58 protein-coding genes (2 of these 58 running past the window's edge) are annotated in these 55,287 nt (G+C 66.2%); 19 read left to right on the plus strand and 39 right to left on the minus strand.

The features are described from left to right. From urtC to ureG, 10 genes are all read left to right on the plus strand, one after another. Window positions 1-749: the 3' portion of an urea ABC transporter permease subunit UrtC gene (gene urtC, locus HWY45_RS21380; protein ID WP_059884982.1), read on the plus strand. 439 nt of this gene lie to the left of the window's left edge; the window shows 749 of its 1,188 coding nt (coding positions 440-1,188); its start codon lies beyond the left edge, outside the window; its stop codon occupies window positions 747-749. Next, complete coding sequence (gene urtD / locus HWY45_RS21385; RefSeq protein WP_059565381.1) at window positions 746-1,603, plus strand: urea ABC transporter ATP-binding protein UrtD; 858 nt, start codon at window positions 746-748, stop codon at window positions 1,601-1,603. Before urtC ends, urtD begins: the two co-directional genes overlap by 4 nt. A gap of 4 nt (window positions 1,604-1,607) precedes the next feature. Beyond that, on the plus strand, window positions 1,608-2,300 hold the full coding sequence (urtE, locus tag HWY45_RS21390) for an urea ABC transporter ATP-binding subunit UrtE (protein ID WP_059884985.1): 693 nt from the start codon (window positions 1,608-1,610) through the stop codon (window positions 2,298-2,300). Window positions 2,301-2,466: 166 nt separating this feature from the next. After that, window positions 2,467-3,342, plus strand: a complete 876-nt coding sequence (locus HWY45_RS21395) for an urease accessory protein UreD (protein ID WP_059884987.1) — start codon at window positions 2,467-2,469, stop codon at window positions 3,340-3,342. Window positions 3,343-3,603: 261 nt separating this feature from the next. Beyond that, on the plus strand, window positions 3,604-3,906 hold the full coding sequence (ureA, locus tag HWY45_RS21400; protein WP_006406310.1) for an urease subunit gamma: 303 nt from the start codon (window positions 3,604-3,606) through the stop codon (window positions 3,904-3,906). A 10-nt stretch (window positions 3,907-3,916) separates the two neighbouring features. Next, complete coding sequence (locus HWY45_RS21405; protein WP_059565377.1) at window positions 3,917-4,222, plus strand: urease subunit beta; 306 nt, start codon at window positions 3,917-3,919, stop codon at window positions 4,220-4,222. Between the two features lie 29 nt (window positions 4,223-4,251). Further along, on the plus strand, window positions 4,252-5,958 hold the full coding sequence (ureC, locus tag HWY45_RS21410) for an urease subunit alpha (protein ID WP_059565376.1): 1,707 nt from the start codon (window positions 4,252-4,254) through the stop codon (window positions 5,956-5,958). Between the two features lie 17 nt (window positions 5,959-5,975). Beyond that, a complete protein-coding gene (gene ureE / locus HWY45_RS21415) occupies window positions 5,976-6,581 on the plus strand; it encodes an urease accessory protein UreE (RefSeq protein ID WP_059884988.1) in 606 nt (201 codons plus the stop codon). Then, on the plus strand, window positions 6,568-7,248 hold the full coding sequence (locus tag HWY45_RS21420) for an urease accessory protein UreF (RefSeq protein WP_059885074.1): 681 nt from the start codon (window positions 6,568-6,570) through the stop codon (window positions 7,246-7,248). Before ureE ends, HWY45_RS21420 begins: the two co-directional genes overlap by 14 nt. A gap of 14 nt (window positions 7,249-7,262) precedes the next feature. Continuing rightward, a complete protein-coding gene (ureG, locus tag HWY45_RS21425) occupies window positions 7,263-7,910 on the plus strand; it encodes an urease accessory protein UreG (protein ID WP_059884990.1) in 648 nt (215 codons plus the stop codon). Window positions 7,911-7,966: 56 nt separating this feature from the next. On the opposite strand, the gene waaA is transcribed toward ureG, so the two are convergent. From waaA to HWY45_RS21445, 4 genes are all read right to left on the minus strand, one after another. Continuing rightward, window positions 7,967-9,304, minus strand: a complete 1,338-nt coding sequence (gene waaA / locus HWY45_RS21430; protein WP_059884991.1) for a lipid IV(A) 3-deoxy-D-manno-octulosonic acid transferase — start codon at window positions 9,302-9,304, stop codon at window positions 7,967-7,969. Window positions 9,305-9,341: 37 nt separating this feature from the next. Beyond that, on the minus strand, window positions 9,342-10,226 hold the full coding sequence (gene kdoO, locus HWY45_RS21435; RefSeq protein ID WP_059565372.1) for a Kdo hydroxylase KdoO: 885 nt from the start codon (window positions 10,224-10,226) through the stop codon (window positions 9,342-9,344). Between the two features lie 19 nt (window positions 10,227-10,245). Then, complete coding sequence (gene waaC, locus HWY45_RS21440) at window positions 10,246-11,241, minus strand: lipopolysaccharide heptosyltransferase I (protein WP_017332911.1); 996 nt, start codon at window positions 11,239-11,241, stop codon at window positions 10,246-10,248. 162 nt (window positions 11,242-11,403) lie between these two features. Continuing rightward, window positions 11,404-12,798, minus strand: coding sequence for a phosphomannomutase/phosphoglucomutase (locus HWY45_RS21445; protein ID WP_059884993.1), 1,395 nt, complete (start codon window positions 12,796-12,798; stop codon window positions 11,404-11,406). Window positions 12,799-13,039: 241 nt separating this feature from the next. Here HWY45_RS21445 and HWY45_RS21450 point away from each other — a divergent pair, with 241 nt between their 5' ends. From HWY45_RS21450 to HWY45_RS21470, 5 genes are read left to right on the plus strand one after another with little or no spacing between them, the layout of a single operon-like run. Beyond that, window positions 13,040-14,296, plus strand: a complete 1,257-nt coding sequence (locus HWY45_RS21450) for an oligosaccharide flippase family protein (RefSeq protein ID WP_059885076.1) — start codon at window positions 13,040-13,042, stop codon at window positions 14,294-14,296. Then, entirely contained in the window at window positions 14,293-15,129 is an 837-nt protein-coding gene (locus tag HWY45_RS21455; RefSeq protein ID WP_059884995.1) for a glycosyltransferase, read from the plus strand. The genes HWY45_RS21450 and HWY45_RS21455 overlap by 4 nt, the downstream gene beginning before the upstream one ends. 43 nt (window positions 15,130-15,172) lie before the next feature. Then, entirely contained in the window at window positions 15,173-16,309 is a 1,137-nt protein-coding gene (locus HWY45_RS21460) for a glycosyltransferase family 4 protein (RefSeq protein WP_059884997.1), read from the plus strand. Between the two features lie 14 nt (window positions 16,310-16,323). Further along, window positions 16,324-17,346, plus strand: coding sequence for a UDP-glucose 4-epimerase GalE (galE, locus tag HWY45_RS21465; RefSeq protein WP_059884998.1), 1,023 nt, complete (start codon window positions 16,324-16,326; stop codon window positions 17,344-17,346). A 27-nt stretch (window positions 17,347-17,373) separates the two neighbouring features. Beyond that, window positions 17,374-18,483 carry an MraY family glycosyltransferase gene (locus HWY45_RS21470; protein ID WP_059885000.1) on the plus strand — a complete coding sequence of 370 codons (1,110 nt, stop codon included), beginning with the start codon at window positions 17,374-17,376 and terminating at the stop codon, window positions 18,481-18,483. 78 nt (window positions 18,484-18,561) lie between these two features. Here the strand turns inward: HWY45_RS21470 and HWY45_RS21475 are convergent, their stop codons facing one another. From HWY45_RS21475 to HWY45_RS21490, 4 genes are read right to left on the minus strand one after another with little or no spacing between them, the layout of a single operon-like run. Beyond that, entirely contained in the window at window positions 18,562-20,442 is a 1,881-nt protein-coding gene (locus HWY45_RS21475) for a polysaccharide biosynthesis protein (RefSeq protein WP_059885002.1), read from the minus strand. A gap of 6 nt (window positions 20,443-20,448) precedes the next feature. Then, complete coding sequence (locus HWY45_RS21480; protein WP_059885004.1) at window positions 20,449-21,471, minus strand: MraY family glycosyltransferase; 1,023 nt, start codon at window positions 21,469-21,471, stop codon at window positions 20,449-20,451. Window positions 21,472-21,495: 24 nt separating this feature from the next. Further along, a complete protein-coding gene (locus HWY45_RS21485) occupies window positions 21,496-22,449 on the minus strand; it encodes an NAD-dependent epimerase/dehydratase family protein (RefSeq protein WP_059885006.1) in 954 nt (317 codons plus the stop codon). Then, the gene (locus tag HWY45_RS21490) at window positions 22,446-23,291 is read right to left on the minus strand and encodes a glycosyltransferase family 2 protein (protein ID WP_059885007.1); all 846 of its coding nucleotides are present in this window, start codon (window positions 23,289-23,291) and stop codon (window positions 22,446-22,448) included. Before HWY45_RS21490 ends, HWY45_RS21485 begins: the two co-directional genes overlap by 4 nt. Window positions 23,292-23,683: 392 nt before the next feature. On the opposite strand from HWY45_RS21490, the gene HWY45_RS21495 reads away from it, so the two are divergent. Further along, entirely contained in the window at window positions 23,684-24,700 is a 1,017-nt protein-coding gene (locus HWY45_RS21495; protein ID WP_124516401.1) for an acyltransferase family protein, read from the plus strand. Window positions 24,701-25,046: 346 nt separating this feature from the next. Next, on the plus strand, window positions 25,047-25,784 hold the full coding sequence (locus tag HWY45_RS21500) for a hypothetical protein (RefSeq protein ID WP_060092231.1): 738 nt from the start codon (window positions 25,047-25,049) through the stop codon (window positions 25,782-25,784). Between the two features lie 204 nt (window positions 25,785-25,988). On the opposite strand, the gene HWY45_RS21505 is transcribed toward HWY45_RS21500, so the two are convergent. The 13 genes from HWY45_RS21505 to rfbB form a co-directional block, all read right to left on the minus strand. Beyond that, on the minus strand, window positions 25,989-26,318 hold the full coding sequence (locus tag HWY45_RS21505; protein ID WP_059885013.1) for a hypothetical protein: 330 nt from the start codon (window positions 26,316-26,318) through the stop codon (window positions 25,989-25,991). A 95-nt stretch (window positions 26,319-26,413) separates the two neighbouring features. Then, on the minus strand, window positions 26,414-26,962 hold the full coding sequence (gmhB, locus tag HWY45_RS21510) for a D-glycero-beta-D-manno-heptose 1,7-bisphosphate 7-phosphatase (RefSeq protein WP_063895671.1): 549 nt from the start codon (window positions 26,960-26,962) through the stop codon (window positions 26,414-26,416). A 1-nt stretch (window position 26,963) separates the two neighbouring features. After that, window positions 26,964-27,674 carry a nucleotidyltransferase family protein gene (locus HWY45_RS21515; RefSeq protein ID WP_059885016.1) on the minus strand — a complete coding sequence of 237 codons (711 nt, stop codon included), beginning with the start codon at window positions 27,672-27,674 and terminating at the stop codon, window positions 26,964-26,966. Further along, window positions 27,671-28,252 (minus strand): D-sedoheptulose 7-phosphate isomerase, encoded by a 582-nt coding sequence (locus HWY45_RS21520; protein ID WP_059885018.1) that lies wholly within the window; start codon window positions 28,250-28,252, stop codon window positions 27,671-27,673. Before HWY45_RS21520 ends, HWY45_RS21515 begins: the two co-directional genes overlap by 4 nt. A 3-nt stretch (window positions 28,253-28,255) precedes the next feature. Continuing rightward, entirely contained in the window at window positions 28,256-29,281 is a 1,026-nt protein-coding gene (locus tag HWY45_RS21525; RefSeq protein WP_059885019.1) for a GHMP family kinase ATP-binding protein, read from the minus strand. Continuing rightward, entirely contained in the window at window positions 29,278-30,243 is a 966-nt protein-coding gene (locus tag HWY45_RS21530) for a GDP-mannose 4,6-dehydratase (protein WP_059885021.1), read from the minus strand. The genes HWY45_RS21525 and HWY45_RS21530 overlap by 4 nt, the downstream gene beginning before the upstream one ends. 19 nt (window positions 30,244-30,262) lie before the next feature. Then, window positions 30,263-33,940, minus strand: a complete 3,678-nt coding sequence (locus tag HWY45_RS21535; RefSeq protein WP_081070598.1) for a glycosyltransferase — start codon at window positions 33,938-33,940, stop codon at window positions 30,263-30,265. A 2-nt stretch (window positions 33,941-33,942) separates the two neighbouring features. Continuing rightward, window positions 33,943-35,322 (minus strand): ABC transporter ATP-binding protein, encoded by a 1,380-nt coding sequence (locus HWY45_RS21545; protein ID WP_059885025.1) that lies wholly within the window; start codon window positions 35,320-35,322, stop codon window positions 33,943-33,945. Further along, complete coding sequence (locus HWY45_RS21550) at window positions 35,312-36,136, minus strand: ABC transporter permease (protein ID WP_059885027.1); 825 nt, start codon at window positions 36,134-36,136, stop codon at window positions 35,312-35,314. The genes HWY45_RS21545 and HWY45_RS21550 overlap by 11 nt, the downstream gene beginning before the upstream one ends. Window positions 36,137-36,197: 61 nt before the next feature. Further along, window positions 36,198-37,091, minus strand: coding sequence for a dTDP-4-dehydrorhamnose reductase (rfbD, locus tag HWY45_RS21555; RefSeq protein WP_059885030.1), 894 nt, complete (start codon window positions 37,089-37,091; stop codon window positions 36,198-36,200). Continuing rightward, entirely contained in the window at window positions 37,088-37,639 is a 552-nt protein-coding gene (rfbC, locus tag HWY45_RS21560; protein ID WP_059885032.1) for a dTDP-4-dehydrorhamnose 3,5-epimerase, read from the minus strand. Before rfbC ends, rfbD begins: the two co-directional genes overlap by 4 nt. Continuing rightward, complete coding sequence (gene rfbA, locus HWY45_RS21565; RefSeq protein ID WP_059885034.1) at window positions 37,624-38,517, minus strand: glucose-1-phosphate thymidylyltransferase RfbA; 894 nt, start codon at window positions 38,515-38,517, stop codon at window positions 37,624-37,626. The genes rfbC and rfbA overlap by 16 nt, the downstream gene beginning before the upstream one ends. 11 nt (window positions 38,518-38,528) lie before the next feature. Then, window positions 38,529-39,590, minus strand: coding sequence for a dTDP-glucose 4,6-dehydratase (gene rfbB, locus HWY45_RS21570; RefSeq protein WP_059885037.1), 1,062 nt, complete (start codon window positions 39,588-39,590; stop codon window positions 38,529-38,531). 341 nt (window positions 39,591-39,931) lie between these two features. On the opposite strand from rfbB, the gene HWY45_RS21575 reads away from it, so the two are divergent. Beyond that, window positions 39,932-40,768, plus strand: a complete 837-nt coding sequence (locus tag HWY45_RS21575) for a symmetrical bis(5'-nucleosyl)-tetraphosphatase (protein ID WP_059885039.1) — start codon at window positions 39,932-39,934, stop codon at window positions 40,766-40,768. A gap of 90 nt (window positions 40,769-40,858) precedes the next feature. Here the strand turns inward: HWY45_RS21575 and HWY45_RS21580 are convergent, their stop codons facing one another. The 8 genes from HWY45_RS21580 to HWY45_RS21615 form a co-directional block, all read right to left on the minus strand. Further along, the gene (locus HWY45_RS21580) at window positions 40,859-41,716 is read right to left on the minus strand and encodes a lysophospholipid acyltransferase family protein (RefSeq protein ID WP_059802402.1); all 858 of its coding nucleotides are present in this window, start codon (window positions 41,714-41,716) and stop codon (window positions 40,859-40,861) included. 17 nt (window positions 41,717-41,733) lie between these two features. Beyond that, window positions 41,734-43,008: a dihydroorotase gene (locus HWY45_RS21585; protein ID WP_059885041.1), complete on the minus strand. Its 1,275-nt coding sequence runs from the start codon at window positions 43,006-43,008 to the stop codon at window positions 41,734-41,736. A 52-nt stretch (window positions 43,009-43,060) separates the two neighbouring features. Next, window positions 43,061-44,092, minus strand: a complete 1,032-nt coding sequence (locus tag HWY45_RS21590) for an aspartate carbamoyltransferase catalytic subunit (RefSeq protein WP_059802404.1) — start codon at window positions 44,090-44,092, stop codon at window positions 43,061-43,063. A 73-nt stretch (window positions 44,093-44,165) separates the two neighbouring features. Further along, a complete protein-coding gene (gene pyrR, locus HWY45_RS21595; RefSeq protein ID WP_059885043.1) occupies window positions 44,166-44,681 on the minus strand; it encodes a bifunctional pyr operon transcriptional regulator/uracil phosphoribosyltransferase PyrR in 516 nt (171 codons plus the stop codon). After that, on the minus strand, window positions 44,668-45,117 hold the full coding sequence (ruvX, locus tag HWY45_RS21600) for a Holliday junction resolvase RuvX (protein WP_059885045.1): 450 nt from the start codon (window positions 45,115-45,117) through the stop codon (window positions 44,668-44,670). The genes pyrR and ruvX overlap by 14 nt, the downstream gene beginning before the upstream one ends. Beyond that, a complete protein-coding gene (locus HWY45_RS21605; protein WP_006751106.1) occupies window positions 45,114-45,692 on the minus strand; it encodes a YqgE/AlgH family protein in 579 nt (192 codons plus the stop codon). The genes ruvX and HWY45_RS21605 overlap by 4 nt, the downstream gene beginning before the upstream one ends. 173 nt (window positions 45,693-45,865) lie before the next feature. Next, on the minus strand, window positions 45,866-47,173 hold the full coding sequence (locus HWY45_RS21610; protein ID WP_059885047.1) for a hypothetical protein: 1,308 nt from the start codon (window positions 47,171-47,173) through the stop codon (window positions 45,866-45,868). Window positions 47,174-47,279: 106 nt separating this feature from the next. Further along, window positions 47,280-47,450: a rubredoxin gene (locus HWY45_RS21615; protein ID WP_004186709.1), complete on the minus strand. Its 171-nt coding sequence runs from the start codon at window positions 47,448-47,450 to the stop codon at window positions 47,280-47,282. Window positions 47,451-47,665: 215 nt separating this feature from the next. Here HWY45_RS21615 and HWY45_RS21620 point away from each other — a divergent pair, with 215 nt between their 5' ends. After that, the gene (locus tag HWY45_RS21620) at window positions 47,666-48,532 is read left to right on the plus strand and encodes a hydroxymethylpyrimidine/phosphomethylpyrimidine kinase (protein WP_059565336.1); all 867 of its coding nucleotides are present in this window, start codon (window positions 47,666-47,668) and stop codon (window positions 48,530-48,532) included. Window positions 48,533-48,674: 142 nt separating this feature from the next. Here HWY45_RS21620 and groL read toward each other — a convergent pair whose 3' ends face one another. From groL to HWY45_RS21670, 10 genes are all read right to left on the minus strand, one after another. Beyond that, window positions 48,675-50,315: a chaperonin GroEL gene (gene groL / locus HWY45_RS21625; RefSeq protein ID WP_059565335.1), complete on the minus strand. Its 1,641-nt coding sequence runs from the start codon at window positions 50,313-50,315 to the stop codon at window positions 48,675-48,677. Between the two features lie 46 nt (window positions 50,316-50,361). Further along, window positions 50,362-50,655, minus strand: a complete 294-nt coding sequence (locus HWY45_RS21630) for a co-chaperone GroES (protein ID WP_011544732.1) — start codon at window positions 50,653-50,655, stop codon at window positions 50,362-50,364. A 378-nt stretch (window positions 50,656-51,033) separates the two neighbouring features. Beyond that, a complete protein-coding gene (gene flhC, locus HWY45_RS21635; RefSeq protein WP_059565334.1) occupies window positions 51,034-51,561 on the minus strand; it encodes a flagellar transcriptional regulator FlhC in 528 nt (175 codons plus the stop codon). Window positions 51,562-51,571: 10 nt separating this feature from the next. Beyond that, on the minus strand, window positions 51,572-51,889 hold the full coding sequence (gene flhD, locus HWY45_RS36910; RefSeq protein WP_059885080.1) for a flagellar transcriptional regulator FlhD: 318 nt from the start codon (window positions 51,887-51,889) through the stop codon (window positions 51,572-51,574). Window positions 51,890-51,996: 107 nt separating this feature from the next. Continuing rightward, window positions 51,997-52,137: a hypothetical protein gene (locus HWY45_RS21645; protein WP_124490332.1), complete on the minus strand. Its 141-nt coding sequence runs from the start codon at window positions 52,135-52,137 to the stop codon at window positions 51,997-51,999. Between the two features lie 327 nt (window positions 52,138-52,464). Beyond that, window positions 52,465-52,965 carry an SRPBCC family protein gene (locus HWY45_RS21650; protein ID WP_059802407.1) on the minus strand — a complete coding sequence of 167 codons (501 nt, stop codon included), beginning with the start codon at window positions 52,963-52,965 and terminating at the stop codon, window positions 52,465-52,467. A 22-nt stretch (window positions 52,966-52,987) separates the two neighbouring features. Further along, window positions 52,988-53,578, minus strand: coding sequence for a LolA family protein (locus HWY45_RS21655; protein WP_059802409.1), 591 nt, complete (start codon window positions 53,576-53,578; stop codon window positions 52,988-52,990). A gap of 41 nt (window positions 53,579-53,619) precedes the next feature. Then, window positions 53,620-54,033, minus strand: a complete 414-nt coding sequence (locus HWY45_RS21660) for a hypothetical protein (protein ID WP_059885051.1) — start codon at window positions 54,031-54,033, stop codon at window positions 53,620-53,622. A gap of 39 nt (window positions 54,034-54,072) precedes the next feature. After that, window positions 54,073-54,852 carry an anti-sigma factor family protein gene (locus HWY45_RS21665; RefSeq protein WP_059885054.1) on the minus strand — a complete coding sequence of 260 codons (780 nt, stop codon included), beginning with the start codon at window positions 54,850-54,852 and terminating at the stop codon, window positions 54,073-54,075. After that, on the minus strand, window positions 54,852-55,287 hold the 3' portion of the coding sequence (locus HWY45_RS21670; RefSeq protein ID WP_059565329.1) for a sigma-70 family RNA polymerase sigma factor. 80 nt of this gene lie beyond the right edge of the window; only the last 436 of its 516 coding nucleotides appear in the window; its start codon lies off the right edge, out of view — the gene reads right to left on this strand; the stop codon is at window positions 54,852-54,854. The genes HWY45_RS21665 and HWY45_RS21670 overlap by 1 nt, the downstream gene beginning before the upstream one ends.

Genomic DNA, 55,287 nt, shown 5'->3' on the forward strand with positions numbered 1-55,287 from the left:
ACCAGCTGCCGTGGTACTGGAGCGGCACGAACCATCTCGCGCTCGCGCTGCTGCTGGTCGTGCTCGTGCCGGCCGTGCTCGCGTGGGTGTTCGGCTTCTTCACGTTCCGCTCGCGCGTGAAGGGCGTGTACCTGTCGATCATCACGCAGGCAATGACGTTCGCCGCGATGCTGCTGTTCTATCGCAACGAGACGGGCTTCGGCGGCAACAACGGCTTCACCGACTTCAAGCGCATCGCGGGTTTTCCGATCACGTCGCCCGGCACGCGCACGGTGCTGTTCCTGCTGACGTTCGCGACGCTCGTGCTCGCGTTCGTCGCCGCGCGCGCGATCGTCACGAGCAAGCTCGGACGCGTCGTCACCGCGGTGCGCGACGGCGAGACGCGGCTGATGTTCCTCGGCTACAGCCCGCTCGCGTACAAGCTGTTCGTGTGGACCGTGTCGGCGGTGCTGTGCGGCATCGCCGGCGCGTTGTACGTGCCGCAGGTCGGCATCATCAACCCCGGCGAGATGTCGCCGGGCAACTCGATCGAGATGGCGATCTGGGTCGCGGTAGGCGGGCGCGGCACGCTGATCGGGCCGATCGTCGGCGCGTTCGCGGTGAACGGCGCGAAGAGCCTGTTCACCGCGTATTTCGCCGAATACTGGCTGTTCTTCCTCGGCCTGATCTTCGTGCTCGTGCCGCTGCTGCTGCCGCGCGGGATCATGGGGCTGGTCGAGGCGGTCATCTCCAAGGGGAAACGCGCATGAACGGCACCGCCCTCTACCAGTTCGCGCCGCCGAGCGAAGACGAGCTGCTCGCGGTAAGCGGCACCGCGTCGATGGGGCGCGTCGTCACGCCCGGCATCGACACGTCGCACGGCACGATCCTGTATCTCGAGGACATCGAGGTGAGCTTCGACGGCTTTCGCGCGCTGAACAAGCTGTCGCTCGCGATCGACGCGGGCGAGCTGCGCTGCGTGATCGGCCCGAACGGCGCGGGCAAGACGACGATGATGGACGTGATCACCGGCAAGACGCGCCCCGACGCGGGCAAGGTGTTTCTCGGCCAGACGCTCGACCTGTCGCGCATGAGCGAACCGGAAATCGCGCGCACGGGCATCGGCCGCAAGTTCCAGAAGCCGACCGTGTTCGAGCAGCACCCCGTGTGGGAGAACCTCGAGCTCGCGATGCAGGCCGACAAGGGCTGGCTCGCATCGCTGCGCGCGCGGCTCGACCGCGCGGCGCAAGCGAAGATCGAGGAGACGCTCGCGCTGATCGGCCTCGAGGAGCACGCGTTCCGCGCGGCCGGCGAGCTGTCGCACGGGCAGAAGCAGCGGCTCGAGATCGGCATGCTGCTGATGCAGCGTCCCGCGCTGCTGCTGCTCGACGAGCCGGCGGCCGGGATGACCGACCACGAGACGATGGAACTCGCCGAGCTGCTGAACACGCTGCGCGGCACCTGCTCGATGATGGTCGTCGAGCACGACATGGAATTCGTCGCGGCGCTCGCGGGCGACACGGGCCGCGTGACGGTGATGGCCGAAGGCGCGGTGCTCGCGCAAGGCACGCTCGACCAGGTCAAGCGCGACGACGCGGTGATCGAGTCTTACCTCGGACGATGATGCAATGCTGAAGATCGATGCACTGAACCAGTACTACGGCGGCAGCCACATCCTGCGCAACGTGAGCCTCGCCGCCGACGACGGCAAGCTCACCGTGCTGCTCGGCCGCAACGGCGTCGGCAAGAGCACGCTGCTGCGCTGCCTGATGGGGGTCGTCGCCGCGAAGAGCGGCACGGTGTCGTGGCGCGGCACGGCGCTCGGCGCGATGCCGCCGTATGCGCGCGTCGCGGCCGGGCTCGCGTACGTGCCGCAGGGCCGCGACATCTTTCCGCGGCTCACCGTCGAGGAGAACCTGCTCGTCGGCGCGGCCAGCCGGCGCGCGCCGTCGAAAGTGCCGGATCGCATCTACGCGCTCTTTCCGGTGCTGAAGGACATGCGCGCGCGGCGCGGCGGCGACCTGTCGGGCGGCCAGCAGCAGCAGCTCGCGATCGGCCGCGCGCTGATGAGCGAGCCGCAGCTGCTGATCCTCGACGAGCCGACCGAAGGCATCCAGCCGTCGATCATCCAGGACATCGGCCGCACGCTGCGGCAGCTCGTCGACGAATCGAAGATGACCGTACTGCTCGTCGAGCAGTATTACGATTTCGCGCAGTCGATCGCCGATCGCTACTGGGTGATGAGCCGCGGCGAGATCGTCGCGGGCGGCGAGGCGAAGGACATGGAGACGAACGGCGTGCGGGAGCTGATCGCGGTCTGACGTGCGGCACGGCGGTAGGCACGATGGTACGCACGGCAGCGGATACGAGCAGCCGGTTCGCAAGACGCCCGCACGCGGCGCTTTCAACGAACGCGGCATCTGCATTATTGTTCCGGTAGCATCCACGTTCCTCGCGCCCGTTTCCCTCGTTTTCCGTTCGCCGCCGATGTCTGCCCCCGATTCGCACGCCTCGCTGTCCCGCCCCGCCGTTGCCAAGTCGTGGCGGGCCCGGCTCGAACTCGGCTTCGAGCGGCACGGCGCGCGCACGACGCTCGTCCACCGGCTGCACGACGGCCCGCTGCGCGTGCAGCGGCCGCTGTATCCGGAAGGCGACGCGATTTGCCACGCGGTGATCGTCCATCCGCCGGGCGGCGTCGCGGGCGGCGACCGGCTCGACATCGACATCGCGCTCGGCGACGGCACGCACGCGGTGCTGACCACGCCCGGCGCGACCAAGTGGTACAAGTCGAACGGCCTCGACGCGACGCAGCGCATCGGCATCACGGTCGGCCGGGATGCGAAGCTCGACTGGCTGCCGCAGAACAACCTGTTCTTCGACGCCGCACACGCGTCGCTCGACTTCACGCTGACGCTCGGCGCCGGCGCGAGCGCGATCGGCTGGGATGCGGCGCAGCTCGGCCGCCAGGCGGCTGGCGAAGCGTGGTCGGCGGGCCGCATCGCGGCAGCGTCGGCCTTCGTCGACGCCGACGGGCGGCCGCTGTGGGCCGAGCGCGCACGGCTCGACGCGCACGACGCATTGCGCGCCGCACCGCAGGGCCTGGCCGGCTTCCCCGTGTTCGGCACGCTCTGGGCGGCCGGCGCCGCATGCGACGCGGCACTCGCCGAAGCGCTCGCCGAGCGGATGCCGTTCGACGACACCCTGCGCGCCGGCGCGACCTGCGTGACGCCGGGCGTCGTGCTCGTGCGCGCGCTCGCCGTGTCGATGGAAGCGCTGCAGCGCCATTTCACCGAATGCTGGCTGCACCTGCGGCCGATCGTGCACGGCGTGGACGCGCGGCCGCTGCGCCTCTGGCAGACCTGATCCCGATCGCCGATCCCCTCGGCGCGAACGCACCACTTCGGCGCAGCGCCGTGCCCCGCGCTGCACGCCGCGCAGGCAGCGCGCACCACGAACGCGCATTCGCGTGCGCTTCGCATGCATGGCATGCGACTTGCTGCTTACAGATCCGATACACGGCGCACGCCGAATGGCGCGGTGCTACGATGGGCCGCGCTTAAGTGCTGCCCTTCGCACCACTGCAATGCGCCGAGAAAAATTACGTTTTCCTGAACGCTTGCCTTCATGAAACTGACTCCCCGCGAAAAAGACAAGCTGCTGATCTTCACGGCAGCGTTGCTGGCCGAGCGCCGCCGCGCGCGCGGCCTGAAGCTCAACTATCCGGAAGCGGTCGCGTTCATCACCGCCGCGCTGATGGAAGCCGCGCGCGACGGCAAGACCGTCGCCGAGGTGATGCACTACGGCACGACGCTGCTCACGCGCGACGACGTGATGGACGGCGTGCCGGAGATGATTCCCGACATCCAGGTCGAGGCGACCTTCCCGGACGGCACCAAGCTCGTCACCGTCCATCACCCGATTCCGTGAGGCCCTGCGCATGATCCCCGGCGAAATCCTCACCGACGACGGCGAGCACGAACTGAACGCAGGCCGCGCGACGATCGTGCTCACCGTCGCGAACACCGGCGACCGCCCCGTGCAGGTCGGCTCGCACTACCACTTCCACGAAGTCAACGACGCGCTGTCGTTCGACCGCGCCGCCGCGCGCGGCTTCCGGCTCAACATCGCGGCCGGCACGGCGGTGCGCTTCGAGCCGGGCCAGACGCGCACCGTCGAGCTCGTCGCGCTCGCGGGCGAACGCGCCGTCTACGGTTTTCAGGGCAAGGTGATGGGGCCGCTGTAAGCCGCGCCCCGCTCTTCAGGAACAGCAACATGACACTACGCTTGAGCCGCCGCGCGTACGCGGAGATGTTCGGGCCGACGACGGGCGACCGCATCCGTCTCGCCGATACCGAGCTGCTGATCGAGATCGAACGCGATTTCACGATCTACGGCGAGGAAGTGAAGTTCGGCGGCGGGAAGGTGATCCGCGACGGCATGGGCCAGTCGCAGCGCGTCGCCGCCGAGGTGCCCGACACCGTCGTGACGAACGCGGTGATCCTCGACCACTGGGGCATCGTGAAGGCCGACATCGCGATCAAGCACGGCCGCATCGCCGCGATCGGCAAGGCCGGCAACCCGGACATCCAGCCGGGCGTGACGATCCCGATCGGCGCGGCCACCGAGGTGATCGCCGGCGAAGGGCTGATCGTGACGGCCGGCGGCATCGACACGCACATCCACTTCATCAGCCCGCAGCAGATCGACGAGGCGCTCGCGTCCGGCGTCACGACGATGCTCGGCGGCGGCACGGGCCCCGCCACCGGCACCAACGCGACCACCTGCACGCCGGGCCCGTGGCACATGGAGCGGATGCTGCAGGCGGCCGACGGCTGGCCGATCAACCTCGGCTTTCTCGGCAAGGGCAACGCGAGCCTGCCGCAGCCGCTCGTCGAGCAGATCGCGGCCGGCGCGATCGGCCTGAAGCTGCACGAGGACTGGGGCACGACGCCCGCCGCGATCGACAACTGCCTGTCGGTTGCCGACGACACCGACACGCAGGTCGCGATCCACACCGACACGCTGAACGAAGCGGGCTTCGTCGAATCGACGGTCGCCGCGTTCAAGGGCCGCACGATCCACACGTATCACACCGAAGGCGCGGGCGGCGGCCATGCGCCCGACATCCTGAAGGTGTGCGGCGAGTCGAACGTGCTGCCGTCGTCGACCAACCCGACGCGCCCGTATACGATCAACACGCTCGACGAGCATCTCGACATGCTGATGGTGTGCCATCACCTCGATCCGTCGATCGCCGAGGATCTCGCGTTCGCCGAATCGCGGATTCGCCGCGAGACGATCGCGGCCGAGGACATCCTGCACGATCTCGGCGCGCTGTCGATGCTGTCGTCGGATTCGCAGGCGATGGGCCGCGTCGGCGAGGTGATCATCCGCACCTGGCAGACCGCGCACAAGATGAAGGTGCAGCGCGGCGCGCTGCCCGAGGACAGCGCGCGCCACGACAACTTCCGCGCGAAGCGCTATGTCGCGAAGTACACGATCAACCCGGCGCTCACGCACGGCATCGCGCACGAGGTCGGGTCGATCGAGCCCGGCAAGTGGGCCGACCTCGTGCTGTGGGAGCCCGCGTTCTTCGGCATCAAGCCGACGATGATCCTGAAGGGCGGGATGATCGCGATGGCGCAGATGGGCGACCCGAACGCGTCGATCCCGACGCCGCAGCCCGTCCACTATCGCGAGATGTTCGCCACGCGCGGCGGCGCGCTCGCGCGCACCTCGCTGACCTTCGTGTCGCAGATGGCGGCCGATGCGGGCATCGCCGAGCGCTACGGGCTCGCGAAGCGGATCGTGCCGGTGCGCAACTGCCGCAGCGTGACGAAGGCCGACATGATCCACAACGCGTGGCGCCCCGCGATCAGCGTCGACCCCGAAACCTACGACGTGATCGCCGACGGCCAGCTGCTCACCTGCGAGCCGGCCACCGTGCTGCCGATGGCGCAGCGTTATTTCCTGTTCTGATTCCCGGTTCTCGTTTCATGCGCACCATCGACAAACGCATTGCCCCGAACGTGAAGCTCGCCGCGTCGCTCGTTTCGCGCGCGCCGACGCTCACGCTCGCCTACGACGCCCGCTGCAGGAGCCGCCTCGCGGCGACCCTCGACACCGGCGAAGACGTCGCGCTCGTGCTGCCGCGCGGCACCGTGCTGCGCGACGGCGACGTGCTCGTCGCCGACGACGGCGCGCTCGTGCGCGTCGCGGCCGCGACCGAAACCGTGCTGCTCGTGCGCGCGCCGGATCCGCTGACCTTCACGCGCGCCGCGTATCACCTCGGCAACCGCCACACGCCGGTCGAGATCGGCGACGGCTACCTGAAGCTCGAGGCCGATCCCGTGCTCGCCGACATGCTGCGGCGGCTCGGCGCGCAGGTCGAGCAGGTCGATGCGCCGTTCCAGCCGGAAGCCGGCGCCTATGGCGGCGGCCACAAGCACGGGCACGACGCGACGTTCGCCGAGGATTACGCGCTCGCGCAGCAGGTGTTCGGCGAGCATCACGGCCACTCGCACTCGCACTCGCACGATCACGATCACCAGCATGGCCCGGGATGCGCACATGGGCACGGCCACGGTCATGACCACCACTGAACTCGTCGCGCTGCTGCACCTCGCATCGCCGGCGCTGCCGATCGGTGCGTTCAGCTATTCGCAAGGGCTCGAAGCGGCGCTCGACGCGAACCTGATCCACGACGCCGACACCGCGCGCGACTGGATCGCGAGCGGCCTCGCCGACGTGCTCGCGCATGGCGAACTGCCGTTCCTCGCACACCAGCTCGCGCGCTGGCACGCGCACGACGCCGACGCGCTCGCGCGCGAGAACGCGTGGTTCGTCGCGAGCCGCGAATCGGCGGAGCTGCGCCGCGAGACCGAACAGATGGGCTGGTCGCTCGCGCAGCTCTGCACGTCGCTCGAATGGGGCGACGAGGCACGCCGTGCAACGCTTGCGGCGATCACGCCGATCGCATTGCCGACCGCATTCGCCTATGCGGCGGCCGCGCACGACGCCCGCCCCGACGCGCTGCTCGCCGCCTATGCGTTCGGCTGGGTCGAGAACCAGACGGCCGCCGCGCTGAAGGCAGTGCCGCTCGGCCAGCTCGCCGGCCAGAAAATCATCGTCGCGCTGCGCGGCGCGATCGACGCGGCTGTGCAGCGCGCGCTCGCGACGCCGCCCGACCGGATCAACACGTTCGCGCCGCAGCTCGGCATCCTGTCCGCGCGGCACGAAACCCAGTACTCGCGGCTGTTCCGCTCCTGACCGACCCACACGCCATGAACGCACCCTACTCCCCGTCCGCCCACCGCACGAAGAAACTGCCGCCGCTGCGCGTCGGCATCGGCGGGCCGGTCGGCTCCGGCAAGACCACGCTGCTCGAAATGCTGTGCAAGGCGATGCGCGACACGTACGACCTCGTCGCGATCACCAACGACATCTACACGAAGGAAGACCAGCGCCTGCTGACGGTCGCGGGCGCGCTGCCCGAGGAACGGATCATGGGCGTCGAGACGGGCGGCTGCCCGCACACCGCGATCCGCGAGGATGCGTCGATCAACCTCGAAGCCGTCGACCGGATGCTCACGCGCTTCCCCGACGCGGACATCGTGTTCATCGAATCCGGCGGCGACAACCTCGCGGCGACCTTCAGCCCCGAACTGTCGGACCTGACGATCTACGTGATCGACGTCGCGGGCGGCGAGAAGATTCCGCGCAAGGGCGGCCCCGGCATCACGAAGTCGGACCTGCTCGTGATCAACAAGACCGACCTCGCGCCGCTCGTCGGCGCGAACCTCGACGTGATGGCGTCCGATACGAAGAAGATGCGCGGCGCGCGGCCGTACGTGATGACGAACCTGAAGGCGCTCGACGGCGTCGCGGACGTCGTCGCGTTCATCGAGAAGAAGGGATTGCTGAAGGTGTGAGCGGCAAGGCGGCGGGCGCATGCACGATGCGGCGCCCGCATTTGCCTACATCACGCCTACTCGTCCTGCGCGACCCGCTCGCCGTTCACGACGGGTGGCAGCAGTGCGGCCAGCACGTCGACCGAGCGCGCGGTCGCGCCGCGATGGCGCGCCGCGAATGCCGCGCCGGCCGCGCCCATCGCGATGCGCCGCGCATGGTCGGCGAACAGCGCGTCGAGCACGTGCGCGAGATCGAGCGGATCCTCGACCTGCAGCGCGGCGCCGGCCGCGACCGCATCGGCGGTCGCCTGCGTAAAGTTGAACACGTGCGGGCCGATCAGCACCGGCACGCCGACCGCGCATGCCTCGATCAGGTTCTGCCCGCCGAGCGGCAGCAGGCTGCCGCCGATGAACGCGACGTCGGCCGCCGCGTAATACGCGCCCAACTCGCCCATCGAATCGCCGAACAGCACCGTCACGTCGGACGGCAGCGGCGGCGCCGCCGGACGGCCCGCCGCGAGCGCGGCGGCATCCGCCGCCCAGGCCGAGCGCCGCACGCACTTGCGGTTGCTGCGCGCGACCAGCGCCTCGACTTCGCCGAAGCGCTGCGGATGGCGCGGCACCAGGATCAGCAGCGCGTCCGGCGTCTTGACCGCGTCGAACGCCTGCAGCACCAGCGCCTCCTCGTTCTCGCGCGTGCTCGCCGCGACCCACACCGGGCGCGTGCCGATCGCATCGCGCCACGCGCGGCCGCGCGCCGCGAGCTCCGGCGGCGTCGTCATGTCGAACTTCAGGTTGCCGAGCACCGCCACGTTGCGCGCGCCGAGCGACGTCAGGCGTTCCGCATCGGCCGGGCTCTGCGCGAGCACCCGCGAGAAGCCGCCGAACACGTCGCGCGTCGCCGCGCCGAACTTCGCCGCGCGCTTGTACGAACGCGCGGACATCCGCGCATTGGTCAGCACGAGCGGCACGTCCGCGCGGCGGCATTCGTCGATCAGCGTCGGCCACACCTCGGTTTCCATCACGAGGCCGAGCGTCGGCCGCCATGCGCGCAGGAAGCGCCGCACCGCGCCCGGCATGTCGTACGGCAGGTAGCAGCGCAGCACGCGATCGCCGAAGATCTGCGTGCCGGTCGCGCGGCCGCTCGGCGTCATGTGCGTGAGCAGGATGCGCGCGTCCGGGCGCGCCTTCATCAGCGCGTCGATCAGCGGCTGCGCGGCGCGCGTCTCGCCCACCGACACCGCGTGCACCCAGATCAGCGGCGCGCGGTCGTCCGGCCCGCGGCCCGGCCCGCAGCCGAAGCGCTCGCCGATATGCTCGCGGTAGCCGCGCTCCTTGCGCGAACGCACGACCAGGCGCACGACCGCGAGCGGCGCGACGAGCCACCACAGCGCGCGATAAATCACCCTCAGCATGAAGCGGCCACCTCGTGTCGTCGATTGCGGGGCGCGCTCAAACCAGGGCCCTGCCCGTGAGGCGCTCGAGGATGCCGAGCGGCGCGCATTCGCGCCGCACCATCGCGTCGACCGGCAGGAAGAAGGTCTGCTCGAGCATGAACTGGCCGGACATCACAGCGTGCGAAGTCTGATCCGAGAAACATATCCACACGCTGCCCGGCGGGAACGGCATGGTTTCCTGCGGGCTGGTCTTCTGGTAGTCGAGATCGGCCTTCATGCCGTCGTGCAGGTTCAGCATCAGGTGGTCGTACGCGCTGCGCGGCGTCTTCGTCACGTGCAGCAGGTTCAGCAGCCACGCGGAACCCGGCAATTGCGGCTTGATGCGCGGCAGGAAGCGCTTCGCGACGTCCTCGAACGGCTCGCCGACGCGCCACACGCGCGGCGCGCCGGCCGGGTTCACGTTGGTGAACACGCGCAGGATCCGCTCGCCGTAGTTCGGGCGCGACGGGAACGCGTCGACGTGCAGCCGGCTGTCGTCCTTGCGCCACGACGTCTGGCGCGTTTCGACCTGCATCAGGCGCAGGCTCGTCGGCGCGACGCGCAGCTTGCCGCGATATTCGGGGAAAAGGCCGTCGACGAGCGCGCCGGCCTGCTGCTGGAAGCGCGCGACGAGCGCGCGCACCGCCGACTGCGTGACGTTGTCGCCGAGCACGCCCGCGAGCGCGCCGCCGTTCGGCGCGAGGCTGATGTTCTTGCGTTTCGGGTCGGCCAGCGCCGGATCGAGCAGCGCTTCCTCGCCGCCTTCGATTGCGAAGCGCAGGTGCGGGAAATACAGCACCTTGCCCTCTTCGACCGCGGCCAGCAGCTGCTCGCGCGGCAGCGACAGATTGTGTCCGCGCCAGTCGGCGGACGAGACTTCGATGATCTGGGATTCGCTCATGGTCCTGGAGTGCGTGCGGTTACAGGAGACCGAAGCCCGCGAGCGCCGACTTCACCTGCGCGATCGACGGGGGCTGGCCCGCCGTGCCGAGGTTGACGACGTTCGGCGACCAGTAGCCGCCGGTCCGCCAGGCCGTCGCGAAATTGTACAGTTCGACCGTCGGACGCTTCAGCGCGGCGGCGATATGAACCAGACCTGTATCAACCCCGACGGTGGCCGCCGCGCCGTCGATCAGGCCGACCACCGCCGGCAGCGACAGCTTCGGCGGCACGATCGCCGCCGCGCCGAATTCCTTCGCGAGCCGCTCGCTCGTCGCGCGTTCCGCGTCGTTGCCCCACGGCAGCACGAGCGACGCGCCGCGCCGCACCAGCGACTGGCCGAGCTCGATCCACGCGGCGTCCGGCCACTGCTTGTCGGCGCGCGACGTCGCATGGACGAACACCACGTACGGCACCGGCAGGTTCAGCCCGAGCGCGGCGACCGCGCGCGACGCCGCGGCCGTGTCGAGGCCGAAGTCGATCGGGTCGGCCGGCGCCGGCGCCGGATCGCCGAGCGCGGCCGCGACGAGCTGCCGCGTGCGTTCGACCACATGGGTGCGCGGCTCGATCGGCACGCGCTTGCGGTAGAAGAAGCGCACCGGCCATTCGTAGCCGGCGCCGTCGGTGCGGTTGCCGAGGCCGACGAGCGGGCCGCGCGCCCAGCTCGCGACCCACGCGGTCTTGATGAGCCCCTGGCAGTCGATCACGAGGTCGTAGCGCTCGGCGGCGAGCTGCTTGCGGAACGCGCGGATCTCGCGCCAGGTCGCGCCGGAGAACGGCTTCTTGCGCCAGCGGCGCAGCGAGAACGGCAGCACGCGGCGCACGCCGTCGACGAGCTTCACGAGGTCGACGAAGCTCTCCTCGACGAGCCAGTCGATCTGCGCATCGGGGTGGCGCCGCCGGATGTCGGCGATCACCGGCATGTTGTGCACGACGTCGCCCAGCGACGACACGCGCACGATCAGGATCTTTTGCACGCTGAAAAAACGCCGGCGGACGGCCGGCGACAGGCATAAAGACGCGATTTTATCGCGGCCGGGGGCCCCGATAGACAAAAAGCGGCCGCACGCCTTGCGCGTGCGCCGCTTTTCGGGGCTGATATCGCTTCATGCCGGCGGCCGCCAGGCCGCCGGTCTCACTCAGAACGGCAGCTTCACGTCCGGCTTCGCGGCCGTCAGCACGCGGCGGAAGTCTTCCTGGATGCGCTTCAGACCTTCCTGCGTCTCCGATTCGAAACGCATCACGACCACCGGCGTCGTATTCGACGAACGTGCGAGGCCGAAGCCGTCCGGATACTCGACGCGCAGCCCGTCGATCGTCACGACTTCGTCCGCGCCGTCGAACGTCGCTTCCTTCTGCAGCTTCTCGATCAGGCGGAAGTTCTCGCCCTCGTCGAGCCAGAGCTGCAGCTCCGGCGTGCACATCGCGTCCGGCAGCGCGTTGAGCAGCACGCTCGGATCGGCCGTCTTCGCGAGGATCTCGAGCAGGCGCGCGCCCGTGTAGAGGCCGTCGTCGAAACCGTACCAGCGGTCCTTGAAGAACACGTGGCCGCTCATCTCGCCCGCGAGCGGCGCGCCGGTTTCGCGCAGCTTCGCCTTCACGAGCGAATGGCCCGTCTTCCACATCAGCGGCTCGCCGCCCTTCTCCTTCACCCACTGCGCGAGATGGCGCGTGCACTTCACGTCGTAGATGATCTGCGCGCCCGGGTTGCGCGACAGCACTTCCTCGGCGAACAGCATCAGCTGGCGGTCCGGATAGATGATCTGGCCGTCCTTCGTGACGACGCCGAGGCGGTCGCCGTCGCCGTCGAACGCGAAACCGATTTCCGCGTCGGTTTCCTTCAGCGCGCGGATCACGTCCTGCAGGTTTTCCGGGTGTGCGGGATCGGGATGGTGGTTCGGGAAGGTGCCGTCGATATCGGTGAACAGCTCGACGAGTTCGCAGCCGAGCGCCTTGAACAGGCGCGGCGCGAGTTCGCCGGCGACGCCGTTGCCGGCATCGACGACGATCTTCAGCGGCCGCGCCAGCTTGATGTCGCCGGCGATGCGCGCGACGTACTGATCCGACACGTCGATCTGCTCGTACGTGCCGCTGCCCGACTCGAAGCGCGCGTCGACGATGCGGCGGTACAAGGCCTGGATCTGCTCGCCGTAGATCGCCGCGCCGCGCAGCACCATCTTGAAGCCGTTGTAGTCCGGCGGATTGTGGCTGCCCGTGACGACGATGCACGAATCGACGCGGCGCTCGCCGCCCTTCAGCGCGAGCGGCACGCTCGCCGCGAAGTAGCCGACCGGCGTCGGCACCATGCCGACGTCGACGACGTCGACGCCCGCCGCACGCAGGCCGTCGGCCAGCGCACCGACCAGTTCGGGGCCCGACAGCCGGCCGTCGCGCGCGACGACGACCGCGTCGCCGCCCTGCCCGCGCACTTCGCTGCCGAACGCACGGCCGATCGCACGCGCCGTATCGGCGTCGAGCGTCTTGCCGACCACGCCGCGGATGTCATATGCCTTGAAGATGGATTGGGAAATCATCGATTCACTCTCGGTTGCGTGCATGGAAACTATTGGCCGCCTGGTCGGCGGCGCCCGGCATGGCGGCCGGGGCCTGCCGGGGTGGGTCGAGATGGCGGAAGCGACCCCGAACCCACTTATAATCGCTCGTTTTGATTACGCGGATACCGCCCATTTTAATGCCTAGCCGTTCCGCCGCCGCAAAACGGGCGCCCGCCGGCGCCGTTGCGCCCGCCCCGTGCGCCTGCCGGCGCGCCGCGCCATGCTGAAGCGTCTCGCCAACCCTGACGTCGCGAAAGCCGTCTCGAACCTGGTCTGGCTGGGGCTCGAACGGCTCACGCAGATCGGCGTCGCGATCGCGGTCAGCGGCCTTCTGGCCCGCTATTTCGGGCCGGACGTGTTCGGCAAATGGCAGTATGCGAATACGCTGCTCCTCGTGCTGGCGCCGCTCACCTGGGTGTGCGGCGCGGAAATCCTGGTTCCGACCATCGTGCAGCGGCCGGCCGAACAGCTCGGCGCCGTGCTCGGCAGCGCGTTCGCGCTGCGCATCGCCGTGTCGGCCGCCGCACTCGCCGCGACCTGGATCGCGATCGCCGCCGGCGCGTTCGATCCGCTCGTCGGCGCGATGCTCGCCGGCCTCGCGGTGACGATGATCTTCCGCGAACCGTTCGTCGGCGTCGTCAACGCGTGGCTGCAGAGCATGACGTACAGCAAGCCGCAGCTCGTCGCCAGCATGGTCACGGCGCTCGCCAAGGCCGCGCTCGTGTGGCTGCTGGTGCGCGCCGCCGCCGGGCCCGCGCGCTTCGCGTGGCTGTGGGCACTCGAGGCCGCCGCGATCGGCGCCGTGCTGCTGCTGTACTTCCGTCACCGCCACGGCGGCACGCTCGGCTGGCGCATCGAGCGGGCGCTGTTCCGGCATTTCGCGACGGCCGGCACGGTGTTCTGGCTCGGCCTCATCTGCATGTACCTGTTCCTCAAGCTCGACCGCCTGATGCTCGAGCGCGCCGTGTCGTTCGCCGATCTCGGCCGCTATGCCGCCGCGCAGCAGCTCAACGAGAACTGGATCACGCTCGCGCTGATGCTCGCGCAGACCATCGCGCCCGCGTTCGTGTACCGCGTGCAGGACGTCGCGCGGCTGCGCCGCAACATCGTCCGGCTGATCGCGATGACGGCCGCCCTGATGGCCGCCGGCGCGCTCGTGCTCGACGCGGCCGCGCCGCTGATCGTCGGCAAGGTGTTCGGGCCCGGCTACGAAGCGTCGGTCGACATCTTCCGCTGGGCCGTCTGGCTGTCCGTGCCGGCCGGCGTCGAGGCGATAGGCAATCTTATCGTTCTCAAATATCAAGCAAAATTCGTGTTGCTGGCAAAGTGGCTGCTCGCGCTCGCGATCGCCGCGCTCGTCAACCTGGTCGCGATCCCGCGGCTCGGCCTGTACGGCGCGCTCGTCGGGCTGGCCGGCGGCTATCTCGCCGCCGCTGCGGTCAATTTTTATTACATCCGTTTCAAGCTGCGCTCATGACGTCCCCTATTTCCGCGCCGCGCGCCGCCGGCCCGCTCGGCGACGTCGCCGTGCTGATGCCGGCCTACAACGCGCACGACGACGTCGTCCGGACCCTCTCGTCGTTTCACGAGGACGCGCCTGTATACGTGCTCGTCGTCGACGACGGCAGCACGCCGCCGATCGCCGTGCCGGACTTGGCCGGCCTCACGGTCGAGGTGCTGCGCATGCCGCAGAACGGCGGCATCGAGCGCGCGCTCGCAGCCGGCATCGATGCGCTCGCCGCGCGCGGCTTCCGCTATGCGGCCCGCATCGACGCGGGCGACCTCGCCGCGCCGCAGCGGCTCGCAAAGCAGCGCGCGTACCTCGACGCGCACCCGCAGGTCGCCTGCGTCGGCATGTGGACGCAGGTCGTGTCGCGCGCCGGCGAGCCGCGCTTCATGCTGACGCCGCCCGCCGATCCGCGCGTGCTGCGCCGCACCCGCTTCCTGCGCTCGCCGCTCGTGCATCCGTCGGTGATGCTGCGCGTCGACGCGGTGCGCGAGGTCGGCAACTATCGCGAGCAATACCGCGCGGCCGAGGATCTCGATCTTTTTTTACGCTTAATGCAACGCTACGATTGCGCGAACCTGCCGGAGCTCGGCCTCTACTACGAGCTCAACGAAGGCGGGATCAGTGCGACCAAGCGGCGCCGCCAGCTGATGTCGACGCTCACGCTGCTGCTGCGCCATTTCAACGCGCTGAACCCGTACGACTGGGCAGGCCTCGCCAAGAACCTGCTGCATTTCGTGACGCCGTACCGGACGCTGCAGCGGATCAAGCAGGCACTGTTCGCCGCGCGGCCGTCCGCGTGACGCATATTCGGCTTTTTCGACGCTTTATTTTTTTCTTTTTTTCATGACCGCCTCTCCTCCGCTGCGCATCGTGCTGGTCTGCAACACGGCCTGGGCGATCTACACGTATCGCCACGGACTGATCCGCATGCTCGTCGCGCGCGGCGCCGAGGTGATCGTCGCCGCGCCGCACGACCGCACGGTGCCATTGCTCGAACAGATGGGCTGCCGCTACGTGCCGCTCGCGGTCGCGTCGAAAGGCACGAGCCCGCGCGAGGATCTCGGCACGCTCGCCGCGCTGTACCGCCATTACCGCGCGCTCGCGCCTGACCTCGTGTTCCATTACACGATCAAGCCGAACATCTACGGCTCGGTCGCCGCGTGGCTCGCGCGCGTGCCGTCGGTGGCCGTGACGACCGGGCTCGGCTACGTGTTCATCCAGAAGAGCCGCGCGGCGAGCATCGCAAAGCGGCTCTACCGGTTCGCGTTCCGGTTCCCGCGCGAAGTCTGGTTCCTGAACCGCGACGACCTCGCGACCTTCACCGACGAGCGGCTGCTCGCGCACCCCGAGCGCGCGCACCTGCTGCACGGCGAAGGCGTCGATCTCGAACAGTTCGCGCCCGTGCCGCTGCCGGCGGGCGACGCGCCGGTGTTCATCCTGATCGGCCGGCTGCTGTGGGACAAGGGCGTGCGCGAATACGTCGACGCCGCGCGCGCCGTGCGTGCGCGGTATCCGCACGCGCGCTTCCAGCTGCTCGGCCCGCTCGGCGTCGACAACCCGAGCGCGATCGGCCGCGCGGACGTCGACGCGTGGGTGCGCGAAGGCGTCGTCGAATACCTCGGCGAAGCGCACGACGTGCGCCCGCACATTGCCGCCGCCGACTGCGTCGTGCTGCCGTCGTACCGCGAAGGCGTGCCGCGCACGCTGATGGAGGCCTCCGCGATGGGCCGCCCGATCGTCGCGACCGACGTGCCGGGCTGCCGCGACGTCGTCGCCGACGGCGACACCGGCCTGCTGTGCGCGGCGCGCGACAGCGCGAGCCTGGCCGCGCGCCTCGTGCAGATGATCGAGCTCGGCCCGGCCGGCCGCGCAGCGATGGGCGCGCGCGGCCGCCGCAAGGTGGCCGCCGAATTCGACGAGCAGAAGGTCGTCGAACGATACACAATCACCATACGCGCCTTGACGGGCGTCACTCTCTGAAGGAGCACGAAGCCATGACCACGAAGGGAACGATTCTCGTGACGGGCGGTGCGGGCTACATCGGCTCGCACACCGCGGTCGAATTGCTCGATCACGGCTATGACGTCGTCATCGTCGACAACCTCGTCAACAGCAAGGCCGAATCGGTGCGGCGCGTCGCGCAGATCACCGGCAAGACGCCGGCGTTCCACCAGGTCGACGTGTGCGACGAGGCCGCGCTCGGCAAGGTGTTCGACGCGCACCCGATCACCGGCGCGATCCATTTCGCGGCGCTGAAGGCGGTCGGCGAATCGGTCGCGAAGCCGCTCGAGTACTACCGCAACAACATCGGCGGGCTGCTGACGGTGCTCAAGGTGATGCGCGAGCGCAACGTGAAGCAGTTCGTGTTCAGCTCGTCGGCGACCGTGTACGGCGTGCCCGAGCGCTCGCCGATCGACGAATCGTTCCCGCTGTCGGCGACCAACCCGTACGGCCAGTCGAAGCTGATCGCCGAGCAGGTGCTGCGCGATCTCGAGCTGTCCGACCCGTCGTGGCGGATCGCGACGCTGCGCTACTTCAACCCGGTCGGCGCGCATGCAAGCGGCCTGATCGGCGAGGATCCGTCCGGCATCCCGAACAACCTGATGCCGTACGTCGCGCAGGTCGCCGTCGGCAAGCTGGACAGGCTGCGCGTGTTCGGCTCCGACTACCCGACGCCGGACGGCACCGGCGTGCGCGACTACATCCACGTGGTCGATCTCGCGCAAGGCCACATCGCCGCGCTCGACGCGCTGGTGAAGCGCGATGCGAGCTTCGTCGTGAACCTCGGCACGGGCCAGGGCTACAGCGTGCTGGAAGTGGTGCGCGCGTTCGAGAAGGCGTCGGGCCGGCCAGTGCCGTACGAGCTCGTCGCGCGCCGCCCGGGCGACGTCGCCGAGTGCTACGCGAACCCGCAGGCCGCGGCCGACGTCATCGGCTGGCGCGCGAAATACGGCCTCGACGAGATGTGCGTCGACCACTGGCGCTGGCAGGAGAACAACCCGCGCGGTTTTGTATAATCCGCTGTCCCATTTCCGAGCAATCCCATGCTCAGCTTCGCGTCCGGTTTCATCGTTTCCCTGCTCGTCACGCTCTTCATCGTGCGCTACGCCCATCTGCACGAGAAGTTCTCGGTGGACAGCGATCTGGCCGGCGTGCAGAAATTCCATGTGCGGCCCGTGCCGCGCGTGGGCGGCATCGGGATCCTGGCCGGGGTCGTCGCGTCGGCGCTGCTGCTCATGCAGCGCTACCCGACGATCGCCGGCAGCATCCTCGGGCTGGTCGCCTGCGGGATGCCGGCCTTCCTGTCCGGGCTCGTCGAGGACCTGACCAAGCGCGTGTCGCCGCGCGCGCGGCTCATCTGCACGATGGGCGCCGCGGCGCTCGCGTTCGGCGTGCTGCACATCGCGGTCACGCGCATCAGCGTGCCGCCGCTCGACTTCCTGCTCGGCTATGTCGCGATCTCCGCGTTCGTCACGGTGCTCGCGGTCGCGGCGCTCGCGAACGCGGTCAACATCATCGACGGCTTCAACGGGCTTGCGTCGATGGTCAGCTTCATGATGTTCGCGTCGCTCGCGTATGTCGCGTTCCAGGTCGGCGACCCGGTCGTGATGTCGGCGTCGTTCATCATGATGGGCGCGGTGCTCGGCTTCTTCGTGTGGAATTTCCCGGCCGGGCTGATCTTTCTCGGCGACGGCGGCGCGTACTTCATCGGCTTCATGCTCGCCGAGCTCGCGATCCTGCTGGTGATGCGCAACCGCGAAGTGTCCGCGTGGTATCCGGTGCTGCTGTTCATGTATCCGATCTTCGAGACCTGCTTCTCGATCTACCGGAAGAAGTTCGTGCGCGGGATGTCGCCGGGGATTCCGGACGGCGTGCACCTGCATATGCTCGTGTACAAGCGCCTGATGCGCTGGGCGGTCGGCACGAAGCAGGCGTATGACCTGACGCGGCGCAATTCGCTGACGTCGCCGTATCTGTGGCTGCTGTGCCTCGTTGCCGTGATTCCGGCGACGCTGTTCTGGCGGCATACGGTGCATCTGTTCGCGTTTGTGGTGCTGTTCGCGCTGACTTATGTGTGGCTGTACATCAGTATCGTGCGGTTCAAGGCGCCGCGGTGGATGGTGGTGCGCAAGACGCGGCGCCACAACCCCTGAGCGGCCTGCCCGTCGCAACAAAAAAGCGCCCCGTGGGCGCTTTTTTGTTGCCGCGTGCCTGCCAGGGGCCGGCTGCCGTTACCGGTTCGACACCACCCGCGCGGACACGCTCTGCAGCGCCGGCGCGACGGCCGTCTGATACTCGGGCACCCAGCGGCGCAGGTCGCGCCGCACCTCGTCGTCGCTGAGCACGCGATGCTGCATCAGCCACGGCAGCAGCTCGTCGAGCAGGTTGTCCGGCACCTCGCGGGCACGCGCGATCCGCAGTTTCGGATGCGGCGTGCGGGTGGTCGTCTCGTCGTCCGCGAGCAATTCCTCGTAGAGCTTCTCGCCCGGACGCAGCCCGGTGAATTCGATGCGGATCTGCCCTTCAGAGAAACCGTACAGGCGGATCAGGTCGCGCGCGAGATCGACGATCTTGACCGGTTCGCCCATGTCGAGAATGAAGATCTCGCCGCCATGCCCCATGCTCGATGCCTGCAGCACGAGCTGCGACGCTTCCGGGATCGTCATGAAGAAGCGCGTGATCTCCGGGTGCGTGACCGTCACCGGGCCGCCCTTCGCGATCTGCTGCTGGAACTTCGGGATCACGCTGCCCGCGCTGCCGAGCACGTTGCCGAACCGCACCGTCTCGAATTGCGTGTGCTCGCTCGTTTGCTGCAGCGCCTGGCACGCCATCTCCGCGAGCCGCTTGCTCGCGCCCATCACGTTGGTGGGGTTGACGGCCTTGTCGGTCGAGATCAGCACGAAATGGCGGACGTCATGGCGGATCGCCGCCCGCGCGACACGGTAGGTGCCGAGCACGTTGTTGCGCAGCGCCTGCCACGCGTTGAGCTCCTCCATCAGCGGCACGTGCTTGTAGGCCGCCGCGTGGAACACGATGTGCGGCACGTGGCGCGACATCACCTGGTCGAGCAGCAGTGAATCCTTCGCGTCGCCGATGATCGGCACGACCGGCTGGTCGGGGAAGCGCTCGCGCAGCTCCTCGGTCAGGCGGTACATTGCGTATTCGGACAGGTCGAACGCGACCAGCTGCGCCGGCGCGAAACGCAGGATCTGCCGGCACAGCTCCGAACCGATCGAGCCGCCGGCGCCCGTCACCATCACGACGCGGCCGCGCAGCAGCGCCTCGACGTGCGGGGTGTCGATCGTCACGGCGTCGCGGCCGAGGAGGTCTTCGAGGTCGATCTCGCGGATCTGGGACAGGAAGCCCTGCCCCGGCATCAGTGCGGTCAGCGACGGCAGCACCATCACCTTCAGGCCGGCGCGCACGCAGAGCGTCGCCACCCGGCGCTGCACCTCGACCGACGCGGACGGAATCGCCACGATCGCGTATTCGATCTTCAGCGCCTCGGTCCAGTGCGCGACATCGTTGATCGCGCCGAGCACCTTGTAGCCGTAGATTTCGCGGCCCTGCTTCGTCTTTTCGTCATCCAGCAGGCCGACGAGACGCCATTCGCCCGAACGCGACAATTCGCGCGCGAGGTTCGCGCCGGCCGTGCCGGCGCCGATCACCAGCACGGGTTTGCCCTGCCCGACGAGGCCGCCGTACAGGTAGAACTCCTTGGTCGCGCGATACAGCGCGCGGGCGCCGCCCATGATCAGGAACAGCATCAGCGGGGAGACGAGCAACACCGAGCGTGGAATGATCGGCGACGGCTGGAACATCACGGCGCCGATCATCACGATCACGCCGCCGCCCGTAAGCGCCTTCGAGATGCGCATCAGGTCGGGCAGGCTCGCGAACACCCACAGGCCGCGATACAGGCCGAACACGTGGAACATCAGTGCGTAGACGGGGAGCACCCAGGTCAGCGCGATCAGCGAACCCCGCATGAAGTCGGGCGACACGCTGCCATTGAAGCGGACCTGGTACGCGAACAACCACGCGGCAACGACCGCCGCGACGTCGAACAGGAACGCGCTCAGCGACAACCACAATGCCTTATTTCGTAACATCGGCGTCTAACCTCGAACTCGATGAGAAACGGTTTCCTCCGTACGGCGCCATCGAACATCGATCACCGCACCCACGCATGCGAGCGTGGCATACCATGCGGCGACGATGCTCCACTGCGCAACCGGCGAGCGGCCGAGCGCCCAGAGCGCCAGTGCAGCGCTGACCGCCATCGCACCATACCAAAGCAAAGCAGTCCGCGCGTGCCCCAGCCCCAGGCGCACCATCTTCTGATAATAGTGCTCGCGGTGCGCCTGCCAGAATCTCTCTCCTCTCAACAGTCGCCGTAGCAGTGTAATCGACGCATCGGCGATGAACGGCGCAAACACTAGTGCAGGAAACCAGACCGGCCACGCACCGCTAAGCAAACCCCAGTATCCGAGCGCGCCGCTCATGAAGCCGAGCGATATCGAACCCGCGTCACCAAGAAACAGCCGCGCCGGATGAAAATTGAACAGCAGGAAGCCAAGCGCCGCGCCTGCAATTGCCGCCGACACCCAGACCAGCCCGGATGCCACGTCGGCCGGCGCGGCAATCGCGTATGTCGCGAATCCGAATACGGTCATGCCGCCGGCAAGGCCATCCGCGCCGTCCATGAAGTTGTATAGATTGATGAGCCAGAGCATCAGGAACGCCAATCCCGCCGTAAGCCATAGCGGAACGGGGAACGATGCATGCGGGACGGCCAGCACCGCGACGGCGACCGCGGCCGCGTGAGCCGCGAAGCGGACCCGCACCGGCAGACCGCGCCGGTCATCGATCTGAGACACCACAGCGAGGCCAACCGTAACGAGAGCCAGTACCCACCGATCCGGCGCGAACAGCCCGATCGCGGCCACGGCGACCGGAACGATACCCAGCCCGCCCACACGGGGGACCGGCCGCGCATGCAGCGAACGTGCGTTCGGAATGTCCATCGCGATGCGCCACGCGAGCCCGGAGCGCAACAGGAAAAGCAGGATGGCTACCGTCAGCGCTGCGGCGCCGGCTGCGATAACCGTGGAACCCGCCCAAGGATTGGCAAATATCATCTGAAATGAAGCCGACATGTTCAATCAGTGCGTCGACCGATACCAATCGGCCGTCAAGGAAAGCCCTTCATCCGTCGAGAACGGCGCTTGCCATCCGAGGACGTCGCGTATCCGGCTCGCATCGACCCGCAGGTCCGTCACCAGCCGGTCGATCTGCGCGGTGCGCCCCGTGATGCGGGCAGCCATGCGCAGCCAATCGACCGGAACCGGCACCAGGCGCGCCGGGCGATGCAAGAGTACGCCCAGACGCATGAGGAGTTCCGGAACAGAAAGCGCATCGTCAGCTATGTGAAAGCACTGGCCGGCCGCGCGCGGATGCGTTATGCATAGCACGAGCGCATCGGCGAGATTGTCAACGAAGACGACACTCCGCTGCGCCGTGACGGAACGCAGCGGGAGCGGAATGCCGCGCCAGATGGCGTCCATCATGCTCAGGAAGTTGGCGCGCACTTCGGGGCCGTAAACCAGCGGCGGGCGCACGATCACGATTTCGAGCCCGTGCTCGAGGCCAAACTGCATCAATGCAGCCTCGGCCGCGCGCTTCGAGCGCCCGTACGGGTCTTGCGGCTCCGCGACATCGTCTTCGCGCAACGACAGGCCATGGTCACGTTCGCCAACCGCCTTGATGCTGCTCACGAAGACGAGCCGCCGCACGCCGTGGCGCACCGCCGCCTGCGCGACTCGCAGCGTCCCGGATACGTTCGTGCGCTCGAACGCGATATCCGGATCCGCGTCGCGCTCGTCGTGCACGTGCACACGGGCGGCGAGATGGATCACGCAATCCACCGGCGCATCGGCCGTCCAGGCACGGTCCAGCCCCGCGAAGTCGGGCGATCCGTCGACCCACTCGCGCACGCCGTCGACACAGACGCCGGCGCGCCGCACGAACCCGACCACGTCGTTGCCTCGCGCGAGCAGTTCGCGGCTCAGTGCACGCCCGACGAAACCACCAGCGCCAGTCACGAGTATCCGGCTCATAGCCATTTCCAGCCGAATCTGTTGAAAAACTTGAACGCCGAGGCCGCGAACATCATGATGTGCGCCCTGCCTTTGCGAGCTGCCCCGCCGCCGTGGTGCACGACCCGAACACACGGCGAGTAGACGACGCGCGCGAGTTCGTGAGTCCGCAGGCTAAGGTCGTAATCCTCGAAGTACAGGAAATACCGGGGATCAAACCCTCCAAGCGCCTTGAGCACGTCCGTGCGGAACAGCATGAAGCACCCGCTCACGATCGGCGGCTCCCAGGTCACGTCGCGCTCGTTGATCAGATCACGCATTTCGTAGCGCGCGAGACGCCGGTCCATCAGGCGTCGAACGCGGGCCGGCATGAAGCCACGCACCAGCAGGTCCAACAGCGACGGATAGCGCCGGCACAGGTACTGCTGCTCGCCGTCGTGGTCGCCGATCCAGGGTGTCAGTAGGCCGGTGTCGGGGTGCTGCTCCAGAAACTCGATCCCTCGCGCGAGTGCGTCCGGCGCGAGGTCAATGTCCGGATTGAGTATGAGATGGTAGCGGGATGCCGTTCGCTCAATCGCCAGATTGTGCCCTCGGCCGTAGCCAACGTTGCCGTGGCCTCGTAGCACTTTGCAGACGACGGTCGTGCGCAGACGCGACAGCGCAGCATCGGCATCGCGCAACCCACCGTTGTCGACTAGGTACAACGAAACCGGAGTATACGGCCCGTTCGCATGCAACGCATCGAACGCAATCGCAAGGCTGTCCAGCGTGCGCGCCAATTGCGCGGTATCCGGGCGATAGGTCACTATCGAGACGGACAGGGTTCCCGGGGCTGCATGCAGCGCGGGCGTCGTTTCAGTCATGTATCGTCGGGTGGAATCGATGCAGGCGATGCACCAGCGTGTCCCACCAATTTAATTAAGCAGTCTGCGCGGCCTTCGCATATCGAACAACCACGTTTTCGTTTTGTTACGGATGAAGCCTAGCCGCCGGCAATCGTGGCTTGTGCCAGATCGGCATTTTACGCTCTCCTGCCTACTCGACCACAACCGGAGGCAGTTCATCGCGCCGGGAGACGTCGAGATTACACCCCGACGCGGGCGCGTCTGTTTGCCCGTTCCACTACGTCGTCGGGCAGCAGCCACAATGGCTGCGCGCAGCATATGCGCATTCAAGCCCCAAAGGGCCACAACATGCGGCGTATCCGCACGCATTGCGTAGTAAAATCTCGCATGATTTACCAAAGGACATGATCATGAAGCTCGGGCTGGGGAGTTGGCGTTTTTTTCTTGCATTTCTTGTTGCCATTTCCCACCTCTATGCACACATGATCGACGGTCCAGCTGCGTACGCGGTCTGGGGCTTCTTCGTGCTGAGCGGTTACCTGATGACCCTCGTGCTCTCGACCAAGTACGGTCTGAAGCCAGAGGGATTACGGCACTATGCGTTCAATCGCCTGCTCCGAATCTATCCGTCGTTCATCGTCGCCGGCGCAATCGGGATCGTGACGATCGTCATGCTGCGCCATGTCGGCGTCGATCCGGCGGGACTGAATCCACAGTTTGCTTTTCCGAAAGGCCCCCTTGAATGGGTGTCGAACCTGCTGATGTTCCCCTTCGTCACGCAGCAAGGCCTGCCGGTTCCGGTTTCTGCCGCGCTATTCGTCGAAGTATGGGCATACGCACTCCTGCCGCTCTTCGCGCGAGACAAGTATGCAGCGCTACTCGGGCTTGCCGTCGCCTTCTTCGCGAACGTGCAGTTCGGCTTCGACACGGCATCGTTCGTGCCGCGCTACTGCGGCTTCGCAACCGGGCTGATGCCGTTCGCAGCGGGGGCGGTCGTCTGCCACTATCGCGCGAGCCTTGCAAAGTTCGCTGCGCCGATTCCGAGCATCGTCGTGTGGTGTGTACACGGCCTTTATTGGCTCGTCAATGACTCATGGCCGTGGACCTATGGCCTCTGGGTCTCCGTGATTCTGTCCGGATGGGTGGTCCTGTCGCTCGCGCCGCGCAAGACGGCAGGTACCGACAAGATTCTCGGCGATCTCTCCTACCCGATGTACCTTCTTCACACGACCGTTGCCGCGTGGCTGTTGCCGCAGTTCGGGTTTGGCCGAAGCTTCAAGTTCTTCGCGCTGTCGTTCGCGATGACGATCGTCGTGTCGTGGATAATGCTGAAGCTGGTCGACTACCCGCTCCAGCGACTGAAGATCGGCCAGAGCCCCGCAGGGCGACCCGGCCCTGCCGCACCGCTGTCGGCGGATCGCGCCTGATCCGACGATTCGACACCCCCGGGAGCGCACGACGACACGCCGCGCGCTTCGCATATCCCATTCCGTCGATCACCCGGTATCGCCCGGAGAGTCTCCAGGATTCTGCCGGTCCGAGCCGGTACTTCGGGCACCGAGCAACCGAATATACCGAAATATTCGACCGTGTACCTCATCAGGACGGTAGCGTACTATCCCTGCCTCGCGTGCGGCATGGCAAGCAGGTCCATTGAGCACCCCTACCCTTTCGGAATCGCGCTTCACCAGTTCTCACTCAGGATGTCCAATGCGTCATGTAATCGTCCACTACCATCTGTTTAAGAATGCGGGATCGACATTCGATGCGATCATGACCCGCAACTTCGCCGGCAAAGCGAACGGCTCGATCGAAGGCACGATGCCGTGGGACACGTTGCAGCCCGACGAGATGCAGGCATTCGTCAAGAACAACCCCCAGCTGAAATTCGTCACCAGCCACCAGGCTCGCCTTCCCTGCCTGCCTGTCGAAGGCACGCAAATTCATCCTGTCTTTTTCATTCGACACCCGATCGATCGAGTCGAATCGGTGTACATGTTCGAGCGCCGACAGGCCGAAGACAGCAAAAGCCCGAGCGTCGCGATTGCACGCCAGCACGGTCTCGCAGGCTTCGTGGAGTGGATCCTGAGCAGCGAGTCGACCGTCGTCGCAAGAGACTTCCAGGTCGCTCACCTTGCCGCCGTAGATCGGGACATGCGTGTCGCACGCGCCACGCTAGAGCAGTTGGATATTTCGATTCAACGCATTCACGAAGCGCCTTTCGTCGGTCTCGTCGATCGGTTCCACGAATCGATGCAGGTGCTGAGCCACTATCTGCGGCCCTTCTTCGGCAACCTGGATTTCACCTACAGCATCGAGAACCGCAGCGAAGGCCGGGCAGCCACGCTCGACGAGCGCCTCGCCCGAATCGAACAATCGATCGGTAAAACGCTGTACGACCAGCTGCTCGACTGCAATGCGCTCGACATGGCGCTCTATGATGTGGCGGCGGCACGCGCTGACGCGGATATTCGCCGGATCGCGGAGCTAGAAGGCACCGTTACGCAGTAATTCTGCGTAACGCAGGCGCCGACGCGGCGCCTGCCATCGGGCTATCGGACCCAGCCGCGCCGAATCACCGGATACAGTGCGACAAGATGCCGGACAGGGATGAGCGCGTGCAAAGCGTACGTACTTCCGTACGCTAACGACCGCACCACGTGTAGTACACGCCATTCACGACGTGCGCCGACCTTCGGCGACCGACGCGACTCGTCAAGTCGACTCGATTACACCGGCGATACATTTGCGCAACTGTAATCGCGTCGGCGACAAGTCACTCGCCGGTTGCATTGTCAACCAGAGTGACGCCGTACTTGCCCTCCGGTCTTTGAAGTTGCCGTCAACGCCGACCGACACGAAGGTGCCGCGTTCGTCGATCGCGATAGTGGTTTTCGCGCGAGCGCTCAACGGCACGCGGTAATACAGCGAACGCGCGAGACGCAGGAGTTGCGCGTGCGTCTGCACGGCCTGCATGTCCGCGCAGCGGAGAGGGATCATGCACCTCGACCGGGATGCCACGACGAACCGGAATTCGCCCTTCATCTGCTCAGTTTCCTGCCGGGCCGATTCGGGCCGCACGAGCCATTCCGCCCGCTCACCCTGCAGTTTATACAGCGCGGGAGCGATGCAGAAGCTGCTCAGGCTCGTCGATCGAGTGTTTCGACGATCGGTTCGAGCGAATGGACGACCCTACAACCGTCCGGCGGAATGGGGGCCGCCGCGTCGTCGACCAGCCAGAACACATGCTCGACGCCTGCCGACTGGGCGGCCTCGATGTCGGTTCGATTGTCGCCGACCATGATGGAATGACTCATGTCGACGTCGAATTCATCACGCGCCGCGAACAACATGCCGGGCTTTGGCTTGCGGCAATCGCAATGGATCTTGTATGCCCCCACGCCTGCGTCCGGATGGTGCGGACAAAAGTAGACCTTGTCGATCACGGCATCTTGCTCGGCGAATTCCCCGACCATCCAGTCAGTGAACACATGGAACGTCTCCTCCGTGTAGAACCCGCGGCCGATTCCGGCCTGGTTGGTCACGACGAAAACCCGATACCCCGCACAATTCGCCGCCCGCACCAGATCGAAGATGCCCGGGACAAACCTGCAATCCTCCGGGCGGTGCAGATAGCCGGTATCGACATTGACCACGCCGTCGCGGTCCAGAAACAACGCAGGCGTCACATTACGCTCCAGCAATCATCGCAGGCACTTCGGTCTGTGCTCGCGCATAGTCCTCAGGCACGCCGATGTCGATGAAACGGGACACGCAGTCGAAAGCGACGACCCGCATCTCGCCCAGATGCGCGGCCAGCAGATCGCCTTCGAACGAAAACCTGCCCGTAAGGCCGAATCGCGCAAACAGCTCGCGCTTGACGACGTACACGCCGGCGTTGATGTGGCCCGGCCCGGCGATGCCTTTTTCCGTAAAGCCAATCACGCGGTTGTCGGTACGATCGATCTGCACGGCGCCATAGCGGGAAATGTCTTCCACCCGGGCAACCGCCATCGCGACGTCCGCCTCCGCTTCTTGCGCATCGCGCACGAATTTGCGGATATCGAGCGTAGAAATCGTGTCCCCATTCAACACCAGCGCGCTGTCAACATCCGCACTGTCGAAAACATTGACGATCGCACCGCCCGTGCCGAGCGGTGACTCTTCGGGTACATAGGCAACACGCATCATGCCGAATTGCGTACCGAAGTATTCCGCGATGGCTTCGCGCTTGTACCCCACGGACAAGTAGGTCTGCTCGACGCCGTGCGCCCGCAGGTAGCCAAGCAGCCACCAAAGGAACGGCTTCTCCGCGACGTTGGCCATCGGCTTTGGCAGGTCCGGAACGACCGCGCGCAGGCGGGTGCCGAGCCCGCCGGCCAGAACGATTGCAGGAATCATGGACGTTTGAACACGCGCTCTTCGACCAAGCCGCAGACGATATGGCCGAGCAGAATATGGCCTTCCTGGATCTTCGGCGTCTCGCGGGACGGCACGCACACGCACAGGTCTGCCAACTCGCCCATCGCATTGCTGTTCGCGCCGGTGAAACCCGTGACGAACAGACCGTTCTTGCGGGCCTCCTCCATCGCGCGCAGGACATTCGGCGAACGGCCCGACGTCGAGATGCCCCAGAACACGTCACCCGGCCGCCCCAGCGCCTGAACCTGACGCTCGAACAGCTTCTCGTAGCCGTAGTCGTTGCCGATCGCCGTCAGCACCGACGTGTCGGTAGTCAACGCGATCGCCGGCAGACCCGGACGATCGAAGTTGAAACGGCTCACGAACTCGCCTGCGATATGCTGAGCGTCCGCCGCGCTGCCGCCGTTACCGGCGATCAGCACCTTGCCGCCTGCGCCAAGCGCCGCGACGATCTGGTCGACGAGCTTTTCCACGGTGCCGAGCAGCGAGTCATCGTTGCGAATGGCCGTGAAAATCTCGATCGCCTTGTCGACCTGAGCAATGATGGAATCTTTCATGAGTTAGTTTCTCCAGGAATACGCGCCGTGCTCGGTAAAGTTGCAGGTAAAGACCTGGCCCGAGAATTCGCTCAACTTACGCATGACCGCGGGCCGTGATGTCGGTTCGACGATGAACATCATGAAGCCGCCGCCGCCCGCACCGGACACCTTACCGGCCAGCGCGCCTGCTGCGAGCGCCGCATCGTAGACCTGGTCAATCGATGAGTTGCTGATGCTCTTCGCGGTCTTTTTCTTCGATTCCCAAGAGAGCCGCATCGATTGTGCGAACCGTTCGAAGTCGCCCTTCAGGATCGCTTCCTTCATCTTGGTCGCCTCTTCCCGAACCCGGTGCAGCGCCTCGAGCGACGTCGTGTCCTTGTCAGTGACGCTGGCCGTCTGCTGCTCGATAATCTTCGCGGATTCGCGCGATACGCCGGTATAGAAAAGCACCAGTGACGATTCAAGCTCGGCCTTCACCGATTGCTTGATGCGCAGCGGATTGACGATCACGCGATCGCCGCCGTAGAACTCCATGAAGTTCAGGCCGCCGAACGCCGCTGCATACTGATCCTGCTTCCCGCCGGCGAGCCGGAGGTCGCCGCGCTCGATTTCATACGCCAGATGCGCGACGTCGTATTCGCCGAGCGGAATCTGCAGATACTCGCAGAACGCATGCACGAGCGCCACCACCATCGTCGATGACGATCCGAGACCCGATCCGGGAGGCGCCTCCGAATGCGTCGTGATCGTGACCGCAAGTGGCTCGCCCCCGTTGTAGTCGCGCACGATGCGGTTATACACGCCGACGTGGAGGCCAAGTCCGGCCACCGGCTCGAGCACGGCGGCCGCCGGCCCCTGCCACTCGACGCAGTTGTCAGCGGCCACTAGGCGAACATCACCGTCGTCGCGCGTCGCGATAGTCGCATACGCATACTTGTCGATCGTCACATTCAGTACCAGACCGCCGAAGCGGTCCGAATAAGGCGACACGTCGGTACCGCCACCGGCAAGCCCGAGCCGCAGCGGTGCCCTGGAACGAACGATCATGATTTCGCCTCCTGCTGCGATAGCGTGCGACGCCAGTAGGCCAGCATGTCGTTGACGGTCTGCGACAGCGGGATCGCCTGCTTCCAGCCCGTCGCCTCGATCAGGTGCGTTGAGTCGCCGAAAATGACCTTCTCGTCGCTCGGTCGCAGTAGCGCCGGATCTGTTTCGAGCGTAAACGGCACCTTCGATGCGGCCGCGATCAGATCGACGATTTCGCGGATCTGGTAAGTCTTCGAGCCGCTCACGTTGTAGACGCCGCCAGGGGCGCCCCGCTCCGCCAGCAGTTCGAGTGCGCGCGCTAGGTCGCGGACGTCGGTAATCGCCCGATGCGTCTCCAGGTTGCCGACACGCAGTACTGGTGCGATCTCGCCGGCTTCGATGCGGGCGACGCGTTGCGTAAAGTCCGCACACACGTCACCGGTCTTGCGCGGGCCGGTAGTATTGAAGATCCGCGCGCACACTGCGCGAATCCGGTTGTTGGCCCAGTACTGAAGCGCGAGCATTTCCGTGGCGACCTTGCTGACGCCGTACGGATGCATCGGGCGCATCGGATGCGATTCCTTGACCGGAATGGCATCGGCCTCGACTTCGCCGTACTGCGCGCTTGAGCACGCGACAACAACAACGGGATCGATACCGGCCGCGCGAATCGCTTCGAAGACGTTCGACGTGCCGACCACGTTCGTCTCAAGGGTCTCGGCCGGTGCGGTCCACGACAGTGCCGGGTAGCTTTGCGCAGACAGCAGGTAGACGATATCCGGGCGCGCCGCCTTCATCACCGCATCGATCTGCTCGCGGTAACGAATGTCGCACCGGACGATTCGATCGGTGAATCTGGCCCAATCACCAGTCCCGATCGTCGCGTGGTAATGTGTGCCGGTCACGTCGTGTCCGGCGGCTGTCGCGCGCTCCATCAAATAACTACCGACGAATCCGGTAGCGCCCAAGATCAGGATTCTCATTATCAGCCTCTTCTAGCTCTTAATTGGTACGATGGGCTTGCAAGCGTTCCACAACGCTCGGATACGGCGTCGGATCGACATCGGTCGCAACAATGCGCCAGAGCGCGTCCTCCGAAAACCGCATGCGTGCGAATTCCTGCGAATGTTTCGAGACGCGCAGCCAGAGATCGTCGTCGGACAACAACGCAATCACGTGGTCGGCGAATTGCTGTTCTTCGTCCGAAACCGCTAGGAACGATGCAGCATCCGCAAGGCCCTGCATGCCCGCACTTGACGTCACGCAGGGCAATCCGAAACGCATCGCCTCGACGACTTTGCCCTTCATTCCGCCCCCGAAGCGCAGTGGCGCGACGCACGCGCGACTGTCGCGATAGTAGTTCGCGAGCACCTCGTCGGATACGTACCCTGTCACGCTCACGTTCCGGCCGGCAAGCGCCTTCACCTTATCAGTCGGATTTGACCCGACGATGTACAGATGCACATCGGGACATTCCTCGAGAATTTTCGGGAGAACCCGCGAGACAAACCACTCAGCGGCATCCGCATTCGGCGCGTGCCCGAACCCGGCAACGAAAATCAAATCCTTCCGGCTCGCGAGATTCTGCCACGGTTCGACCGGGAAACTGTCGAATGCGTAGACCGGGATCGTATACGCCCTGGATCGGGAATCGTTGGCAACGAGCCATTCGTGCACGTAAGCCGTTTCGAGATCCGACGGATAGTAGATCGCATCGACCTTGCGCCAAAGCGCGTGCTCCCATTCACGCACTTGCCTCAGCTCCGCTTCGAGCCCCGCGTTCCGCTGGATGGCCAGTTGATCCTGCAGCCGGCGATGATGGACGTCGTGCCCGTAATACATGATCGTCGCAGCCGAGTGCTTCCGGATCGCGTCGACGAATTCGATCGACACATGCGGACGGCTCAGCAGCACGTAATCGACGAACTGGCCGTTCTGCGCGATCCATTGATCGAACTTCCCCGCGTATTCCGCGCCGTAGAAGATCTCTACGCCGATCTGCTCAAGCTTCTGTGCATACTCCGGGTCATACCAGAGGTTGTGCGGCCAGAACTTCACGTTAAGCCCATGCTTCTGGAAGAGGCGCATGAACTGCCACATGGTGCGCGACCCCGCATCCCGATCCGGCTGCGGCACATAGTGGTCGATCACAAGCACCGTCTTGTTCAGCGTCGAGCGATCCTTCGCGAGAAAGACGCCTTCGCCGTTCGGAAAATGCTCGCGCTCGAGACGCGCGCGCCACCGCTCAACGAACTTCTTCTGATTGACTACCTGGTACGCCTTCACGCCACTCGACGTGTCGGTGCCATGCGATACGCCCTCGTAGTGCACGACGACGGACTTGGGCTGATAGCGGACCCGCAGCCCTTTTTCGCGCACTTGGAATGCGAGGTCGGTGTCCTCGCAATAGGCAGGCACGTACAGTTCGTCGAAGCCACCGAGTTCGCGGAACAACGCGGTTGGAATCAGCAGCGATGCGCCCGAGCAATAGTCGGTATCCTTCACGTACTCGTAGACGCTGCGTCTCGGGTCGTCAAGGCGACCAAAATTCCACGCCGAACCATCCCGCCACATGATCCCGCCAGCCTCCTGCTGTCGGCCATCCGGATATATGAGCTTGGAGCCCACCATCCCGCAGTCGGGCTCATGCGCAAATACGTCGAGCATCGCATCGAGCCAGCCCGCCGTCACCTCGGTGTCGTTATTCAGGAAGTAGACGTATTCACCGCGCGCATGCGTAACCGCCTGGTTGCACGACCGCAGAAAGCCGAGGTTGGTTTCGTTAAGGAAGAACCGCAGGCCGGGCACACCCTGCAGGCGCAGAATCTCGTCGTCACCGGACGCATCCTCGGCAACGATGACTTCGACGGGCACGGTCGGGAGATGGCGCGCGATCGACCGCAGGCACGATACCGTGTGCACGATGTTGCCGTAGGTCGGAATGATGATCGAAACGACCGGCACCGCGACTTCGTCGAACCGCAGCATCATCAGCGCCTCGTCGATCTGCTCGCGCGCGACCTGCTGCGTATCGATCGGTGCCGGCATCTGTCCGCGCCGATGACGGTCCCACACCTCGTAGTGAACGACGCCCTGGAAGACCCAGCCGCCGTGGCGATAGGCGAAATCGACGCCCCAGTCCTTCCAAGCTTTCGGCAATGGCGCGCGCTTGTATGCCGCGCGAGCGGCGCGCACGAGGCCGGGGCGCATGCGCGCGCGCGACGCGTGCTTGGCGCCCTGCGTCGCGCGCACGATTGCGCGCAGCGGCGCCGTCACCTTCCACGAGCGCGACTCGAGCATCTCGTCGAGCGCGCCATTCACTTGGTCGCGCTGATGCGTCAACTGCTCGCAACGGCCGATCAGCTCCGCATTGCGCGCCTTCGCGTCGTGCAATTCCTGCTCGAGCGCAAGCGCCTTTGCGTACCGCTCCTGCCATTCCTGCTCGAGACGGCTGACGCTTGCCGCATACGAGACGTTGTCACCCAACGCCACATCGTGAAGCGCGCGCAACGATTCGTGATCGGCCGCCAGCGTGGCAATACGCTCGGACAGTCGCGCGTTTTCGGCGATCAACGCCGTGCGTTCTCCCCGCAACGCCGCAATGCTCTGCACATGCGCGCCGCACTCTACCTGGAGGGACGCCAGCCGGCTTCTGACATCGGTCAATTCGTCGCCGAGCCTCTCCGCCAATCGGCTGCGCTCGTCGAATTCGCGCTGCAGCGCTTCGAGGCACGCGCGGGTACCAGAGTCCGGCGTCGCACCCGAGCAAGCCGTTTCCATGCGGCCGAGCTCATCGCGCAGTGTCGCACGCTCAGCATCGAGTTCAAGCGCCCAGCGCGAGCGATCCTCAAATTCGTTCTGCAGCTCCGCGTGACGCGTGCGAAGCGCGTCGATCTCGTCGCTGACGCTCGACGCCCAGCGCAGCACGTCTTCCCGCTGCGCATACAGGTCCGTGCCCTGCTCGAAGAACACCGAGCTTTCGATCGGCATGGCGATCTCCACATCCTTCGCGCACGTGCACACGGCGACGAAGTACATGATCCGCTCCGGTGCGATCGTTTCCTTCACGATCGACTCGCCCTGCAGCGTTAACGCGTCGTATCGGTCGGCCGCCTTGTCCATCGGCAGCAGCATCGAACTCGTCACCATCCGTTGCCCGAAGTAACGCACGTTCGGAAAATGCTCGCGCAGCAGTGCGTCGAATTCGTCGAAATACAGTTCCTTGACGTGAAACTCGTTCTGGTAGCCTCGATCGTCAGAATAGACCTTCTTATTCGGCGACGAGATGACGAGCATGCCGGCCGGCCGTAGCACCCGGCGGATTTCCGCCAGCATGTCGTCCTGTTCGGCAAGATGCTCGATCGTCTCGAATGAGACGACCACGTCGACGCTCGCATCCGCGAGCGGGATCGCGGTCACGCTGCCTGCCTTGAAATTCAGGTTGCGGAGGCTGTTATATCGCTGCGATGCATGCTCGACGACACCTACATCGATGTCGACGCCGATGACCGAACGGGCTCTTGTCGCGAGCAGGGCCGACCCGTAACCTTCGCCACAGGCGATGTCGAGCACGTCCTTTCCCTGCAGCGTCTCCAGCATCCAGCCGTAACGATGCATGTGCTCATAGCGAATCTCTCCCTGCTCGGTCGGTATGAATCGTTCGCCAGTAAAGTCCAGCATTGCTACGCCTCTTCGGAAATAGTTATATCCAGCATCGGAATGCCGACCAGACCATAGCGCATCGAACTCTCGACGGCTCGTAGCGTCAACGCGTCATGTATCCAGTGCTGCTGCGTATGGTCATCCTGCGATCCCGTAGCAAGTGCCACGTCGATCGAGTATGGACCCGTCGGCAACATTGGCATCCGGAAACGGAATGCCGCTTGCAGGCGCTGCCCTTCGTTGCCGTCGATCTGTTGGTTGTTATAAGTAAGAAACGTGTTATCGCCGAAGAGGCGCTGCCCAAGGCGGTCCTTGAAATAGAAGCCGAAGATCAGATTCCGCAGCGGCGCGTGAACCGATGCGGATATCTTCAGCTCGACGATCTCGCCCCCCTGAACCAGCGTGATCGGCTTGCCGTTTTCGTCCGTCAACCCGACACGTTCGATGGTCGCGCTGCGCGCACCGAAATCACCATTTGCGCCATCGGGGTCGAATTCGAACACTTCGAAGCGCGTTGCGGCCCCGTTCTGCCTCATGGCATCCCAGCGCGAGTCGACGACGTCGAGCACGATGCTTTCGCGTTGCTTCTTCCGCCCCGCAACCTTCACGACCGCGCCTTGTGTGCCCCGGTCGAGCGCGTGCTGTTCCGCAAGGTACGCCTCGACCGTTTCCTTCGCGCCGCCGTCCATGCGCACAACGCCGTGGTCGAGCCAGATCGCCCGCGAGCACAGGTTGGTCACGGCGCCCGTATCATGACTGACGAACAGCAGCGTGCCGTTCTTCTGAAACTCGCGCAGAAACCGCATGCACTTCTGAGTAAAGCGGACGTCACCAACTGACAGTGCCTCGTCGACAATGAGCACATCTGCATCGACGTGTGCCGCGATCGCAAACGCGAGGCGGACGTACATCCCGCTCGAATACGTCTTCACCGGCTGCGAGATGAAATCGCCGATCTCCGAAAACTTCACGATCGAGTCATAGCGCTCAGCCAACTGTGTTTCGGTTAGCCCGTACAGCATGCCGCTCAGGTAGACGTTTTCCTCGCCCGTGAACTCAGGATTGAAGCCCGCGCCCAACTCAAGCAGCGCCGCGATGCGGCCATGCGTCGTCACTGAGCCGCGCGACGGAAAGATCGTCCCGCAAACCAGCTGCAGCAACGTCGACTTCCCCGACCCGTTCTGCCCGATGATCGCCACCGTCTCGCCGCGACGCACTTGTAGCGAAACGTCGTGCAGCGCCCAGAATTCACGGAAATAAGCAGAAGGTTCGCGACCGAACAGCCGGCTCACGCGCGGCAGCACCATCTGCTTCAGCCGATCCTGTGGAGCAGCGTAAATCTCGTACCGCTTGCCGAGGCCATTCACTTCAATGGCAAAAGGCTTGTTATCAAAGGACATCGGCAAAACCCTTACGCGTCTTTTCAAACCAGATCAGGCCGCCCCAGGCGACCGCATAAGCGATGAGCGAATAGATGCACCATCCCGCCCAATCGATTCCGTGGCCCCAGATGACGACACCGCGCAATTGTTCGATGACGAACGTGAGCGGATTGAACATGATGGCGACCTGAAAGGTCTTCGGTACGGAAGTGATCGGATAGAACACCGGCGCGAGAAACATCAGCAACGACGTCACGATCCCCATCACCTGCCCAAGGTCACGCATGAACACGCCGAGCGACGACAGAATCCAGACCAGCCCAACCGTGAGGATCAGGAACGGCAGCAGCACGACCGGTGCAAGCACAGCGGTGAGCGGCAGATGTCCCTGCCACAAAAAGACGGCGACCAGCAAGATGCTGGACGCGATCAACATATGGAACAGCGCCGTACCGACGGAAATCCAGCCAAGCGCCTGCAGAGGAAAGACAACTTTCTTCACATAGTTTGGATTCCCGACGACAAGCGTCGGGGCTCGGTTCAGACACTCGGCCATCAGACCGTGCACCAGCACGCCCACAAACATTACAATCGCGAATTCGGCATGATCGGTCGACGTGGGCCGCCAGCGCGACTTGAAAATAAAGCCAAACACGAATGTGTATATCGCCAGCATCACTAGCGGGGTGATGAACGACCAGAACAAGCCCAAAAACGAACCCTTGTATCGGCCAACCACCTCGCGCCTTATGAACTGAACGATCAACGGGCGATCCGACATCAGCGAGCGAATCACTGCCAACGGATCACGAAGTGCAAATTTCCTGTTCATCTACTAGTCAAACCTATAGTTACAACACGTCCGCCACATTAAGCCGACGACCGAAACGCCGTCAGCGCCGGATCAGCTCGTCGAGCACTAGGTCGACGCCCTCTTGCCACTGCGGGCGGCGCAGTCCGAACCGGCCTTGCAGGCGACTGCCGTCGAGCACCGAATAGGCAGGACGCGGTGCCGGCAACGGATAATCTCTCGTTGCGATCGGTTCGATCCGCTCGGTACGCAGTTCGCCGGCGCCGATCAGGCGAACGCGCTCGAGAATGTATTGTGCAAAACCGTGCCAGGTCGTCGCGCCGTCAGCGGTGAGGTTGAAGAGGCCACTGGCAAAACGGCCCTCGCGCCGCTCGATGACCGCTTGCCTGACTGCATGCGCGGTTGCATCGGCAATGAAGCGCGCACTGGTCGGTGCGCCGTGCTGATCAGCCACGACGCGTAGCTCCGTCCGCTCGCGCATCAGGCGTAGCATCGTCAGCAGGAAGTTCGCGCCGCGGGCACCATAAACCCAAGTCGTGCGAAACAGCAGGTAATCCGCGCCTGATGCAGCTACCGACTGCTCTCCGAGCAGCTTGCTGCGGCCATAGGCATTCTGCGGATGCGTGGCCGCGTCCTCGTGATATGGCTCGCGCGCGGTCCCGTCGAATACATAATCCGTCGAATAGTGCACGAAGAGCGCACCCATTTCGCGGGCCGCGTTTGCCAGCGCGCCCACTGCCTCGCCATTGACGACGTCGGCGAGCGCGGTCTCGGTCTCGGCGCGATCCACCGCAGTGTACGCGGCCGCGTTGACGATCACATCCGGACGCAATGCACGCACGCGCGCGGCCAGCTCGTCAGGCCGCGTCATGTCAGCGGACGCGCGATCCAGCGCATGCACCTCTCCGAGCACCGACATCGAGCGGGCAAGCTCCCAGCCGACCTGCCCCGTGCGCCCCGTCACCAGGATCTTCATGCAAACACCTCGGCTCCTATGAGCGTCGCACCCTGTGCATCCTTCTCGGACACGAGCGGCTCCCTGTCGATTGGCCAATTGATGGCGATCTGCTTGTCATTCCAGCGAATGCAGCGCTCGAACTCCGGGTACCAATAATCGGTCGTCTTGTACAGAAACTGCGCAGACTCCGACAGCACGACAAAGCCATGGGCGAAGCCGGGCGGCACCCATAGTTGCCGGTGATTGTCGACCGACAGGTGCACACCAACCCATTTGCCAAAATTTGCCGAACCCTTGCGGATGTCGACCGCGACATCGAACACTTCGCCTTCGACCACACGAACGAGTTTGCCCTGCGAGTGCTGAATCTGGTAATGCAGGCCGCGCAACACCCCCTTCGAAGACCTCGAATGGTTGTCCTGCACGAATTCGACACCCGGTTCGACCAACTCCGCGAACTCGCGCGCGTTGAAGCTCTCGTAGAAATACCCACGCGCATCGCCAAACACCTTCGGCTCGATGATCTTGACTTCGGGCAATGCCGTTGCCGTTACTTGGATGGCCATGCAACCTTATCCGTAAGAAAATTCTTGAGGTATTGTCCGTACGCGTTCTTCGCAAGCGGCTGCGCAAGCCTCAGCACCTGTTCCGCGTCGATCCAGCCCCTGCGGTAGGCAATCTCTTCCGGGCACGCGACGACGAGCCCCTGACGCTTCTGCAGGGTCGCAATAAAGCTCGCTGCTTCGATCAGCGAGTCGTGCGTACCTGTGTCGAGCCATGCGTAGCCGCGCCCCATGATCTCGACGTCGAGCGTACCGTCCGCGAGATACCGCGAGTTGACATCAGTGATTTCAAGCTCGCCGCGCGGCGACGGCTTGATGTCGGCCGCGATGTCGCATACCCGCTTGTCGTAGAAATACAGCCCTGTGACCGCGTAGTTCGAACGCGGCTTTGCCGGCTTCTCCTCGATCGACAACGCGCGGAAAGATTGATCGAATTCGACCACGCCGTAGCGCTCCGGATCGTTGACGTGATACGCGAATACCGTTGCACCCGCTTCCTGTCGGTACGCGCGTTCGAGCTGCTTCGCGAGATCGTGGCCGTAGAAGATGTTGTCACCGAGGATCAGCGCCGACGGATCATTTCCGACGAATTCCTTGCCGATGATGAACGCCTGCGCCAGACCATCCGGCGACGGCTGAACCGCATACTGGATGTTCATGCCCCACTGGCTGCCGTCGCCGAGCATGGCCTCGAAGCGCGGTGTGTCCTGCGGCGTGGAGATGATCAAGACATCGTGGATCCCCGCCACCATCAGGGTTGACAGCGGATAGTAAATCATCGGCTTGTCGTATACCGGTAGCAACTGCTTCGATACGACGTGCGTGATCGGATAAAGCCGCGTGCCGGACCCGCCGGCGAGAATGATGCCCTTACGTGCCATCGCCGATGCCCTCAAGCGCGCTGCGCATAGTTAGTCTCGACCCACTTGCGGTATTCACCCGAGACGATCTCGTCGACCCACGCCTGATTGTCGAGGTACCAGTCGACCGTTTTCGCGAGACCCGTCTCGAACGTCTCGGCCGGCTTCCAGCCCAGCTCTCGCTCGAGCTTGCGCGCGTCGATCGCGTAACGGCGGTCGTGGCCCGGACGATCCTTCACGTAAGTGATCTGGTCGCGATACGAACCGGTCACCTTCGGCCGCGCGTTGTCGAGGAGGTCGCACAGCGTGTGCACGACGGCGAGGTTCTTCTTCTCGTTCCATCCGCCGACGTTGTACGTCTCGCCCGGTACACCGCGCGCAAGCACTTCGCGAATCGCGCTGCAGTGATCGCCAACGTAGAGCCAATCGCGCACGTTCTGGCCGTCGCCGTAGATCGGCAGCGGCTTGCCGGCAAGCGCGTTCGCAATCATCAGCGGAATCAGCTTCTCGGGGAACTGGTACGGGCCGTAGTTGTTCGAACAGTTCGTCGTGAGCGTCGGCAATCCATACGTGTGATGATAGGCGCGTACCAGATGGTCGGAGCCGGCCTTCGTCGCGGAATACGGGCTGTTCGGTGCGTATGGCGTCGTTTCGGAGAATTGCGGATCGGTCGCGGACAACGAGCCGAACACTTCGTCGGTCGACACGTGCAGGAAGCGGAACGCGGCCTTGTCGGCATCGTTCAGGCCATTCCAATACTCGCGCGCCGCTTCGAGCAGCGTGAACGTGCCAACGACGTTGGTCTGCACGAAATCGGCCGGACCATGGATCGAGCGGTCGACGTGGCTTTCCGCGGCAAAATGCAGCACCGCGCGCGGCTTGCGCTCGGCGAACAGCATGTCGAGCGCGGCGCGATCGCAGATGTCGACGCGCGCGAACACATGTTTCGGATTCCCTTCGAGAGAATGCAGCGTACGGAGGTTGCCTGCGTAGGTCAGCTTGTCGACGTTGAGCACCGCCTCATCGGACTGGCTCAGCCAGTCGAGTACAAAATTGGCACCGATAAAACCCGCGCCGCCCGTAACCAGGATCATGAGGCTCCCTCTAGAAATTCATGGCAAGCATCGCTTCGGATCTCGCCGCGTCGGATATTGCAAGTGGCAGCATCGTCCCCGCCGCCTCAGGCCCGGCATTTTAACCGGTCGCCATGCCCGCCAAAGTCATGTGATGTTAATTTTCTGGGCGGAAACGACAATTATAGGAAGCCGTTAGATGAAAAAGCCATGCTGCTAACAACTTGAAACAGCGGTGCGAACCCCCATTGATTGAGAAGATTCCTCCTCAATCATCCAATTTTTCGCAATTATTGTTTTCAGCTCAGCCATTTCGTCGACTTTTGTCTACCTTGCCCTTCGACTTGCAACCACCCGCCCCCATGCCCCCTCCCCCCATCGCCATCGGCGACATCCAAGGCTGTCACTCGGCTTTCGAGTCCCTGACAGCAAAACTCGCCGCCCCTTCCGACACTCCCCTCTGGATCGCCGGCGACGTCGTCAACCGCGGCCCGGCCTCCCTCGCCGCGCTGCGCGCCCTTGTCGACCTCGGCCCCCGCGCCACCGTCGTGCTCGGCAACCACGACCTCCATCTGCTGGCGGTCGCGGCCGGCATCCGCACCGAGCGCCCGGGCGACACGATCGGCGAGATCATTGACGCACCGGACGCAGAAGACTTGCTCGAATGGGTCCGCCACCGCCCGTTCGCGCACTTCGAGCACGGGATGCTGCTGGTCCACGCCGGCGTCCTGCCGCAATGGGACGCCACGCTCGCGCTGGAGCTCGCCGACGAACTCCAGCGCGCGCTACGCGCGCCCGACTGGCGCGACACGCTCTCGCACCTGTACGGCAACGATCCGAACCAATGGCATCCGAACCTGAAAAAACGGGACCGGATGCGCGTCGCGTTCAACGCGTTCACGCGCATCCGCTTCTGCACGCCGGACGGCGCGATGGAATTCCGCGCGAACGGCGGCCCCGACAGCGCGCCGCCCGGCTACCTGCCATGGTTCGACGTGCCCGGGCGGCGCACCGAGGACGTGACGGTCGTGTTCGGGCACTGGGCCGCGCTCGGCCTGATGCTGCGCGACAACGTCGTCGCGCTCGATTCGGGGTGCGTATGGGGGAATCAGTTGTCGGCCGTGCGCCTGACGGCGGATCCAGCCGCACGCACGGTCACGCAGGTGCAGTGCGAAGCGTGCCGCACGCCCGGGGAGTGAACGCACGGCTGCGGCCGCGGCATGCGCCGCGCCCGCATCGCAAAAAAAACCGGCGCACGGCGCCGGTTCGACTTCAAACGTAAGCGGCGCTCAGCCCTCGCGGCCGGGCACCGGCTCGTCGGCCACGCCGTCCGCCGCTGCACCCGCGCCGATTTCGGTCGCCGGGTACGCATCCTTCGCGAACTGCGCAAGCGCCTCGGCCGTGGGCCGGCCGACGCTCGCCTGCATCGCGTCGAGTGCCGCCGCGATCGCATCCCGCGCGGCCGCGGACGTCGCGCGCCGGTCGCCGCCCGGCTCGATCGGGTCGCACACGTACAGGTGCGCGACCAACGGCCCGCCGCGCAGCACCATGTCGAGCGACGTGCCGAGCGACAGGTCGCCGACGTACGCGGGCGCGACCGACTGGCGGCCCTGCGCGTCCTCGTACATCAGGCAAACCGGCTGCACCGCGCAGCCGGCGGACACCGCCGCCTGGAACAGGTTCGCGTGGAACGGCAGCAGGCCCTGGCCGTCGGACGTGGTGCCCTCCGGAAACACGCACATCAGCCCGCCGTTGCGCAGGCGGTCGGCCATCTCGTGCATGATGCGCATCGCCTCGGTGCGCTTCTCGCGCTGCAGGAACACGGTGTCGAGCTGCTCGGCGAGCCAGCCGACCACCGGCCACTGGCGCACCTCCGCCTTCGACACGAACGGCGTCGGCCGCCATGCGTTGATCGCGTAGATGTCGAGCCACGAGATGTGGTTGCCGACGACGAGCGCGCTCGAATCGAGGCGCGCACCGTCGTTGTGGACGACGAGGCGCATCCCGCAGATCCGCAGCAGCTTCAGCGACCAGCGCCGCGTGATCTCGGCGCGGTGCGCGGGCGTCACGCGCGAGAAACGCAGCGCGACGATCGCCATCCCGCGCAGCAGGTGAAAGACGAGGCGCAGCTTGCGAAGGGCAGTCATGGCGCGTTCCGGCTGGATCAGTTCTCGAACGCGACCTGCCCGGCGACGAGCGTCGCGCGCACGCGGGCGGGCAGCTCATAGCCGAGGAACGGCGAGTTGTGGCCCTGGCTCTTCAGGCCGCGCGGCTCGACGCGCCAGTGCGCGCGCGGATCGAACACGCACAGGTCGGCCGCGCCGCCTTCGCTCACGCGCCCCGCCGGCAGCTTCAGCACGTCGGCCGGCGCGCACGTGATGCGCTTGAGCGCCTGCACGAGCGGCACGCCGGCTTCGTCGGCCCACTTCACGGTCAGCGACAGCAGCAGTTCGAGCCCGGTCGCGCCAGGCGTCGCTTCGCCGAACGGCAGCAGTTTCTCGTCGTCGTCGACGGGCGTGTGATCGGAGCAGATCGCATCGATCGTGCCGTCGGCGAGCGCCGCGCGGATCGCCTCGCGGTCGCGTTCGCTGCGCAGCGGCGGATCGAGGCGGAATTGCGAATCGAAATAGCCGATGTCGACGTCGATCAGGTGCAGGTGGTTCACGCCGACGTCGCAGGTCACCGGCAGCCCTTCGGCCTTCGCCGCGCGCACAAGCGCGAGACCGGCCGCCGACGACAGCCGCGCGAGGTGCACGCGCGCGCCCGTCACGCGCATCAGTTCGAAGATCGTGTGCAGCGCGATCGTCTCGGCCGCGACCGGCACGCCGGACAGGCCGAGCCGCGACGCGACCGGGCCGCTCGCCGCGACGCCGCCGCGGCCGATGAACGCATCGATCGGCCGCAGCCACGTGGTGAAGCCGTAGGTGCTCGCGTACTGCAGCGCGCGCAGCAGCACCTGCGTGTCGCGCACCGGCACGTTCGCGTGCGTGAAGCCGACGCAGCCCGACTCGGTCAGCGCGACCATCTCGGTGATGACTTCGCCCTTGAGGCCGACCGTCAACGCGCCGAGCGGATGGACGTTCGCCTGGTGCAGGTTGCTTGCGCGGAACTTCAGCATCTCGACGAGGCCAGGCTCGTCGAGCACGGGGTCGGTGTCGGGCGGGCAGACGAGGCTCGTCACGCCGCCCGCGACGGCCGCCGCCATCTCGGATTCGAGCGTCGCCTTGTGCTCGTAGCCCGGCTCGCGCAGCCGCGCGCACAGGTCGACGAAGCCGGGCGCGACGATCATGCCCGTGGCGTCGATCGTCTTCGCGGCGTTGAATTCGGCCGGCGCGGTACCGATCGCGGCAATCTTGCCGGCCGCGACGAAAACGTCGGCCTGCCGCTCGGTGCCGGTGACCGGGTCGATCAGCGTGCCGCCTTTGATATGAATCTTCATGCGCTGTCTGTGAATGCGTTGAATGCGTAAAAGGGAGGCGCGGCGCGCGGGCTCAGTCGTGGTTGGCCGCGACGATGCCCATCACCGCCATCCGCACGGCGATGCCGAACGTGACCTGGTTGAGGATCACCGACTGCGGGCCGTCCGCGACCTGCGAATCGATCTCGACGCCGCGGTTCATCGGGCCCGGGTGCATCACGATCGCGTCCGGCGCGGCGAGCGCGAGGCGCTCGGGCGTCAGCCCCCAGCTCTTGAAATACTCCTGCGCGGACGGCAGCAGCGCGCCGCTCATCCGCTCGTTCTGCAGGCGCAGCATGATGATCACGTCGACGCCCTTCAGGCCTTCGTCGAGGTTGTGGAACACCTTCACGCCCATCTGCTCGAGGCCGCCCGGCAGCAGCGTGCGCGGGCCGATCGCGCGCACTTCCGGCACGCCGAGCGTGGTGAGCGCGTGGATGTCCGAGCGCGCGACGCGCGAATGCAGGATGTCGCCGACGATCGCCACGCGCAGCTTCGTGAAATCGCGCTTGTAGTGGCGGATCGTGTACATGTCGAGCAGGCCCTGCGTCGGGTGCGCGTGGCGGCCGTCGCCGGCGTTGATCACGTGCACGTGCGGCGCGCAGTGCTCGGCGATCAGGTACGGCGCGCCGCTCGATGCGTGACGCACGACGAACAGGTCGGCGTGCATCGCCGACAGGTTGTTGATCGTGTCGAGCAGCGATTCGCCCTTGCTCGTCGAAGACGCGTTGATGTTCAGGTTCAGCACGTCCGCCGACAGGCGCGTCGCGGCGATCTCGAAGGTGGTGCGGGTGCGCGTCGAGTTCTCGAAGAACAGGTTGAACACGGACTTGCCGCGCAAGAGCGGCACCTTCTTCACTTCGCGGTCCGTCACGCTGACGAACTGCTCGGCCGTATCGAGGATGTGGTTGACGATCGAGCGCGGCAGGCCCTCGATCGACAGCAGGTGCTTCAGCTCGCCGTTCTTCGTGAGCTGCGGGTTGCCCTTCAGGAAGCCGTAGCGGAATCGCTCGGGGCTCGCGGCCGCAGCGGGATTGCCGGCGCGGCCAGTGGTGTCGGTGGTCATGATGTGCGTGATTCCAACTTGTGCAAACGGGCCGCGGCACTCGCCGGCGGCCCGGGATCCGGATTCGGTGCGCTCAGCCGCCGTGCGCTTCGACGCGCAGCGTGAAGTTCGCCGCGTCGTCGCGCGCGAGCACGAGGGTCGCGTCGGCCGGCACGTCGAGCGCGCCGCCGGCGAAACGCGCGGCCACCGGCAGCTCGCGGCCGCCGCGGTCGGCCAGCACCGCCAGCTCGACCGCGGCCGGACGGCCGTAGTCGAACAGTTCGTTGAGCGCCGCGCGCACGGTGCGCCCGGTATACAGAACATCGTCGACGAGCACGATGCGCGCGCCGTCGACGTCGAACGGCAGCGACGTCGGGCTCGCCTGGCTGTGCAGGCCCTTCTTCGCGTAGTCGTCGCGATGCAGCGCGACGTTCACGACGCCGAAGCCCGGCGCGCCGAGATCGCGCGCGAGCCGCTCGGCCAGCCATGCGCCGCCGCTGTAAATGCCGGCGAGCCGGGGCCCGCCCGCTTCGGCGAAGGCCGCGCCGTATGCGTCGCGGATCTGGTCGAGCAGGACGCGGTATAGCGCCTCGGCATCAATGGTGCTCATGGTCGGACAATTGATCGAGATACTGTTGAAGAATGACGCGCGCGGCTTCCGCATCGAGCATGTCGGCGCGCGCGCGGCCGCGCACGTCGCGCGCGCGCAGCTCCGCTTCGGCCTCGACCGACGAATAGCGTTCGTCGACCCAGGTGACCGGCAGGCCGAAGCGGCCGTTCAGCTGGTTGCCGAAGCGCTTGGCCTGCTGCGTCATGTCGTGCGGCGTGCCGTCCGGATGCATCGGCAGGCCGACCACGAGCGCGTCCGGCCGCCATTCGGCCAGCAGGTCGCCGACCGCCTTGAAGCGGTGCTCGCGGTTCAGGTTGGGGATCACGACGAGCGCGCGGGCCGAGCGCGTCAGCGCATTGCCGATCGCCACTCCGATGCGCTTCTCGCCGTAGTCGAACGCCAGGAGCGTCGCGTCGCGCGCGCTCGTGCCGTTCATGCGTGCCCTGCCTCGCCGGACAGCATCGACGAGCTGACGCCGAGCAGGCCGAGCGCCGCCTCGAAGCGCTCCTCGGCCGGGGTGTCGAACACGATCCGCGGATCGGCGGCGACGGTCAGCCAGCCGTTGCGGGAAATCTCTTCCTCGAGCTGCCCCGCGCCCCAGCCCGCATGGCCGAGCGTCAGCAGGAAACGCTTCGGGCCGGTGCCCGTCGCGACCGCCTCGAGCACGTCCTTCGACGTGGTCATCTCCAGCCCGCCCTCGACGGACATCGACGAGTTGTAGTTCGCGCCCTCGACCGGCTCGTGCAGCACGAAGCCGCGCTCCGTCTGCACCGGGCCGCCGAAATACACGGGGATGTGCAGCAGCGGCTCGATGTCGAGCTTCAGGTCGATGCGGTTGAACAGGGATTCGAGGTCGATGTCGGTCGGACGGTTGATGACGAGGCCGAGCGCGCCGCGCTCGCTGTGATCGCAAAGGTACACCACCGTTCCCGAGAACGTCGGATCGGCCATGTTCGGCATGGCGATCAGGAACTGGTTGGTCAGGTTGATGCGATCGGAAGGCTTTGACATGGTTTGAATTTTAGCAAAGACGCCGCGGCCTGATCGAGGCCGCGATCAACAAGCAACGCCGCGCCGCGCTGGCAACGGCGCGCACGGATCACACGGCACTCTAACACGCGCGCGCAAGCGCACGGCAGTGCGTTGCCGGGGGGCGCGGCACCGGCCGCCGCAGGGTCCCGGGATCATCCGTGCCCGGCCCGGCCGAGCGCCGCGCCGAGCGCTTCGCTCGCGGCGGTCAGGTCCGGCGGCGCGACGCCCGCCGCGATCTTGAGCAGTGCCCCGCGCAGCATGTCGGACGCGTGGCGGTGCGCCGCGACGCTGCCTTCGGCCGGCGGCACGCCATGCGCGGCGCGGCGCCACGCGAGGCCGAGCGTGTCGGCCAGCAGCGCCGCGTGGCCGAGGCCGAGCGCGCAGGCGGCCGCGCCGACGCGGTAGGCCGCCTCGGCCGCCCGCCACGCGGCGCCCGCGTCGGCGTGAGCGGGGTCCGCCGTCAGGTCGGCCATCGACGCATCGGCGGTCTGCAGGAAATCCTCATACGCATGCGCGTTGACGGTCACGACGCCGAGCTCGCGGGTCGGCGCCACCGCGAGCGCATCGTGCTCGGCGCGCGCGGCATCGGCTTCCCACAACGCTTCGGACGCGGGGGTACCGGCCACGTGCCAGTCGACCGTCAATCCGTAATCGTGCAGCACGTCGACGAGCGCGACGTCCTCGGCCGCCGCGCCGAACAGCGCGAAATCCCGCCACAACAGCGCGGCCGTCTCGCGCACGAGGTCGGGCGGCGCGGCCCGGCGGCCCTGCGCGTGCTCGCCGAGCAGCAGGTTCGTCCGCGCGAGAAAGCGCTTCAGCTCGGCCGCGCCGCTCGCGCGCAGCGCGCGCAGGCACGCGGCCGCGAGCCGCCAGTAGTCATAGGGCGTGTCGTCGGCCAGTTCGGCCATGCACGCGTCGAGCGCGTCGAGCGCCGCCTCAGGTGGCGCCTGCTGCGCGCGCAGCACGGCGAGCAGCGCCTGTTCGAAGCGCGCGCGCAGCCGCGCGACGGCGGCCGCCGGCAGCACGCGCAGCGACGCCGGCGGCACCGTCCGGCCGACGAGCGCGAGCGTGTCGTACGGCACGCGCGCACGCAGGTCCGCCGCGCTTTGCGCACGCAGCGCGCGATAGTGTTCGAACAGGAGCGGCGAGCAGGCGAGCTCGCGCAGGTTGTGCCGCGCGACCGCGGCGCGGAATTCCCGCAGCGCGGCCCGGCATCCGGAGGAAGTCGGCTCGGTGGCGACCAGCGCCGCCGCTTCGGCCAGCTGGGCCGCGAAGCGGGCCGCCGGCAGCCAGCCGGCTTCGGCGAGCACGGCTGCAGCCGCCGACAGCGGCGCGGCCGCGTCGTCGCGGCGCTCGAGCGCCGCATCGGCCGCCGCGAGCCACGCGTCGGCCGCGCGCACTGCCCCGCCACGCGGGTTGGGCAGCGCATCAATCACGGGGATTACTGCCGGATCGGACATCGGGGACACTCGCGCGAGTCATGGCCAAGCCGCCCGCGTCCACCACGGCGCAATGGCGCCGATGGCACGCGAGGCCCGAGCGGAATGTCCTGAAGCGACGGTCCGGTCAGATCTGGACCATCTCGAAGTCTTCCTTGCGCGCGCCGCATTCCGGGCAGGTCCAGTTGATCGGGACGTCTTCCCAGCGCGTGCCCGGGGCAATGCCCTCTTCCGGCAGTCCGGCTTCTTCGTCGTAAATCCAGCCACAAATCAGGCACATCCAGCTCTTGTATTCCATCTTAAGCCGCGTCGGGAGGGTCGGTAAATTCGGGAGCCATGATGGTACCGTGTCAGGGCCTGACTGCCTAGCGATCGCGCACTAGTCGTACGCCTGCGTTGCGGTGCGCTAAAAAATCCGCTCGAACCGCCGGATTCCGCCTCATAATGGCTGCGAAGGCCGCACCAGGCCGGTGCGGCCGCCCTGCTCTCCCGTCTTTTCTTGCCCATTTGTCCATGTCCAGCAACGCCCCTCCGATCGTTCTCACCTTCGGCCTGTCCGATCCCACCGGTGGCTCCGGCCTCCAAGCCGATCTGATGACCCTGGCGAGCATGGGCTGTCACGGCGTGTCCGTCCTGACCGGCTACACCGTACGCGACTCGGCCGCCTGCGACGAAGTGACGGGCCTCGACCCCGACGTCGTCGCCGCGCAGGCGCGGATGCTGCTCGAGGACATGCCGGTTGCCGCGTTCAAGATCGGCGCGGCCACGCGCGCGGAAGTCGTGAGCGCGATCGCCGAGGTGGTCGCCGACTACGACGGCGTGCCGCTCGTGCTTGCACCCGATTTCACGCTCGACGACGAGCACGTGCTCGCCGCCGACGACCTGCGCGAATCGATCGCCGACCTGCTCGCGCCGCAGACGACGCTGCTGGTCGCCGACCACGCGACGCTCATCGCGCTCGCGCAGCCGGACGGCGACGCGGAAGCGCCGAACCTCGACGCCGCGCTGTCGCATCTGCTGTCGCAGGGCTGCGAGTACGTGCTCGCGACCGAATCGGGCTCGCACCGGCTCGTCAATACGCTGTACGGCGAGGAAGGCCAGATCCGCGAGGACATGTGGGACCGTACGCCGCACCGGCTGATGGGCCTCACCGACACGCTCGGCGCGGCGATCGCCGCGCTGCTCGCGAATGGCCAGGAGCCGCCCGAAGCGGTGCGCGAGGCGCAGGAATACCTGTACCAGGCCGTGCGCGACGCGTTCCGGCCGGGGATGGGCGCGTATCTGCCGGATCGCTTCTTCTGGGCGCGCAGCAACGACGAGGAAGCATCGCCGCCCGCCGCGACGCCGGATGCGCTGCCGAGGACGTCGCACCGGCATTGAATGCACGGGGCGCCCGTTTCGGGGGCGCCGCCAGCGACAAATACTTCGATACAAACAAAAAAAGACCCGCATCGCTGCGGGTCTTTTCTTTTGGCCGGAACGCGCACTGCTGCGCGTTCCGGACCGCATCGACCGAAGTCGATTACATGTCCATGCCCATGCCGCCCATGCCGCCCGGCATGCCGCCCGGCATCGGAGCGTCTTCCTTCGGCAGTTCCGCGACGGCTGCGTCCGTCGTCAGCAGCAGGCCTGCAACCGAAGCTGCGTTCTGCAGTGCGGTGCGCGTGACCTTGGTCGGGTCGACCACGCCGGCCTCGACCATGTCGACGTACTCGCCCGTCGCTGCGTTGTAGCCGTAGTTGCCCTTGCCTGCAGCAACCGCTGCCACCACGACGCTCGCTTCTTCGCCACCGTTCGTGACGATCTGGCGCAGCGGCTCTTCCATCGCGCGCAGCACGATCTTGATGCCGGCGTTCTGATCGGCGTTCAGGCCGGTCACGCCTGCGATCGCGGTACGTGCGCGGATCAGCGCGACGCCGCCGCCCGGGACGATGCCTTCTTCAACGGCAGCGCGGGTTGCGTGCAGCGCGTCTTCGACGCGTGCCTTCTTTTCCTTCATTTCGACTTCGGTCGCAGCGCCGACCTTGATCACTGCAACGCCGCCAGCCAGCTTGGCCACGCGCTCTTGCAGCTTTTCACGGTCGTAGTCCGACGTCGCTTCTTCGATCTGCGTGCGGATTTGCTTGACGCGCGCTTCGATGTTCACGGCTTCGCCTGCGCCGTCGATGATCGTCGTGTTTTCCTTGCCCACTTCGATGCGCTTCGCCTGGCCCAGTTCTGCCAGCGTTGCCTTCTCGAGCGTCAGGCCGGTTTCTTCCGCAACCACTTGACCGCCGGTCAGGATCGCGATGTCTTCCAGCATCGCCTTGCGACGATCGCCGAAGCCCGGCGCCTTGACCGCAACGGTCTTCAGGATGCCGCGGATGTTGTTGACGACCAGCGTTGCGAGCGCTTCGCCTTCGACGTCTTCTGCGATGATCAGCAGCGGACGGCCAGCCTTCGCGACTTGTTCCAGCACCGGCAGCAGATCGCGGATGTTCGACACCTTCTTGTCGTGCAGCAGCACGAACGGGTTCTCGAGGACGGCGACTTGCTTGTCCGGGTTGTTGATGAAGTACGGCGACAGGTAGCCGCGGTCGAATTGCATGCCTTCGACGACGTCCAGTTCGTCGGCCAGCGACTTGCCGTCTTCGACGGTGATCACGCCTTCCTTGCCGACCTTGTCCATCGCTTCAGCGATGCGATCGCCGATCGACGAATCGCTGTTCGCCGAGATCGAGCCGACTTGCGCGATTTCCTTGTTGGTCGTGCACGGCTTGCTGATCTTCTTCAGCTCTTCGACGGCCGCTGCAACGGCCTTGTCGATGCCGCGCTTCAGGTCCATCGGGTTCATGCCCGATGCGACGTACTTCATGCCTTCGCGGACGATCGATTGCGCGAGGACGGTTGCCGTCGTCGTGCCGTCGCCTGCGTTGTCGCTGGTCTTGGAAGCGACTTCCTTGACCATTTGCGCGCCCATGTTCTGGAGCTTGTCCTTCAGCTCGATTTCCTTCGCGACCGACACACCGTCCTTGGTGACCGTCGGGCCGCCGAAGCTGCGCTCGAGCACCACGTTGCGGCCCTTCGGACCCAGCGTGACCTTGACTGCGTTGGCGAGAATGTTCACGCCTTCGACCATCTTCGAACGGGCGGAATCGCCGAATACGACGTCTTTAGCTGCCATCTTCTAACTCCTTGAATTCTTGGGAATATGTACCGTCGGTGGACGCTTACTTGGCGTTGACCACGGCCATGATGTCTTCTTCGCGCATCACCAGCAGTTCCTGGCCGTCGACCTTGACGGTCTGGCCAGCGTACTTGCCGAACAGGACGCGATCGCCGACCTTCACGTCGAGCGCGATCGGCGCGCCCTTGTCGTCACGCTTGCCCGGGCCGACCGCGAGGATCTCGCCTTGATCCGGCTTTTCAGCAGCAGCTTCGGGGATCACGATGCCCGAGGCGGTCTTGGTTTCCTGATCCAGGCGCTTGACGATCACGCGATCGTGCAAAGGACGAAGGTTCATATTCACTCCTCTCTTGACTGAGATTGAAGAACGCTTTGGGAATCCGCCCGGCACGACGCCAGGCGGAGAATTGTTAGCACTCTCGTGCAGCGAGTGCTAATTATATGGACGGGTTTTGACAAATTCAAGAAGGGGGAATGGCGGTTTTTTTGGCCTGGCGCAAAGCGCCGCCGCGCCCCTCAAGAAACCTGAAATGTCTTTTTAAAACATGGGGATATGACGAGAATACCCAGCCGATGCCGGCATCCGCTGCCGGCATCGGCGATCGGGGCCAGATCGGACACAGGGTAAGCACGGGGTGTCGAATCGGTGCGCGGGCGGCAGCGATCGGGCGACCGCACGGGTCAGGCCCGACTTACCGGGCCGGCACGCGAACCATCAATGCATCGCCGGCTTCGTCATCTTGCCCGCACGCGCGGGCGGCTGGCAAATCACGCACGCGCCGCGTCCGTGCAGATCGTATTTGTGCGCGACGAACTTGCCGCCGCAGCGGCCGCATTGCGTCATCCGCAGCATCCCGCCGTTGAAGAAGCGCACGAGCGTCCACGCGCGCGTCAGGTCGAGTTCGACGTCCATGCCCGCGTGCGCGCAGTGCTCGCGGTACAGCCGGTAGCCCTTCGTCAGCGCATCCAGGTGCGAGCAGCACGCCTCGTCCTTCAGGAACAGGTACGTGTTGTAGAACAGTGACGCATGGATGTTCCCGCGCCACGTCATGTACCAGTCGGCCGACGAAGGCAGCATGCCCTTCGGCGGCGACACGCCCCTCACCTCGCGGTAAAGCCGGGTCAGTCTCTCGCGCGACAGCGTGAGCTCGGATTCGAGCAGCTGCATGCGCGCGCCGAGTTCGATCAGGTCGACCGCACGCGACACTTCGCGCGCATAGGCGATCAGGCTCGGGTTCGACATGGCCGCGCCGTCACGAGAATTGCGCGGCCGGCTGGCCCGCGAGCAGGATCGCCGCATGCGTGTGCGACACGTCCGCCTGCTTCGGCGACGTGGCGAGCGCGGACAGCATCGCGTGGTCGCCGAACCGGAAGCCGCACAGCAGCTGGTCGCAGGCCGCGAGCCGCGTCGTCTGCGCGAGCGTCAGCGTGGACAGCAGCTCGGCGAGCGGCGCCGACAGCCCGAGCCGGAACATGCCGGCCTCGCGGTCGTCGCGCAGCAGGCGCTGCGCGAGCATCAGGTACGAAATGTTGATGTCCCGGATCGAGTCGAGCGTGTCGCTGTTGTTCACGTCTTTTCTCCGTTCAGGCGGGGCCGCCCGGGCGGGTCGCCCCGTTCGCCCGGCGCCCTCCGCCGGTTTGACGTCCGTTCCGTCGCCGCGCGCCGGGCGCGCCGCGTTCAGCATCCGCCGCGCGAGTCGGCCACGCCCGCGGCGATGAGATGCTTCGCCAGTTCGCGTAAAAGATGCTCGGTCAGTGCGCCTGCGCCGCTTTGGGCGAGGCGTTGCAATTCGATCAGGTCTCGTGCTGCGCGGCTCATGTCGGTCTCCGTTTCGTTGTGCGATGCCGGGAATGAAGCTGCTGGTTCGACAGGGAAGAATCCAGCCACCCAAGCCTCATGCGACGTTCGATTGCGGAGCGGGGCACGAAGGCGTCCGTCGTGCGGGGTTCGGGCTCGAAACGGGCTCGATCACGTCGGACGAAAAACGAAATACGTTTGTTGTGAGGAAAGTATCGGCAACGATTGACGGGAATCAAATCAACGGAGGCTGATCTTCACGTCATATTTATGCCGGCCCGCGTGTAGGGATTCGCCGACAGGGGCAAGGCGCCGCCGACAGCCCGGCACGCCGCCCGGCCGCCCGCGTCACGCGCCGGCGGCGGGCAGGAACGAACGGCCGTCCGATTCGACGCACGCGCCGAGCCACTGCGCGAGCCCGCGCGCGCCTTCGCGCATCACGACGTCGTGATTCCATTTGAACAGCGGGCGGGCGAGCGGCGCGAGCCAGTTCATCCAGCGCACGTGCGTGCGGATGTGCCACTCGTAGCGAACGACCGTGCGCTCGCCGTCGTTCGCGAACGACCAGCGCCCGTCGCCCTCGACCGCGCCGCTCGCGCGGCCTTCGAGCGAGTGCATCGGCTCGACGCGCAGCACCCGCATGTCGAACGTCAGCCGGTACGGCAGCGCGCCCTTCCACGTGTACCGGTGCAGCGCGCCGACGCCGTGCGCGTCGCCGTGCTCGACCTCGACGGTGCGCTCCGCGCTCTTCCACCATGCGGGCCAACGGTCGGCCTCGTAGATCGCGTGCCAGACCGCCGCCAACGGCGCGTCCACCCGCCACGTCGTCGAAAACCGGTACTCAGCCATGCCGCCTCCGGCGCGTCGGGATTCAGGGATCGAAGAAGTGATCGGGGAATGCAACGTCGATCTCGATATCGTCGAGCGTGACGGTTTCGAGCGGCTGCTCGTCGCCATCCGCGAAGCTGAGCACCTTCAGCGGAAAGCCGTCGCGCACGTCGAGCCACAGCTGGTAGCGGTGCACGCCCGCCACCGCGTGCGCGGGCGCGCCGGTGACGCTCACGCGCAGCGCGGCCCGGCCGCCGACCGTCTCCTCGCCTTGCGTCACGGTCACGCCGCCTTCCTGCAGCGCGCGCACGTTGCGCAGCAGCTCGCCGACATCGGACTGGTCGACCCGGTGGCCGCTCGCGTCGCGCACGAGCGGATTGGCCGGCGACAGCGACAGCGCCGGCGGCACGTGCGCGCCGAACGGCCGCAGCCGCACCTTGCCGCTCGCCGGATCGTAGATCAGCACCGCGCCATGATGCGGCGACACGAAGTCCATCCGGATGTAGCCGGGCTTGCGGTACGCATAGTGGATTTCGGTGCGCTCGCCATGCCGCGGCGACGAGCGGATCGTCGCCCGGTACGAGCTCGCCTGCTCGAAACGTTCCTGCGCGACGGTCAAGGGGTCTGCGGTCATGCTCGCTCCAAGCAGCGCGGCGGCGGCCAGCCATCCGGCAATCACGGCCCCTCCTCGACCTCCAGCACGCCTTCCATGCCGCGGTCGCGATGGCTCTTGAACAACAGCAGGCGATGCGTGCAATAGTAGGCGAAGCGACCCGCCTGCGTGGGCGTGAAGCGGAACGTCTTCGGCGCGGTCGTCAGTTCGGTGCGCACCGCAATGCCGGCCTGCGGCGCGTCGATCGCGAAGTTGTGCGAAATCAACCCGGTCCCGTTCGACACCGTCAGCTCGACCGGCACGCGCGCCTTCACGATCACATGGTTCGGACGGAAGAAATAGCTGCCGCCGACGATCACGACCCGCTGCACGCCGTCAGCGTCGACCGGTACGTGCACGGGCACGTCCTCGGCGGCACGCGCGGCGCCTGCGCAGGCCGCCAGCGCGATCAACAGGATCCGGGCCATTCGCGTCATCGCACCCTCCGCAATCTCCGTTCCCGCGCGACGCGCGCGTCAACCCTTCCATACGTCGGTCCGGCCGCCGAGCGCGCCGCACGCCTCCATCGCGATCTCGCGCAGGCGCGGATCGTCGCCGCGGCCGGACAGCGCATAGCCCATGCCGCGATCCGCCCAGAAATAGGTGCGGCGGCCGTCGGCGCGCAACGCGCGCGGCTTCAGGTCGTGCCCGGCGAACACCGTCGCGTACAGCGTCACGCGCTCGCCGTCGGCGCGCTCGTACATGAACTGCGCGGCCGGGCCGGACACGCCGGGCAACAGCCGGCCGCCGATCAGCGCGTAGCCGTACTCAGCGAGCGACGGTGCGCGGACCGGCCGGCCGACGCGCGCCGACAGCCATGCCGCGAGCCGCTCCGGATCGCCGGCGCCGACTTCGACCGGATGCTGGCGGTCGACCGCGTACACCGCGTAGGCGACGTCCGCGCGCGCCGCGAACGCCAGCTCGTTGCCGAACGCCGTCCATCCGGCGTGCAGCGCGATGCCGAGCAGCACGCCGGCCGCCAGCCCGCCGAGCCCGATCGCGACGCTGCGCCGCCATGACGCGCGGCGCTGCACGAACAGCGCCGGCGCGGCGGCAGGCAGCGGAAACAGCGCCTGCAGCGCGGCGCGTTGCGCGCGGTAATGCGCGAATCGTTCGGCATCCTCCGGATTCGCCTGCAGGCGGTCGAGCACTTCGCGCCGCTCCGCGCCGGACAGCTCGCCGTCCAGCAGCGCGGACAGCAGCTGGGCCGACACGTCGGCATCGTGCTCGTTCGAGGGCTTGCGCGATTCGTCCATCATGTCTTCCCGATCACCCGTAGCGGCGCGGCGCCGCGCCCGGACTGCTCGTCCGACAGCAGCGCGCGCATGTGCTCGCGCGCCCGCGCGAGCCGCGACATCACCGTGCCCACCGGCACCGCCAGCACCTGCGCGGCCTCCTGGTAGGAAAGCTCCTCAAGCGCCACCAGCAGCAGCACCTCGCGCTGCTCGACGGGCAGCCGGTACAGCGCGCGCTGCACGTCGCGCAGCAGCAGCCCGCTGATCTCGCCCGCGGGCGCGGCCATCGTCTGCCAGGGCGCCGTCGCGTCGTCGACCGCGATCTCGTGCCGCGCGCGCAGCTGGTCGATGAAGCGGTGACGCAGCAGCGTCAGCAGCCACGCGCAGAGATTGCCGGCGACGCGCGGCGGCTTGTTCAGCGCACGCTCGAGCGTGTCCTGCACGAGATCGTCGGCC

It is taken from the genome of Burkholderia stagnalis, from assembly GCF_902830275.1.
In the GTDB taxonomy this organism is placed as follows: Bacteria; Pseudomonadota; Gammaproteobacteria; order Burkholderiales; family Burkholderiaceae; genus Burkholderia; species Burkholderia stagnalis.

Bases quoted from the DNA above. Each gene is read 5' to 3' on its own strand.
- rfbA (WP_059885034.1), bottom strand. From the start codon at position 38,517: ATGGCACGTAAGGGCATCATTCTCGCCGGCGGGTCCGGCACGCGGCTT.
- HWY45_RS21615 (WP_004186709.1), bottom strand. From the start codon at position 47,450: ATGGAATACAAGAGCTGGATGTGCCTGATTTGTGGCTGGATTTACGAC.
- rfbC (WP_059885032.1), bottom strand. From the start codon at position 37,639: ATGGCCATCCAAGTAACGGCAACGGCATTGCCCGAAGTCAAGATCATC.
- groL (WP_059565335.1), bottom strand. From the start codon at position 50,315: ATGGCAGCTAAAGACGTCGTATTCGGCGATTCCGCCCGTTCGAAGATG.
- HWY45_RS21630 (WP_011544732.1), bottom strand. From the start codon at position 50,655: ATGAACCTTCGTCCTTTGCACGATCGCGTGATCGTCAAGCGCCTGGAT.
- HWY45_RS21580 (WP_059802402.1), bottom strand. From the start codon at position 41,716: ATGACTGCCCTTCGCAAGCTGCGCCTCGTCTTTCACCTGCTGCGCGGG.
- HWY45_RS21590 (WP_059802404.1), bottom strand. From the start codon at position 44,092: ATGACCACCGACACCACTGGCCGCGCCGGCAATCCCGCTGCGGCCGCG.
- galE (WP_059884998.1), top strand. From the start codon at position 16,324: ATGACCACGAAGGGAACGATTCTCGTGACGGGCGGTGCGGGCTACATC.
- HWY45_RS21470 (WP_059885000.1), top strand. From the start codon at position 17,374: ATGCTCAGCTTCGCGTCCGGTTTCATCGTTTCCCTGCTCGTCACGCTC.
- HWY45_RS21500 (WP_060092231.1), top strand. From the start codon at position 25,047: ATGACCCGCAACTTCGCCGGCAAAGCGAACGGCTCGATCGAAGGCACG.
- HWY45_RS21460 (WP_059884997.1), top strand. From the start codon at position 15,173: ATGACCGCCTCTCCTCCGCTGCGCATCGTGCTGGTCTGCAACACGGCC.
- ureG (WP_059884990.1), top strand. From the start codon at position 7,263: ATGAACGCACCCTACTCCCCGTCCGCCCACCGCACGAAGAAACTGCCG.
- HWY45_RS21520 (WP_059885018.1), bottom strand. From the start codon at position 28,252: ATGAAAGATTCCATCATTGCTCAGGTCGACAAGGCGATCGAGATTTTC.
- HWY45_RS21660 (WP_059885051.1), bottom strand. From the start codon at position 54,033: ATGACGCGAATGGCCCGGATCCTGTTGATCGCGCTGGCGGCCTGCGCA.
- waaA (WP_059884991.1), bottom strand. From the start codon at position 9,304: ATGCTGAGGGTGATTTATCGCGCGCTGTGGTGGCTCGTCGCGCCGCTC.
- HWY45_RS21530 (WP_059885021.1), bottom strand. From the start codon at position 30,243: ATGAGAATCCTGATCTTGGGCGCTACCGGATTCGTCGGTAGTTATTTG.
- HWY45_RS21605 (WP_006751106.1), bottom strand. From the start codon at position 45,692: ATGTCAAAGCCTTCCGATCGCATCAACCTGACCAACCAGTTCCTGATC.
- HWY45_RS21505 (WP_059885013.1), bottom strand. From the start codon at position 26,318: ATGAAGGGCGAATTCCGGTTCGTCGTGGCATCCCGGTCGAGGTGCATG.
- HWY45_RS21455 (WP_059884995.1), top strand. From the start codon at position 14,293: ATGACGTCCCCTATTTCCGCGCCGCGCGCCGCCGGCCCGCTCGGCGAC.
- HWY45_RS21420 (WP_059885074.1), top strand. From the start codon at position 6,568: ATGACCACCACTGAACTCGTCGCGCTGCTGCACCTCGCATCGCCGGCG.
- rfbD (WP_059885030.1), bottom strand. From the start codon at position 37,091: ATGAAGATCCTGGTGACGGGGCGCACGGGGCAGGTCGGCTGGGAGCTT.
- kdoO (WP_059565372.1), bottom strand. From the start codon at position 10,226: ATGAGCGAATCCCAGATCATCGAAGTCTCGTCCGCCGACTGGCGCGGA.
- ruvX (WP_059885045.1), bottom strand. From the start codon at position 45,117: ATGAACGGCACGAGCGCGCGCGACGCGACGCTCCTGGCGTTCGACTAC.
- HWY45_RS21515 (WP_059885016.1), bottom strand. From the start codon at position 27,674: ATGATTCCTGCAATCGTTCTGGCCGGCGGGCTCGGCACCCGCCTGCGC.
- ureA (WP_006406310.1), top strand. From the start codon at position 3,604: ATGAAACTGACTCCCCGCGAAAAAGACAAGCTGCTGATCTTCACGGCA.
- pyrR (WP_059885043.1), bottom strand. From the start codon at position 44,681: ATGAGCACCATTGATGCCGAGGCGCTATACCGCGTCCTGCTCGACCAG.
- urtE (WP_059884985.1), top strand. From the start codon at position 1,608: ATGCTGAAGATCGATGCACTGAACCAGTACTACGGCGGCAGCCACATC.
- HWY45_RS21545 (WP_059885025.1), bottom strand. From the start codon at position 35,322: ATGTCCTTTGATAACAAGCCTTTTGCCATTGAAGTGAATGGCCTCGGC.
- HWY45_RS21485 (WP_059885006.1), bottom strand. From the start codon at position 22,449: ATGAGCCGGATACTCGTGACTGGCGCTGGTGGTTTCGTCGGGCGTGCA.
- HWY45_RS21445 (WP_059884993.1), bottom strand. From the start codon at position 12,798: ATGATTTCCCAATCCATCTTCAAGGCATATGACATCCGCGGCGTGGTC.
- urtD (WP_059565381.1), top strand. From the start codon at position 746: ATGAACGGCACCGCCCTCTACCAGTTCGCGCCGCCGAGCGAAGACGAG.
- HWY45_RS21405 (WP_059565377.1), top strand. From the start codon at position 3,917: ATGATCCCCGGCGAAATCCTCACCGACGACGGCGAGCACGAACTGAAC.
- HWY45_RS21655 (WP_059802409.1), bottom strand. From the start codon at position 53,578: ATGACCGCAGACCCCTTGACCGTCGCGCAGGAACGTTTCGAGCAGGCG.
- HWY45_RS21475 (WP_059885002.1), bottom strand. From the start codon at position 20,442: ATGTTACGAAATAAGGCATTGTGGTTGTCGCTGAGCGCGTTCCTGTTC.
- HWY45_RS21585 (WP_059885041.1), bottom strand. From the start codon at position 43,008: ATGAAGATTCATATCAAAGGCGGCACGCTGATCGACCCGGTCACCGGC.
- HWY45_RS21645 (WP_124490332.1), bottom strand. From the start codon at position 52,137: ATGAGCCGCGCAGCACGAGACCTGATCGAATTGCAACGCCTCGCCCAA.
- HWY45_RS21535 (WP_081070598.1), bottom strand. From the start codon at position 33,940: ATGCTGGACTTTACTGGCGAACGATTCATACCGACCGAGCAGGGAGAG.
- ureC (WP_059565376.1), top strand. From the start codon at position 4,252: ATGACACTACGCTTGAGCCGCCGCGCGTACGCGGAGATGTTCGGGCCG.
- HWY45_RS21610 (WP_059885047.1), bottom strand. From the start codon at position 47,173: ATGTCCGATCCGGCAGTAATCCCCGTGATTGATGCGCTGCCCAACCCG.
- HWY45_RS21490 (WP_059885007.1), bottom strand. From the start codon at position 23,291: ATGACTGAAACGACGCCCGCGCTGCATGCAGCCCCGGGAACCCTGTCC.
- HWY45_RS21620 (WP_059565336.1), top strand. From the start codon at position 47,666: ATGTCCAGCAACGCCCCTCCGATCGTTCTCACCTTCGGCCTGTCCGAT.
- HWY45_RS21480 (WP_059885004.1), bottom strand. From the start codon at position 21,471: ATGATATTTGCCAATCCTTGGGCGGGTTCCACGGTTATCGCAGCCGGC.
- HWY45_RS21575 (WP_059885039.1), top strand. From the start codon at position 39,932: ATGCCCCCTCCCCCCATCGCCATCGGCGACATCCAAGGCTGTCACTCG.
- HWY45_RS21665 (WP_059885054.1), bottom strand. From the start codon at position 54,852: ATGGACGAATCGCGCAAGCCCTCGAACGAGCACGATGCCGACGTGTCG.
- HWY45_RS21395 (WP_059884987.1), top strand. From the start codon at position 2,467: ATGTCTGCCCCCGATTCGCACGCCTCGCTGTCCCGCCCCGCCGTTGCC.
- HWY45_RS21450 (WP_059885076.1), top strand. From the start codon at position 13,040: ATGCTGAAGCGTCTCGCCAACCCTGACGTCGCGAAAGCCGTCTCGAAC.
- HWY45_RS21495 (WP_124516401.1), top strand. From the start codon at position 23,684: ATGAAGCTCGGGCTGGGGAGTTGGCGTTTTTTTCTTGCATTTCTTGTT.
- ureE (WP_059884988.1), top strand. From the start codon at position 5,976: ATGCGCACCATCGACAAACGCATTGCCCCGAACGTGAAGCTCGCCGCG.
- rfbB (WP_059885037.1), bottom strand. From the start codon at position 39,590: ATGATCCTGGTTACGGGCGGCGCGGGTTTTATCGGTGCCAATTTTGTA.
- HWY45_RS21525 (WP_059885019.1), bottom strand. From the start codon at position 29,281: ATGATCGTTCGTTCCAGGGCACCGCTGCGGCTCGGGCTTGCCGGTGGC.
- HWY45_RS21550 (WP_059885027.1), bottom strand. From the start codon at position 36,136: ATGAACAGGAAATTTGCACTTCGTGATCCGTTGGCAGTGATTCGCTCG.
- flhC (WP_059565334.1), bottom strand. From the start codon at position 51,561: ATGTCGAACCCGAGCCTGATCGCCTATGCGCGCGAAGTGTCGCGTGCG.
- HWY45_RS21650 (WP_059802407.1), bottom strand. From the start codon at position 52,965: ATGGCTGAGTACCGGTTTTCGACGACGTGGCGGGTGGACGCGCCGTTG.